Raw genomic sequence first — 57671 nt, 5'->3', positions numbered from 1 at the left:
ATTGCTAGTTACAATGCCGCCCATGGATATTACAGCTACTTCTGTGATTCCGCTGCCAATATCTATAATCATATTTCCAATAGGTTCATGCACCGGAAGACCTGAACCAATAGCGGCTGCCATCGGTTCTTCCACTAGATAAGCTTCTCGAACCCCGGCCTGCAGGACTGCTTGGCGAACTGCCTGTCCTTCTACAGTTGTAACACCCATAGGTACAGAAACTACAACTCTAGGCTTAAACATGGAAAATTTAGGTAATGCTTTTTTAATAAATAGCTTTATCATAGCTTGAGTAGCATTAAAATCATTAATTACTCCACCTTTTAATGGTCGGATTGCTACGATATTTTTCGGAGTTCGCCCAATCATCATTTTTGCATTATATCCTGCAGCCAATATTTTATTTGCATTTTTTTCAATTACAACTACTGACGGTTCGTTTAAAACAATGCCTTCATCCTTCACATATACGAGTAAGTTAGCATTCCCCAAATCTATTCCTATATCTTTTGAAAATATGCCAATTGACATTATATATCCCTCCTTTTTATTCAAAATAAGGTAATGACTTAATATTCCTTCGCTCCACTTGCCATAAATTCGTCATATAATTACACAATCCTTCTCTTTTTGAGAAAATAATAATAAAAAGGAAGGGTTTTTAATCCTTCTTTTTTATAAAAAATATGTAATATATAAATGTTTACTTACCCCCAAGAAGGTATTTATGTATTCATGTTGAAAAGATAATTTGATATCAAGAAGGAATTTGGTTCCATGTTAATTTGTGCTGACTAAAATAAAGAGAGAAATTCAATGATAATACTGAAAAATATCAATAAAACATTTAGGATAGCAAAACGAAAGTCTGGATTTGGACAGGCATTTAAAGCGCTTTTCTCACGCGAATACGAAACTGTTCATGCTCTCAGTGACGTGAGTTTCACAATCAACGACGGCGAAATGATTGGTTACATAGGTCCAAATGGGGCGGGAAAAAGCACCACGCTTAAAATCATGTGCGGCGTCTTGACACCCGATAACGGCTCATGCAAGATTGACGGACGCACACCATGGCAGGATAGAATTGAGCACACCAAAAACATTGGCGTTGTTTTCGGTCAGCGCAGCCAGTTATGGTGGGACGTACCTGTATGTGACAGCTTTGAGCTTATCCGCGATATTTACAAGGTGAATAAAACGGAATACAGACACAATCTTGATGAGCTTGTCGAACTGCTCGATCTGTCGGAGCTTCTGAAAACGCCGACACGCAGTCTCAGTCTTGGGCAGCGTATGCGGTGCGAACTGGCCGCATCATTACTGCACAGTCCCCAAACACTCTTTTTAGATGAGCCGACCATCGGGCTGGACGCTGTCTCTAAAATCGCGGTACGGCAGTTCATAAAAAAACTCAATACTGAGCGCGGCACGACTGTCATACTGACAACTCACGACATGCAGGACATTGAAGCATTGACGGAACGAATTTTACTGATCGGCAAGGGACGTATATTGCTGGACGGAAGCTTGCTGGAGTTAAAAAAGCATTTTTCCACTCGAAAAACGGTTGTTTTTGAATACAATGGCGAAGTTTCAAAGCTTTGTGACGGGATGACCGTGACTGAACAGAAAGAAGGAAGATTGATAATTGAGCTTGACCCGCTCATATGCTCCGTGTCAACCGCGATAGCACATCTATCATCGCAAGTAGAAGTGCTTGACATTTCAGTTTCTGGTATCAGCGCCGAGGAAATGGTAGCGGTCCTGTATAAGGAGTACCGCATATGAAAAAATACATCGCGATTATCCGAATACGCTTTATAAACAGTCTTCAATATCGCGCAGCAGCAATCGCGGGCATGGCAACGCAATTCGCCTGGGGACTTATGGAAATACTCGCATTTTCGGCATTCTATAGAGCTAATCCTGCCGCGTTTCCAATGGAGTTCTCCCAGACGGTTTCCTACATATGGATGCAGCAGGCACTTCTGGCGCTGTTTATGGTTTGGTTTTTTGAAGGAGAGATATTCGCTTCCATTACAAGCGGAGGTATAGCCTATGAGCTTGCGCGGCCGGTGGACTTATACAGCCGCTGGTTCTGCCAGTCAATGGCAAACAGGCTGGCAAAGGCAGTACTTCGATGCTTCCCCATACTCATCGTGGCATTCATCGTACCGGAACCGTTCAGAATGTCCTTGCCCGTAAACGCCGGACAATTTATACTGTTTTTGGTTTCAGCGTCACTCAGCCTGTTTGTTGTGGTATCGTTCAGTATGCTTATCTATATATCAACATTTTACACCTTGTCGCCTATGGGTGTGAGGCTGATCTCGGCTGTGCTGGCCGACTTTATGGCCGGAGCAACAATTCCGCTACCGTTTTTTCCTCCGGCCTTTCTAACCGTGGCCGAGCTTATGCCGTTTGCCGCCATGCAGAACATGCCGCTGCGAATATACAGCGGGAACATTGCGGGTACGGACGCGGCACTGGGTATTGGCTTGCAGCTATTTTGGCTGTTAGTTCTTGTGCTGATCGGCAGGCTGCTGATGAAAAACGCACTCAAAAGAGTCGTTGTACAGGGAGGATGATATGGGACTGTATTTGAAGTTTTTCTCCATGCACCTTAAAAGTCAGATGCAATACAAGGTTTCTTTTTTTCTAACGGCAGCAGGACAATTTTTAGTCTCTTTTACCTCCCTGCTCGGCGTCTATTTCATGTTTACCCGCTTCAATGAGGTTGAGGGATTCATATTTCAGCAGGTGCTTTTATGCTTTGCAACATCTTTGATGGCGTTTTCACTCGCCGAATGCTTCGGTCGCGGCTTTGACGTTTTTCCGCTAATGATTGGCAACGGAGAATTTGACAGGGTGCTTGTACGCCCACGGCAGGAAATATTCCAGGTTTTATCTTCCAAAATAGAGCTTACCCGTATTGGACGGCTTTTACAGTCTATCATCGTTTTTTGCTATGCAATACCTGCAAGCGGCGTAATCTGGACCTGGGATAAGATATTAACGCTTTTTCTCATGATATTCTGTGGGAGTATCATATTTTTCTGCCTGTTTTTGATTTATGCCTCCTTTTCGTTTTTTACAATTGAGGGTTTAGAGTTTATGAATATTTTCACGGACGGCGGCAAAGAATTTGGGCGATATCCCTTTTCTATATATGGCAAGAAGGTCTTGAATTTTTTTACGTTTATCGTACCATTGGCGCTGTTTCAATATTATCCGCTTCTGTATCTGCTTGATATGAAGACAAGTGTATCGTATATGCTGACACCGTTATTAGGACTGTTATTCATAATACCTAGCTATTCTTTCTGGAGATTCGGACTTAGAAGATATAAGTCAACAGGTTCGTGAAAAATAGAGTTAATTTTCCGTCCCAAAATGAAGATGCCGACAGTGTTCGGCTATATGAACGGGTATGCTATGGTTATAAAACTGGGAAATTATATTTCAGTTGTTCCCTATCATCATTCCTACAATATAAATGCCAAGAAGCCGGCTGTAAAATGCAACCGGCTTCTGCCATAAACCATTATTTAATTCTCAGAGTCCAATCACCGTTTACCACAAAGCGCGGCCAGCTCACGTTAAACTCAGCATTTTTTAATTTTTCAGCAAAACTGATACGCATTGTACAAATGTCGCCTTGCCAAACGCTGTCTCCGCTTTGCACATCCTTACTGTAAAGGCTGACCTCTTGAACGGCAACCTTTGCAGTGTCTCCCGTGTTCAACGCAAATTTTAACTCGGCTGTTGTTGCGGAGGTTCTTTTAATACTTTGCAAAATGATTTTTTGCAATTTCAAGTCGATTTCCCGGTCAATTCTTTTTTCTTCGTTCAACCCTGGAATTGCCACATCAAAATTACCGAAATCCTTTTCATAACCAACAAGCAGACCTGGTATTTTCAGTTCAATTTCTTTATCGGCAGGAGCTTGGGATTCAAATTGAATGACGGGCCTGCCGACGGCATTTTTAGCCCGGTTGTAGGTATAAATATTTTTATCTTTATCATAACCAAGGAGGGGCTTGGTCATTGAGGAAGTTCCGCTGGTTATGATACCCTTTTCATTTTTAAACATTCGTGTCACAGTTTTTTGAACCGGTTCACCAATACCTACCAGTTTCAAATCTTTGTCGGTAAAACTAGTTAAAATCTGCACACCCTGATCGATTTTCTTATAACCAACATTTATCCACCCAATATCCGTTTGTTCAGCAGGTTTAATTTCACCGCTGCCAACTACAGGTGCACCTTCCGCTAAATGAATACTATAACTTTTTTCTCCAATATTCAATTTCAATTCTTTCGTTGGCGAGAATACGTAATTATGCCCCGCTTCATTCCAAAAGCTGAGTTGCAGCCGATTATTGTCGTAACCGTAACCACCCGGTTTATAAATTTTGCCGTTTGCTGTAGCAACTGATATTTCAGGAGGTTTATCCTCTGTTAAAGTAAGAGTTAAACTCATCTCCAACTTGTCCTTTGTAAAAATAACATTTTCCAGTTTGCTTTCTTTATCCAATTGCAAGGGGGATTCCAGATAGTAGGCGCTTCCGTCTACAACAGTTGAATAGATTGCTCTTTGATTGAAGAAAGATCCGACAAAATCCGAAATCTCCGCGGCATAGGCGTTGGATATACCGATAACCGCAATTAAAGACGCTGCCACAAGGGGATATATTCTTTTTCTTTTCATTTTTAACCTCCTCTTATTCAGTTTAGTGAATGCTTTTTTGGTAATAGAGTCCAAATCGATTTCCAAGCCGTTCGTTAAATCATCCAGTTCCTTGGCCAGCAAATCATTATCAAGATTTTGCATTAGCGTCTGAATTTGCTTTTCAGTCATAGGATAAAACCTCCTTGATTATTTTTCTGCCTCTTAAGAGCCTGTTGTCCAGCGCCGAACGGCTCAACCCCAAAGATTGCATAATATCGCTAATTTTCTCGTTGTAAAAATACCTGCGGATAAAAAGTTCCTTGTCCGTTTTATTAAAGCTATTGATTATTTCCAGCAGTTTTTTCTGTGTTTCTCTATCGATGATCTGTCTTTCAACGGTATCGGACTCCTCAAGCTGGTAATCATCAATGTTTTCAACATGATTTTTTTTAAGTTTGCGCTTATATGTAAGAGCTTTATATTTTGTGATAATTAAAACCCAGGTTTTGAAATTGCTTCTCTCGCTGTCAAATCCATTGATTTTTAGCCAAACCTCCAAAAAGACGTCGGCTACGCACTCTTCGATGTCCTCTTTACTGTTGCCGATGTTTAAAATGTTATAGGTTAAATAATAAACGGGCTTGGTGTACTCTTTGATTAAGGATTCATAAGCGTTCAAGTTTCGCTTCTTTATTTCAGATATAAGTTCACTCTCTGAAAAGTTCATTTTTTCATCTCCTTTCATAGAATACTACGTTCTCTATCTATAATTTCTCTTAAACTTTTTGATAAAAAGTGGTGCCGCCTTATATCAAGAGGCTCTCCCCCTTATTAAAGATAGCCTGCCACATTGGCAGGCTATCTTTAATAATCATCCTTTGTGCTATCCTATGAATTTTAACGGTGACAAGAATCTAAACCCTTCCAACAATTGAGCAAATAATCATAGGTTGTCTTAGGTACTATTTTCTTCATTTCCTCTAAGTTTCCTTCTTTTAATAGCTTTCTTACTCTCGAAGCACTGATGGGACTATCTAAATATTCCTTGCGTTTTATTTCTACGAATTTAATATCGTATTTCTTTAGTAAATTCTCCATGAAACGGTTGTACTGCTTTGTTATTGGGTCAAATGGTTCTTCACCTGCAAATCGTACTGATATATTGAGTGCTTTTGCAATGCAATTACCGAAAATATCCAAGTCCAATGATGGATCAATGATTACATCCTTATTAGTTTCTTTGGTGAAGTATTCCGGAAAAGTGATACTGGAAATAATGAAATTACCGCTTCTGAGTAGTTTAACATTATCAAATTTGCTTATTCCCGCTTTTACCATATTATATCTATCTTCAAATGAGAACACCGATCTATCTTCCTCTACAAGAAAAATATAAAGATAATCCACCGACTCCGAAGCAAATTGTATCAAGTATTGATGTCCCAAGGTAAAAGGATTGCAGTTCATGACTACTGAGCCAATCTTCTTTTGGTTGAAATCAACAATTTTTTCTTCTGCCAGATAGGATAAATAATTTGCAAACTCAGGATTGCTGGTGATTTGGTTGAGCGGCTCATTCAATTTACTTGTTCTGATTTCACTAAAATCATTTAAAATATCTTTGTATGTGAACATTACCTTAAAAGCTTTTTCTGTCAGTTTTTCAAGGCCATAATGATTGATATGGGTTGTGTCAATAAACACATCACCCATATTATGTGGTCTTTGAAACATAGGCTGAAAATTATAGGTAGTAATATCGGCAGCAACAGCAAAATCAAAAAAATATTCAGAGTCAATAGCCGTATAAAAAATGATTATGTCTCCCTCATTAATCTGAGCATTATCCATGGCTTTGAGCATATGACAGGCAAAATATCCAACAACTCCATAGTTAAGGACCAGATATGTATCCGGATAATTTTTGTTTACCCGCCTTTGCAGGCAGGAAGAAAACGTATACTTATCCTCCACACCGAAACTATAAGTCTGGCTGGAGCCAAAGCAATGAATGATGTTTTTATATTGATCGGGAGCGTCTGTAGTGAACCTTTTTCCGCCTTTAATATTCACATATTGACTTTCATAATCCTCCAAAGACTTTAGTTGATTTATCTGAATCAATCTCGGTATATGCAATATCTCTTTCATGTAATCTTTAGTAAAATATTCTAACTTATGATTAACTAAAGAATCATGAAACTTACCTTCAATTAGCATGCCAATAAACTCATATAAAGTACACTTAGAAAATGCATCCATAATCATCTTCTCATTCTCGGATGGGTGTTTTACCGCAGCAAGAACAGGTGGGTTAAAATAATATACTTTCACGTTTTTATCACGTTTAAGCTTGCCGATCTTATTGATCAGATAAACTGTCGGCAAATGAACTTTTTCATCATTAGCAAAATAAAATGCTTGGTAATATTTTAATTTTTCAAAAAGCTGACCTAGTTCAACTGAGGTATAAATAAGGAAAAATGCATTTCTCGGTACACCGGGTTTTGGGTTTACCCGTTCAGTATTGCTCTCAATAAAACCCGATGTATTTATAAAAAAATCAGGGATAAAATTTAGTTCCTCAAATAAATCACAGGTTTTTTGATCTGATAAAAGGATCAATTTCCCTGTTCTGTTTTGAAAATGACCTTGTAATTTTGCAACTCTTTCTTTTAAAGATTGCATAGGTAATTGACCAGAGTATTCCATGATTGGGAGTATAAACTCACAACCGGAATCAATAATTTTGTTAACCCCATTTTCACTGTATATAGTATATATGAAGAACAAATCTTTTTCCTGAATTTGATTGTTCTCATTGTTGATAACATCAATATGGTTTTTTCGAAAAAATTGAATATAATTTTCTGATTCTTCTTCGATACTGTTAAGAACGGCAAGTTTACCTGCGGCAACAAAACTCAAAATTTCACACAACTCATAATAGTAAAAATGATTCATATCAACCTCTCCTATCTCAATAGTCTTTATAAAGGTTTTAATGCATTTTTGGTGAATTTCTACAAACCCAAAGTAATAAGGTCTCTAACTAAGCTAGTTCCCTACCTAATTCATCTCTGTAATTACTTTATCAATTACCTCCGTATTCTGTGTTATAATATTAAACACAAAATATCTTTTTGGCAACTAGGTACTTTTTTGTATTATAGTAACCCAAAAGATACTTAAAAATATTGGGGTGGAAAAATGATTGACAAAGAGAAAAGGCATGAGGAATGTCACATGAAGGAAAAATGTGTTAAGTATGATAAATGTCCAATGGTTTTGGTGCAAAAAATAGTTTCCGGCAAATGGAAAATATTAATCCTGTGGTATTTAAGCTACAATACACTGAGATTTAATGACATTAAAAAAAGATTGCCTCATGTTACTCAAAAAATGCTCACACAGCAGTTAAGAAGCTTAGAAGAGGATAATCTTATATTTAGGAAGGTTTACGCTGTTGTTCCTCCTAAAGTGGAATACGGATTAACAGAGGTTGGAAAGGAAATAATCCCCATTTTGGAAATGATGCACGGTTTTGGGGCTAAGTATTTAGAACAAGTATACGATAAGGAAAATAATGTGCAGTAATGAATATGGCAAAGTGAACGGTTATTGATAGCCATTTCTATCTTTAGAAAAGGTTAATGTGTTTGTTGTCGAATTGTTGAGTTAGCTATATCTTTTATCCGCTCAACTTCAGATTCAGGCCTTAACGCCATGCGCGACAAGGATCTGTCACAGTAAAACGCTGAAGAACCCACGTTAAGACATTTATAGATTAAAAAAACCGATTTTCCTACGATAAGGATAATCGGTTTTTTAACATAATATTTCTCGAATTATATGGATGCCCATGAAAATTAAAAAATGGCATATAGGCTTTGGGGCATACTATAACAATAGTTTAACTCGCAAAAAAGAAAAAGTCTATTCTTTTTATGGGATTTCCATTATATTTTTAGTACTGGCTTCTAAGCAAAATTAAACTTGGGAGGTTTTAATGTGGAAAAATTAAAAATCAAAAATTATCCTATGGTAAGTCCTGCTCCAACTGTCCTTGTCGGAGCCGATGTAAATGGCAAGCCTAACTATGCCACCGTTGGGGCATTTGGTATGGTGTGTCTGGAACCAGTGTTTTACGTCTCATTAAAAAGCACTCATTATACAACTATTGGGGTTAAGGAAAATGGATATTTTAGTATCAATGTACCCTCGGCAGATATGGTTCAAATAACAGATTATTGCGGTATAGTATCGGGAAAAACAACAGACAAGTCAATTGTGTTTACTTCGTTTTATGATGAACTTAAAAAAGCTCCCATGATTAGCGAATGTCCATTGAATTTTCTCTGCAAGATCATTCAAATAGTTCCTATTTACGGCTTTGAAGTGTTCTTTGGGGAGATAGTTTCTACATACCTAAATAAGCAATGCTTGACGGGCAACAAGCCCGATCCGCTAAAAATCAATCCGATGATTATGATGGGCACCAGTTACTTTGATTTAGGTCAGGCTGTGGGGAATTTGTTCAAAGAAGGTGTGGAATACAAAAAATTGTAAAATACATATCTTATCAGGGATAGACCCGGTAAGAATTTGGAAAGAACATTTTTTCTCTTTCCAAATTCTTACGAGCAGAATTGTAGCTTTGGCCTATCTTTTAAACAGATTGTTTAGGAAAATTGCTATTCCTGCTAACATACCAAGTTTCATTATATTACTTGTTGTTATTACTCAATGGTTAACCCCTCATGCATGTATCCTTGCTCCTTCTCTTCCATAAGCAGCCAGAAATCTGATTTGTTTTCCAAACGGTACGGCCCATTGGTTGCCGGAATATCTGCATTGATGGTGAATTTTGCTTTACTGCTTCCCACCGGCGTTACAGAAATAATGGGAACGAGATCATCATTGGAATTCCGAAGAATTAAAACATCGCTTGTCAGATTGTCCACGCTTTTATAGAGATTGAGCGTAAATCCGCTGTCAGTTACATCTGAGGCAAAGGCTTTGTTGGGCAATACATTTTTAAAACCGGACATTACCTGCTCAAAACCACCTATATTTATCCCATCTCCCGTTGCCTGGATAAGCAATTTATAGCCTGCGTCCGATTCGTTTGTAATATAGGTTAAGCTTGTCGCTCCGTCGATAAGTTCCATTTCGTAAGTAGCCGGATTTACTCTGTACCACTGGCAGCTTAAATATACTTCGTCCACCACTGACTGTTCCTCGAGACTTTTAACAGTAAAAGCTGCCTCCAGGCCCCTGCCGATCCAGGGCGCCATAGTCCCGCTAATATACACGCTTTCATCCAGGGACCACCCGCTGAAATATGTGTTGATATTGGATAACGGTGCAGCTACAGCGTTTGATGTATAGCCATTTTTAGGCCCGCCATTTACCAAAAGACGGTAGTAATAGGACCCGCCGGGATTAGAAAGGCTGAAATTGTCCTGGGTTGCCGAGCTTTTTAAATCCTCAGAATATACTTGATAGTTTTGCCAGTTTGTGCCGTTCGTAGAATACTGCAGAGTATAGCTCTCGGCATCATTCTGAGACGCCGGTGAGAATCTTAGTTCCACTACGGGTTCCGTCCCGCCAAGCCACCTGTTTTCCCGCTGGCTTTTGACTGAATACAAACAGCCAATGGTATTTTGTTGGGGTGTGAAAGGGTCAAAGGCGGGAAGTATTCCTCCTTCACCTGGCGTAAACGGACCTTCATCTCCAGAAACTATAGTGAATAACTTGCTGCCGGACTGATAGCCTGCTTTGGTAAATGTTAATTTATTAGTTCCTGTAAATTCACCTTCAGTAGGGCTTAGCAAGTATTCATGTTCAGGAATATCAGGGTCTCGAACTTCCGGATCGTTAAACTTGAATTCCACTTCATTTCCATTAGCATCAGACAGCAAAAAATTTTCTCTATCCAGTTTAAGTAGCGGCTCATGTTCATTGCCAGATACATTCCAAACCGATACCCATATTTCTCTCTCAGAGGAACAGATGATTTCCAATTCCACAGGAGTTTGGGGAGATGCCGCCGTTACGGTGACCTCGCAGGTTGCCGCAAATCCACCATCTTTCGTAGTTGCTGTGATAGTTGCGACGCCTACACCCACTCCTGTTACTAAACCGCTGCTACTTACAGTTGCTACTTCTTCATTGCTTGAAGTCCAAGCTACATTTTTATTTGTTGCGTTTTCAGGAATCACTGTTGCGTCTATCTCAAGAGTTTTTTCTACTGTTAAGTCCATCTTTACCAAACTGACATCTATACCGGTTACGGGGACTTCAGTAACGGTGTACTCGAATGTCGCCTCATCACTGTTCCTCATATTACTTTTTACAGCAATGGCTTTAATGGTCAGGTTACTGTTTATGCCAATCGGTCCGGTATATTTGCTGCTTCTAATTGTCGGAACAGTCCCATCAGTTGTGTAGTAGATGGTTGCACCTTCTGAAGTTGTTGTTAAACTAACATTTGTGCCCTTTTCTATTTCCCCGGATGCGGTGCTCGCTTCCGGTTTAGCAACCTGCGAAGCTTTAAACGGTGCCCAATTGGAAAAATGATAAACAGTGGTTTGAATAACTTTATTAGATACATCCACAATCGAATCCATATATTTCCATTCGCCGTTGTCAAAGTAGAAAATTGCCAGGTCAGCGCCAGGGTCACCTTCAAATGGCAGTACCAAATTTACACCTTTATTGAGGTCTACATTGCCCTGAAGCTCTATTTTGACAACTTTCCCGGCGGTTTTAAATACCTGACCTTCCTGAACAGAGGGTACCTCATAATCACTGTCGCTTAGTTCTGTAACGGTCAACGTGTTTTCAGCGGGAATGGTAATCACGGAAAAGTCCAATTGAACGCCATTTGTAAATTCCAGTTTCTTTGCATCTTCCGGAATTATTACCGGATTGTCCAGCGGTATTGATTTATCTTTCTCTATTACATTAACCGTGAAAGTTCGGGTTGTACTTTCATAACCGGACTTTTCAGCAGTCACGGTAATTGTTGCATTGCCGGCCTCATTAGCACTAATTGTCATTGTTTTGCTCAAAACGGTTACACCGGCTACTTGTTCGCTGCTGCTGAAAGCCTTAATCGTAACGTCTGTGGGGCTGGTGGTAATAGTTTTTTGGCCGGTTGACCCGTTGATTATAGATAAGTTGTCAATGGTATTTATTGATATAATTTGGGTATTGGAACTACTACCACCACCACTGCTGCCACCGGTGTAGGCCAGGGTGAAGGGAGCCTTAAGAGTACCAATATTCTGGGTACCGGCGGAACCGACATGCTGACTGCTGGTCACAACGCTGGGTTCCTTATCGTTATGGATTTGTTCATAAGCACGGACAGTGTAGGTCCTGTCAGCCATAACCGCTATGGTATATTCACCATTTATGTTGGTGGAGGTAATGAAGGTTGGGTTAGTGGTGAATAAGATAGTGGCATTTTTTACTGCCCGGCCATTGTTGTCTTTCAAGATACCTTTTACGATAGCCGCGTCTTCAAGGTTTAGGTTAATTTCCGCAATCTTGTTTTCAACGATATTAACGTCGGCTTTATAAGCAACCGCACTGTCGGTGGTAGCAGTTATGTCGTAATAACCGGCTTTTAATTCGGCTTTGAAGTAACCCTGATTATCAGTTTGAACTTCTTTTAGTACTTTATGGCTGTCGGCGGCAAAAATCCGCACCACTACTTTATCTAAAGCACTGCCGTCAAGGGTTACTGTACCTTCCAACGTAGTTCCCACTACGGTTTTTGGTTCCTCCACGGTTTTTGGTTCGCCCGATGCGTATGCCAAAGCGTTGTGCAGGGAAACCACGGCTTCGGCCCGGGTGATGCTCCGTATCGGTTTAAAGGTGTTGTCGGGCATGCCCCTCATTAAACCGGCCTTGGCAGCTGCGCCAACGCTGCCCCTGGCCCATTCCTGAATCTGGCCGGCATCGCCGAATTTGGCCAGTCCTTCGATAGACGGGTTAATTTTTAGCAGTCTGACTAATATACTGGCTACCTCTTGACGGGTGATGGTTTGGTCAGGCTTGAATGTGCCGTCGACATAGCCGCCGATATATCCTGCTGTTTTGGCTGAAATCACCTCTTCGTAATACCATTTACCGGGTTTAACATCGGTAAAATCGGCGGTGGTATTGCCCTTGTCAATGGCAAAGGCACGGTTGATCATGGCTACAAATTCAGCTCGGCTGATTTGGTTGTTAGGTTTGAATGTTCCGTCCTGGTAACCACTGACCAAGCCTTTTTCGGCCCATTTATTAATTTGTCCTTGGGCCCAATGGCCGGATATATCGGAAAATTCGGCAGCTACTGCGTAACCCGTAAAGATTAGAAGCATATATATGATTAGTACGACAATAAATAGTCTATTGTTATGCACTATTCCTTTGGCCTCCCTTTTTACAATTTTGCATAACGGTAAATCCTTACTCCGGTGTGTTCTATCCTCCTTTGTTAAATTATTGTTTATTACTAATACAGGACAGACCTGTAAAATCTAATTCATTAATCCCATGGTTAGAAAAATAAGATTGTTTTACTATTCGATGGACCAGAATTGTTACCAGTCCTAATATAGCTCTGTCAGAAGAATAATAAAAATCCCTGTTAATCTACTTATACTAAAACACCTCTTTCAGAAACAGATCTATTAGGCATTAAGGGATATCACTCATTTTATCCTCTCAAAAAGAAACTAACTACTACCCCTTAATGCAGTTTTTAACTGTGCAAAAAAATTATCCATAACTCCCCCTGCAACCTACCCTTTGGGGCAGTGTAAGATAATATTTATTCTTTTAGCAGGAAACTGTCTTTGAATAAAGAAATTATTAATTATGAAAAAGATATCGGAAAGCAGGGCAATGTTAAAACTTGGCGGATGGGCGGGCGATTCCATATCCCTAACCTTGTTGTTTACATGGATACTAAGCTACCCGATGCATGGCTTTTTCCTACAAGGAGTAGCCGGTCCTAATTTTTACGTTTTAGGACACCTTTTTACTGCAAGCCATGGTTTGGGACTTTTTACAATCGGTTCATTATCTATAACCATGCTCCAAAATAAAACTTTTATAAAACTGGCCGGAGTTAGTGTTTTGGTTCTGACGATTGCATATACGATTCTTCCACAAAGCGGTTCTATTAAATATATAATTTGCATTATTTTAGGCTTTAGCTCTGCCTACCTGGTCTTGGCTTGGGCCTGCGTCTTTACCGGCAGCAATATAGCTCCCGAGCTGACTCTCGGTGTGGCTATGGCTCTCACCAATGTTTTGCTCGGTCTGATTGGATTCGCTCATAACATCCCTAAAACAGCATTTATAACTGCTTCAGCACTTTCCGGACTGGCCCCCCTCATAAGTGCTTTTTACATTACCCGGAAACAACCTTCAGTAAAACTTCAAAATGTTCAGAATGAACAAAAAGATATAAAGGCCGGATTAACTACCTTTCTCGGAATAGCGTTCTTGGTAGCCGCAGCTTTTTTTTCCGGAGGCCTCTGGTACAGGGCTGTGCTGCCACTTTTCCACTTGAAATGGCCGGATATAATGGGGATAGGTTCCTTTATATATGCCGCTGCAGTTTTAGGCCTGTCTTTAAACGCCCAAAAGCATTCTTTATACTGGCTGGGGACTATCAGCCTAAGTGCACTTGGGATAGGACTGGCAACATCGTTAATTGGTCTTGACAAATCGGTGGTGCTTGCCTTAACGTTAATCATTCTGGCTGCGGGCCTTGGAGCATTGGACTTATTTTTTTGGCTTACACTGCGAAAATTATCTCTATTTCTCGGCACCCAGAGGTCCTTTGGCTTTGGCCTGGGACTATCCCTTTTTTTTATAACTGCCCCCGGAATAGCCATAGACACAGGCGTTTTGACAAACCCGTTGGAAAGCCCTGTAATGTCTGTGATAGGAGCCTGTCTTTTGTTTTTGATTAACCCTTTGCTAGTACAACTGCTCCAACATCTGTCGGTTTCACTACCCAAGCATGATGGAGTTTATGATTCTTTTCACGAACCAACGGCAACAAACAAAGGGGAAGAAAACCAAACAGTTACCCATTACCCGGAATTTTGGTATAATTTCACAGCCAGTGAGAAAAGAGTGTACGAATTCATCTGTAAGGGCTGGACCGACCCGGAAATCGCAGCTCATTTGAATATCTCTCGCCACACCGTCAAATTTCACGTAAGAAATTTACTCAGAAAAGCCGGGGTTTCCAATCGAAAGGAACTGCTGGCTCAACTTGTCAGTAACCGGGATGAAAAATAATACTACCCTCGTTTTGATAGTTCCGTTTTTGACCGTTCGGACACTGACGATAGTATCACGGTGGGTTCGACTCCCCCCGCCTCCACCATCATGTTAGGTCAAAAAAAATGCCATGCGGTCAAAACCGCATGACATAAGACTCTCTCGGGGTAAATACCCCGTTTTTTAACTTCAAATTTAAGGATGAAATCAGCTCTTTTCGACAATCTGGAGAGATCTGAACACTCGTACAAACAAAACTAATAGAAAATAGCGCCCTATGGTTATAAACAAAAAACCGGAGGGCGTTTTTTTATTTCTTTATATAAATTCATCCCGACGATATATTTTTATCGACAACCTGAGGGCTGTATTTCAAATTTTGAGATACGGCCTATATTTTTTAGTAAAGGAGATTTAAAAATGGACAGCAACAGATTTTTTGACGAGATTGCACGTAGAGTTGCTTCACAAGTAATAACAGCAGGAGAAATAAATGACGAGCATCGATTGTTTAACAAGAGGAACATCTGCTGGATATTTACCGTGCGGCCAGCTACAGCTTGGATGAGAGAACAGACCTTACAATTAAGCAGATAGATGGGCTAAAAAAATTAAGGAACAAATTGAAAAAGCCGAACCCTCTGCCGAAGCAGTATTGAAAGCAGAGCAGCAGGCAGAATTGACGCAGGAATCGGGTATGAAGATGGGAGGTATGTAAGATGAAAACTGTTTATGCTTTTATTCGGCATCAAGGGAACAGCCTGGCAGTGGATTTCCCCCTAAACATTTATGATATGCCTGATCATCTCGGAAGTATTGGAGTCCGGCTGCCTCCGGGCAAAGTAGCTGTTGCGGACACAAAGGATTTGTCTGTCAAACTCACAGGATTAAATGAGGTTGGTGAAGCCATTGTCGAAAAGCTGGCCGGCAGCGATAGCCTCGTTGACATCAATACGCTCTGCCAGGCAATAGAACAAGCCTGCCCATATGGTTATGAAGATATGGCTGACAGACTGGCAGCCAGTGATTCAAAGAGTGCAAAAGAATTAATGCAGGTGGTGGATGAATTCATCCAGACACAACAATCTCAACAAATGGGAGGCATATTGAGGCGCTTTCTTTATATAAGGAGGCGCCTTTTTGTTGCCGGAAAGGAGGCCGCATCGATGGATAAAGGCAAAAAATCACAACAGAAACAAGAAAACGGCGACGCTCACGCACCGCCAGGAAAACGATATACCGTCCCGCCCCCGAAAGACACAACACGCTGCAAAGGCTGTCCGTATCCCCGTGTTGGCTTTATCTGCTGGAAGCTGCCTGCGGACCGATATGGACAGGATCGGCAGGCCGGGGAGGTGAGGACGGATTGAACAGCATTATCAGTTGGGTCGGCGGAAAAAAAGCCTTGCGCCCTCTCATTTATCAGCGGATGCCCAAGGAGTTCGGGCGGTACATCGAGGTATTCGGCGGCGGAGGCTGGGTGCTGTTCGGAAAGCCGCCCGACACGCCCATGGAGGTGTATAACGACTTCAACTCCGACCTCGCCAACCTGTTTCGCTGCGTCAAGGAGCGCCCCATGGCGCTACTGAAGGAACTAAATTTCTTTCCTTTAAACGGCAGGGATGAATTCAGCAACGAATACCTGCGGGAAGAACTGGAGCTGGCGCAGAACAATCTGCTCCCGCCCCAATATGAAGAAATCAAAGCCCTTCTTAACTGAAAACGCCGCCATGAACGATGTCAAACGGGCCGCCGCCTTCTTCAAGATCATCCGCTACAGCTACGGCTGCCAGCCCTTTGACATCCGCAAGACCTTCCACCTGATATGGCAAGGAAGCCGCAGGCTCAAGGATACGGTAATCGAAAACAAGGACTTTAAGGCATTGATCCGGCAGTATGACAGGAGCAATGCCTTTTTTTACTGCGATCCCCCCGTACTTTGAAACGGAAGACCACTACGCGGTGGAGTTCGGCAAGGAGAACCATGTGCGGCTGCCAGGGCAAATGGCTGGTGAGCTACAACGACTGCGGGTACATCCGTGAGCTTTACGCCGGTTACAACATTGAAGCCGTCAGCCGCATCAACAACCTGGCACAGCGGTATGACAACGGCTGTGAATTCCCGAAAGTGTTTATCTCCAACTATGACACCTCGCAACGCATGCGGGATATGCCCATGCAGATGGGCCTTTTTGACCTGGATTATTGCAACCTGGAATAAACGGCTTTATATAGCCGTGCGAAATTAAAACACGCCCCCATCACGGGGCGGCAAGGAGGAAATGTTTTATGAAAATCATTGAATTTCAAAGCACCGTAGACAGAAAGGGACGGCTCATCATCCCCCCACAGCTCCTGCGGGAGATGGAGCTGGCTGCCGGTGATAGGGTAAAACTCACCTGCGCCGTTGGCTGTGCGGGTTCAAAGTGCGGCGCCCTCGACCTGCGGGAGCATGAGCCGGAATACAGCGGGTACAGCTTCCTGCCCGATGGCAAGTATTCTGCCGGCGTAGGATTATGCAGCATGCAGGAAGTCAAAGACTACATCGAAATGCAGAAGGACTACCAGCACAGGGTGATGATCTGCGACAGCGACGATTGCTGCGTGTTCGAAATGAAACGGGGCGTGGTGATCCACCCGTCGCTGGAAACCATTGAGGCCCATCAAAAGGAACAGGAGCAGGGCGGCATGAAAATGGACATGTAAAAAAACAGACCGCTCCGGCTAAACCGGAGAAGAAAGCCCATTGAAAGGAGGCATCTCTATGAGCAGTATCAGTATCAAAAACCAGCGTATCCTCTATTACGGCAACACTGCCGGATACGTGGATAACGGCAGGGCAATCGTTGACCCCTTGTTCCATTGCGGCTCCATCCGAATTGTCAATCCGCAAAACCTGAAAAAAGAGGACTTTATACGGGGCGGCACGGCTACAGCGGGGATGCTGGACTTTCTCGCGGAGTGCCTTCGCTACGGCATTTCCATCTGTGTAGCCGGAGCCACCAGCTCCGGCAAGACCGCCCTGGCAGGCTGGCTTCTGACCACCATCCCGGACAGTAAAAGGATTTTTACCATCGAAAACGGCTCCCGTGAGCTGGCGCTGGTACGGGAGAAGGACGGAAAAATCATCAACAGCGTCATCCATACCCTGACCCGCGACAGTGAAAACGAGCGGCAGCGCATCGACCAGATCGTCCTGCTGGATATGTGCCTCCGGTTCAATCCGGACATTATCGTTGTGGGCGAGATGCGCAGCGCAGGAAGCCGCCCGTACCGGAATCACGGTGCTGACCACTATCCACTCTAACAGTTGCGAAGCCACCTACCGCAGGATGGTATCTCTCTGCAAACGGGCGGTGGACATGTCGGACGAAACCCTTATGGGGTATGTGACCGAAGCCTATCCCATTATCGTGTTCTGCAAGCAGCGGCGCGTGATGGAGATCATGGAATGCGAAATCCTGCCTGACGGCAGCCGGAATTTCCGTCCGCTGTTCCAGTATACCATCATGGAAAACCGCATAGAGGACGCCCGGTTTATCATCGACGGACGGCACGGACTGGTGCAAGGCATCTCGCCGGGCCTGCAGAAACGGTTTCTCGAAAACGAGGTGTTCCGGGAATGGTGCGACGCCATTGCCGCCTGCCGGTATGACCGCAACCTTAAGACCACCCTGACGCCCATCGTTTCAAAGCTCAGTGACATGCGCATTGTGAATGCCGAGCTGGAATACATGGTCTTTGAGCCGCGCAAGGAATTCATCATCATGGTCATTCTTGTGATCGGAAACATTCCCATTATGTATTTCCTCAACAGGAGCTGGTATGAAACCTTGATGCACACCGCAATCGAACAGTTTGTCCTGGCGGTCTGCGCGGCGGCGATCTTCATCAGCACCGCCTTCGTGATCCGGCTGACCAAGCCCATCGAATACAGGAGGTAGCCGATATGACAACACTATTACTCTTTGCGGCCCTGTTTGCCACAGGGCTGTTTTTTATTCTGGCAGATGTGCTGAAGCTGCCCACCATGGGGACGGCCAAGGCTATGCTGAGTTACGCAAAAAGAAATAAAAAGTCCGCCAACACCACCGAGGCATGTCTCATGTCCTTTGCGGTCAGGCTCTCCAGGCACATCCCCATGGATGAGTATAAAAAGAGCCGAATGGAAAATGTCCTCAAGGCCGCGGGCATCAGCATGACCCCGGAGGTCTATGCGGCATACGCCATCGTCAAGGCGGGAGCCATCCTCCTTGGTGTCATTCCCTGCCTGCTCCTGCTCCCTCTGCTGGCTCCGGTGATGTTTACCACGGAGTGCGGGAAGGCTACGCCGCAGGCTACCAACCGGTAGGCGGCTCAGGTGAGCAAAGTGTCAGCTACGTTGACACTTTGCTCACCTGGACAGGGCGCTGGGCCTGCAAAGAAGCGGCGGGTACCATGTGAAATACGCGGGTGAGGCTATGGAATTCAGGCTCTATAGTTTGTCGGTCAATGTCCGGAACGCGCCTCTGGCGCCCTCCGACCCGGCCAATGCCCAAAGGTTTATTGCCGACGCAACCATCCACTTGGAGGTTCCGGTATCCTTTACGGGTAAAATACTGCCGCCGATACGGATAAATCTCAAGGTGAAGGCAAGATATATGTCTGTATTTTAACTTTTTCACAGATTCGGTAGACTTCTGAAAAAACCTGTGGTAGGGTGTGGAACTGTAAAGAGGTAAAAAAACTGAAAAGGAGGCAAATTCTATGATGAATATGAACGATAAAACCAAACGAAATCTTCTTATCGCCGGGCTTTGCGTCATCTGTGTGGGGCTGATTTTTGCGATCTCCTCCCGCTTTCAGACAGAAACGCCAACAGGCGGCGAAAACACTCCGGCAACCTTGGTCAAAGCCGAGGTCACTCCGGATATCAATAATATGGAAGAAACAGCAGAAAAAACAAACGACAAAGAGCTGGTCATCCAGCTTGACGAGCCGATCCCGGCTCCTACGGATAAGCCTGCGGATCAAACTGACCAGCCGGTGCAGAACTTACAGCCGGATGTAACCAAACCACCGGAGCCGTCCGGAAGCCAAAAGACCGACCCGGGCAAGAATCCGGACGGAGAAAAGTTTGACACAGTAAAACCAGTTGAACACGATAAGGTAACGAAGCCAGAGAATAGCTCTTCTCCCTCTACTCCAAAAGCCGGAGATAAGAATGATAAAGGCCAAATGTGGGTACGACAGCCGAGGATATATACGAAAACGGAAATAAGATTGGGAATATGAACTGACAGTCTAAGAAAATAATAAGGTGAAGCACAGCAGAAATGCTGTGCTTTTTTGCGTTGAAGGAGGAATTTTATGAAACGAATACTCAGCATATTGCTAATTACCCTGCTGATAACGATGTTTCTGCCAATGACTGCCTTTGCTATCGGGGATGGGAATGTGGATGGAGGCGGCGGGATGGGTGACGGTACAAGCACAGATTATTGGAACACCGGTGATGAAGGTGTACATCTGGACTATTTTGGGGATGTAGGAGTGGAAACCATTGATACCTGAATATAGGAGGGAGAAAAGTTGACTAATAAAGAAATCCCGTGGTTTTGCGCTTGACCATACAGAATAGGTCGATCAGGGAACTGAACTGCTTGGGAGAGCTGATACAGCGTATGTCGACACAAACGCGCTCCTGCTTGGAGCAGGAAATTGCAGAGAAACCTAATGCCGCCATTGCCGATGCCATCAACGCCGCATACCGACTGCTGTCGGAAAGCGTGGTATATGACGGGATATCCATGTCGGACCGGGCTGTGCTTTTGGGTGATGATGAGCCATACATTCAGGTTAAGCTCATTGCGAACAGCGATGAGCTGGATCTGGACGAAGAAGATGGAATATGGGTAAACTGCCCTGTCCATGAGGACGAGCTGAAAGCTGTAGCCGAACAACTGGGTGTCGGCTCATACCGTGATCTTGAAATGGGCGACGTTTGTGCCATCGTTGAGAAAACTACGATAGATATGCTCTGCGATGCAATCTCTTCCTTCGACGAGATTAACGAGCTGGCACGCGCTATGAAAGAGCATGGTGTAATCCGGGAGCTGGGCAAGTATAAAGCCATTCTGGAATTCGAAAACTGTTTTGACGTAGAAGAAGCCGCCGAGTTAGCAGGAAAGCTGGATGACTATGATTTTTTCTAATTAACCAAGAATAATCAGCACCTTTGAGGACTACTTCCATTGAGAGTTCACATCAGCGATTGCTCTTGCACTTTTCCACGCTTGGAAGTATAATTAACCTGTAAAATTCTAAGAAGCAGGTGGAAGTATGAAATATATCACAGTCAATGAAGCGGCAGAAAAATGGGGTCTTTCTAGGCGGTCAATCAGCCACCATTTGACAGCCGGCCGCATTCCGGGTGCAGTAAAAAAGGGCGGCTTCTGGCTAATCCCCAAAGATGTCGCAAAACCCAAAGATAAAAGATATAAAAAATCCACAGGAAAAACAGAAGAGTCCTTCGGGTCGCCACCATCACTGACTGAAAACAAGGATTTGTTTGTGGAAATGTTCAAGCATTTTCCTTATCCGGTACAAATATGCGATCCGGAGGGTGCAATGTTATTTGCAAACGCTGCCTTTTTTAGGCATATAAAATTGTCCGATCCGCCGGAGGATTTAAGAATATTTAATACGCGCTATGAGCCGAACCTTGAAAAATGGGGCATCAAGGATTTTGTCGAGCGAGCCTATCGGGGAGAGGTCGCTCATATCTACGATGTCAAAATGCCGATTCGAGAGGCCGTCTCAAAGTATGGCGGCAATGCAGAATTGCCCTCAGAAAGCATATTTGTCAATATGACCTCTTTTCCCATCTATGATGAAAATCATCAAATCGCATATGTTGTGGGCATTTTTATCCCTTCTCGATACTATCAGGGCCGGGAAGAAGTGATACAGGGCAAGGAATACATGGATGATCACTGGAAAGAGGACTTTGATGCGGATGCGCTTTCAAGTATCGTCCACATTAGCAAGCCACATTATACCCGCCTGTTCAAGCAGCACACCGGCACGACGCCCCACCAGTATTATCAGGGTGTTAAGCTTCAAAAGCTCAAGGAAATGCTGTGCGACAACAACCTGTCCATTGCTCAGGTTTTCGATGAATGCGGTGTGAATTACAATGGGAATCTAGCGAAAAAACTAAAACAGGAATTGGGCATGACACCGTCCGAGTATCGGGCAAGGATGATGCAAAAATAGTAAGTCCATGAGATAGACCTCCCACCAAACGGTTTCGGAGGCCTTTTTTTTGCTTGGGAAATGATTCAAAACGCAGGAAATACGATCACGAACGCATTAACCCCTTTCCCTCAAAAATAGTAAAATTGTATCGACCGATTTGTAGGCTCATTAGAATACTTATCCCAAATTGAGAAGGAAGAATTATGAGGAGGAAGAATTATGAAGCGAAATATTTTAAGAAAGGCACTCTCGCTGCTGTTGGCACTAGTGTTGCTGGTACCTTTGGCATCCCCGGCATTTGCCGCCGAGGATATAGAGGAAAGCACCTTGCAGTCGGATGCCCCCATGATCCTGGGCGCAGGGAATGGACTTGCCGTGTGGGCAGGCGAGAAGCTGGCTGGCGGCGTGGTAAGCAGTATCGCCGGCTACCCCATGAACCAGGCTATGGGCAAGATTTTCGGGACACAAACGGATCAGGTCTTGCAAGCCCTTGAGGCAATCAAGGTTCAAATTCAGGGTCTTAAAAATGATATCGCAGAGATGTCCAAAAAGCTTGACAGACAGGAGCTTCGAAATTTCTTGAACGGCTACGGGGATTCCATCAACAACTACATCAGCGTTTACAATGAGCTTAGCAGTGCGCAAAAAATAACCGATCCCGCCATGTTAAAAATCCTTTTTGAAAAAATATTTAAAGGGGAGGATCCGAACTACATGGTCGGCGGCAATTCGCTGAAAAACGCTACCATAAACCTCGGAAATCAGCTAAGGATCGTAAAAGCAGTGGAGGGCGGTTCTTGCAATATCTTCGGTGCCATTGACCTCTATGACCGATACGTGAATATCTGGGAGCATCAAGGTTATGTAATGCGGGAGGACTTCCGCAACAAGCAGCTGTCGATATACACATTGTTCTCAGCCATGAGCCAGCTTGCCTGTCAGTCGATTATCGATAACAATCAAGGAGACACTCCGTCGGCCAGGCTCGCAAAGTACCAAGCTGAGAGTCGAATGAAGGACTTGAAGGACGATGCCGAGCTGATGGATAAGATGGTCAAACGCACCTCCGTCGTCAATCCTGACAATACCATCAGCGTTTACCGGCACCCCAACCTGCGCATCGCCCGTGACATCAAGCAGGGGATTGACCTGTGTGCGTTCTCCCCCGACATCAAAGTCGCATATGTGACCAAGAATGCCTGGGGGGATGAAGCCGCTTGGGCGGACTTTTCGCAAAGTGCAGAGCGGTATACCTCCGTGGATTACCTCATGAGCTTGACGAATGACAAAACTGCCCGGCGCACTGCATGGAGCGGGGGCTGGGAGGTGTACACCAACCAGCCGACCCCTGCCGAGTATCAAATACTTCGGGAAAATTACGGCGGGCAGCAATCTTTGTATAATATCTTTTTTGACGCGGACAAAGGCAACTTTAATAATGTTGGGAATAGACCTGCGGAATTAGCCTTTTTGTGCAACCACTATGTCTCTCGGAATTGCCGCGACGGCTGGATCAACTGGGAATCCAACAACCATGTAGGGAACAATGGAGAGGTTTATGGATGGTGGAAGTTTTCTGCGGCCCGGTTCATTTCCGACACGTATGCCGGTAGCGCCCGCGATAACTGGTTCGATCCCTCAAACGCCTTCATCGTCAATAAATACTTGGGTGAGGTGAAGCAGGGCTCGCTTCAGGGGCCTAATTCCCCGCCGGACATCGAATACAAGGCGACAATTTCGGGCATGGATACGGAATATGAGGTAGGATATGACAGCGGCATCACTCTCGAAATTGACAAAACCGGTGACGCGTATCAGTGGGTTGTCAACAAGAACGATGACAAGGGCTTTGTGGAGCTTGAGGGAGAGACGGGCAAAACCTACTCCATTAGCGACGGACTTACCTCCGACATGAACGGCTGGCAGTACAGTTGCACAGTTATAGATAACCCGGCGGAGCCTGATGGAGAGCCAACCTACACCCACGCGCTCCCCGTGACGCTCAACCTCACAGGCGATGGCATATCCGACCCGGTGACCGAGCATGAGGTGGGTGATGCAGATGCGCTCAAGACCGCGCTGGACAAGGTGGATTCCGGTGAATGGAATCAGCACACCTTGAAGCTGGCGGATGACATTACCTATCCAAATCCCATTGCACCGGATGGTATGTGCAGCGTGACGCTCGACTTAAACGGGTACACGCTGACAGTGCAGCCCGGAGCGAATGCCGAATCGAATGTGAATGCCATGTCCAACAATCCGCAGATCGCCGCGATTTGCTTAAATCAAGACCAACTGACAATTGAGGATAGCTCAATTGACGGTTTGGGCTTACTGAACATTGTCGCCGGGCCGGGAATTGAATACGGCATCTACGCGGCAAATGACAGCGGATTCGATGGTTATGACGCAGTGACAGAAGAAGCTGTCACTGTGACCTCCACGGTTGGCGGCACCGCGATCTACGCTGCCGATGACAGCTTTGTCGGCGTAAAAGGCAGCGTCCGGGCGGAGGGCGAGGATGCCTATGGCATAGAGTGCTTAAACAGCGGCAGCGCTGTCATCGTGGACAAAGACGTGACGGTTTCGGGCAAATCCGCCTGCGGCGCATATGTGGCGTCCTTCGACGGCGGTACCTCAACCCAAGTCGTACGTATATTTGGCGACCTCACAATATCCGGCGAAAATAGCCGCGCTGCGCTTTTGGACGCGGAGGCTGAACTTACCGTAAGAGGCAGCGTAACGGTGACGGGCGGCAGAGAAGGCATCAGCGTAAGCAATGGTTATGTTGAGACTTGGGGCAACGTCACAGCGCCGGATTATGCTATCAACGCCCGGAGTAATAAAGCTAGCGTGGTGGTGCTCGGCAATATCTCTGTGACGAGGGAGAATGCCGTGGCGGTGTCCTTTGTTGGCGCCGAAATCCGTGTGGGCGGGAATGTCAGCTCGTCAAATAGCGGCGGAGTCGGCATACTGGCGGCAACTTGGATGGATCCCGACGACGGCGACGTCAAGTGTGGCGCATCGGTTACGGCAGAAGGCAAAATTGTTGCCGTCACGCCCCTGCTGATTGAGAGCACGCCCGTGACCGACGAGAGTGAAAAAGCCAGCACGGACCTTGATTATAATGTATTTACCATACCGGGAAAAGGCACAAGTGCTGTCAAGGCAATGCCCGGCGCATTTGAGGTAAAGGCCACCTCTCTTGTCACCTTTGACAAAAACGGCGGCGACACCGAGGCAAGCCCCAATACAAAAGCAGTCATCACAGGCGGCAAGGCGGGTATCCTGCCAACCGCACCTGGGAGGAGCGGATATACCTTCAACGGCTGGAACACGCAGGTCAACGGAAGCGGAACTGCATTTACGGCGAATACCGATGTCACCGGGCCGATTACTGTGTATGCACAATGGGAGTACAGCGTAGTAAATGCAGCCATCAGCCCGGCAAGTGCGAGTTATGACCTGAACAGCCCCGGCGATGTAAGTACCGCCATCATATGGAACAGCGCTTCTACGATTACGGATGTGGTATATGGGACAACGTCTTTGACAACACCTGCTGCATATATCGTTACCGAAAGTGCGCTAACCATCAAGAGCAGCTATCTTGAGGAACAGGGTTTTTCCGAAGGAAATACGGCAGAATTTATGATAGACTTTGACAAAGGCGATTCTGCCAAGCTTACTGTTAACATCGTAAACAATTATATACTTTCCGATGATGCCGGTTTGAGCGATTTGAAAGTAGGAGGTAGCACAGTAAGCGGTTTTGATCCGAATGTTTTCGCATATAGTGTGGAACTGCCATATGACACCCTGCCCGGCAGCCAAGCTGCGACAGTAAGCGCAGACGTTTATAATACAAAGGCTGTCGCAAGTATAACACAAGCGATATCCCTGCCCGGCAGTGCAGCCGTGAAGGTAACCGCTGAGGATAAAACAACTACTAAGACTTATACCGTCAACTTCACGCTGGAACAAGCACCTACTACCTATACCATCACCGTCCAGACTGACGGCAACGGTACGGCAAACGCTAATATTAGCTCTGCATCACAGGGAACACAAATTACTCTGACTGCCAATGCGAATAACGGCTATCGGTTCAAGGAATGGCAGGTCATCGACGGCGGTGTTACAATTACCGGCAACAAATTCAATATGCCCGCCTCAAATGTGACGGTAAAGGTGATTTTTGAATATAAATCAGGCGGTGGCTCCGGCGGTGGCGGCAGCAGTATTCCGACCACACCGACCATCCCTGCGGCAGGTGGCACGGTTTCTGTGAACTACACCGCCTCAAATGGCACGGCCTCCCTCTCGCTGCCCATGGTCAAGGTCAACGAAATCATCGAAAAGAGCAAGAGCAACGAAGCGGTACTCGACCTCTCCAAGGTAAGCGGCATCACGGCGGCGTCCATTCCCAAGGATGTGCTGGCAACCTTTGCAAAAGCGGGTCTTGACACGACTGTCAAGCTGCCTGTCGGCACCATCACCCTTGACGAGGATGCAACAGTCTCGGTTGCGCAGCAGGCTTCCGGCAGCAATCTGGCCATTGAATTGAAACAGGCGGCAACCAGCTCTCTCACCGACGAACAAAAGAAATCGGTCAAGAGCGGCGATATTGTGCTGGACATCAACATCACCTCCGGCACGAAGAAGATTAGTACCTTTGATGGGACGCTCGCCGTTTCTATGCCCTATACCGGCCCGCAGCCTGTAGCCGTATGGTATTTGAACGACGGGGGCGAGTTGGAGAAACTTGACTGCACTTTCAAAAACGGCGTGGTCAGCTTTAACCTTGACCATCTCTCTCTCTATGTGGTGGGGCAAGACACAGCGAAGCCTACGTGGGTCAATCCCTTTACCGATGCGAAGGAAGCCGATTGGTTCTATGCGGCGGTCAGCTTCTGTGCAGAGAAAGGTATCACCAACGGCACATCGGCAACGACATTCAGCCCCAACGCAACACTGACACGCGAACAGTTTATCACTATGCTGCTGAGAGCCTACGGCATCGAGCCAATTGTAAACCCCTCCGACAACTTTAGCGATGCTGGCAGCACCTACTACACCGGCTATCTCGCAGCGGCCAAGGATAGGGGTATTTCCAATGGCGTAGGCGATAACAAATTCGCTCCGGGAAAAGCAATTACCCGGCAGGAGATGTTTACGCTATTGTACAACGTCATCAAGTTTCTGAACAAGCTGCCCACCACAGATAATGGCAAGACCCTTGCCGACTTCACCGATAGCGGCGATGTGGCAACTTGGGCGCGTGATGCCATGATTATGTTAATTAAATCTGGCACAGTTTCCGGCAGCGGCGGTAAGCTCGATCCGATAGGCGGTTCGACCCGCGCGCAGATGGCGCAGGTGCTGTATAACCTGTTGGGGAAGTAACCTGAACAATAAATAGCAAATTATCTTAAAGATTTACGCCACCTGCCATATCTTTGGTCGGTGGCGTAAATCTTTTTTTGGTTTTCTTCTTTTGCTACCTTGACAAAATGAGTCTTTAGAAGAATATCTGGATAAATTCGACCCTTTAAGTGATGAGGACATCGGGCGGTATGTCCCCGCAGACGGAACTGTCCTTCGCTATTCAGTTTGCAGGATTTATAGAGATGGCGAACCTGTGGGCGGAGGCTTTCGGGCGGGCCACTTCACGCTGGAGGACATAAAGGCGGATCACTTTTTTACAAGCGATCAGTTTTCGCGGAAGTTCTCCCTGGCTGAAGTAGATATCGGCGTCACATGGTATTCCTACGGCGAAGGGAAAAACATGCGGGATACCTCGGAGGACGAGATGACACTGGCATGTATGGGAGCGCTTGATGCTCCACCCGGTGAAGAACTCCGGTACACGATTAAGCGGAACGAGGTGGAGCTTCCCCCGGTTTCCCCATTGACAAATACTTTGAAGAACATCAATCCAATCCGAATCCAGATGCCGGCGATGGCATCCGCACAGGCTGTGCATATGACATCCAAAACGCAAAACATGTACGGGAATTAGGTTGTAGTGACCAGATAAAAATAAGATATCAGGAGAATCAAGGGCTAAACCTTGGTTTAGCCGAAACTTGGGTTAATACTCAGTCTGGAACATCTTGGTCCGGCATTATCTACATGTTGTATACGTATCTCGGTTAAATTGATGTGATATAACACAAGAAGCGGCCTGCTCACCTACAGTGGACGGGCCGTTTCCGTCACTCAAAAAACATTCAAGAGCATTGATCACATACATTAAACATACATTATATCGAGACAGTCCTTGTGGGCACCAATTAATCTAAATATTGTTGGACGCGTTATTTTAGGGATATTCAATTAAGTGGAACAATAACGTCAAGTTGTGGTATATTTTGAGATTTTTCTAAGCCAAGCAAAACAGGTTCAACAATAATGGACTTTACATCATCTGACGGGGTAATACATTGCATTGTTACGTCGTCCCAAACTTCTTCATTTCCAACTTTTTTGGAAGGTTGTAGCGCGCCAATGTACTCTCCGGCAAGATCCTGGCGGCTTGGTGTTAAAACGATCAGAACCATGCCGTTTAAAGGCATATAAAACGGAAGTCTGCTATTCATCCGTAGTGGCTGGCGTACTTGCATTGAGATAGTTGTGTATACCGGTCCTTTAGATACCTTGTTGACAGTGATTGTGATATAAAGGTGAATTTCGTCAATGTTTATAACAGTCTTCCGCTTGCGCACTTTATCCAATGCTGTGTTTACTAAAATTCGGTAGAACCAACTACGGAATGTACGCACATCTTGTAGGTGTTGTCGGTGTATATAGAGTTTAAGAAACGCATCTTGAGCAACCTCCTCAGCATCGTGTTGGTGCCTTAGAATCAGCCAGCAGATTCGAACAGCTTGATCCCAGCTAAGCCGGAATAATTCCTCGTACGCTCGCTCATCTTTAAGACACGTTCAATAATTTCCTCCGGTATATCCACCTGATTCACTCCTTTCTATAAGTATAGACGTTAGAAATGAAGAAATCGTAGAATTGAATTTATTTTTTTTCAGAGAAAAGCATTAGAATCGGTTTATACGGAATTTCTAACTCAGGATGTGCCGGTCTGGAATGAGAATTGATCTAATGAGCTGGCTGCAAGCCTTCTGCCGATGATGATATGGAAAGACTTTTGAATATCTAATAAGCAGCAGCGTTGTTTCCTTGGAAAGCCGGGTACGGTGCCAAGACGGATTATTTTCATTTAATCCTTAGTTTGGCGCAAGAATTTTCCAAACGCAGGCGTAGCAAGGGCTGAGGTACTCTTAAGAAAATGCGTTCGCTACTACAACAAATTCTCGGCCTTTTGTAAAATGTTTTTAACATACTTTACGTCTACAATAAATTCACATCCAAGCGCTTTCAATATTTGTTCTTACTGATCGGAGCAACGCGTTGTCAAAAGGGTATTTGTAAAACCGCGACGCAAAGCGCAGGTATTCCGCCCATGCCTCCGGCGTCCTTGTTACCATGGACACGGCGGTTTCGTAGATAATCTGCAATCTTACCGATTCTTCCAAATCAGGACGCCTCCTAGTCGGGAATTTAAGACTGTGGAATGTTACATCAAATGCGAGTAGCTTTGTGGCAAAAGCAGACATTATTAAGCAGTAAAACTCTCTTGATATAGATTTTTGTCTATATTTAAAGTAGCAGTGATCATTGTCTCATACGCGTCAAATCCAAATTTATCAATAAGATTTTGTACAGTTTGGTCGGCATCTTTTATTACCTAACTTTTCATAATTTTATCGAAAGAAGTCGATTGTTGTTGCAGTTGTCTTTTTAACTATTAAAAAGAAGATTAGAATTTATGAAGGCGCTCCTTCAGACCATTATCTGAATATCATTATGGAAGGTCACAGCAGAGCAGGCTTTGACACCGATAAGTATAAAAAAAATAACCTTTGCAAAAGCAAAGACTATTATCCGAACAAATCGCTATGAGTTCCTGTCCTTGACAATGTTAGTATGAGAATGTCTTCTTCCATGCGGTAAACCAACAACCAATCGGGCTGAATACGACATTCACGATATCCTTTCCAGTTACCTGACAGTTGATGGTCTTTATATTCAACAGGAAGCGGATTTCCATCTGCAAGTGTACGGATTGCATTATCAAGAAGCTCAATATCTAAACCGCGTTTGATTGACAGCTTATAATCTTTCGTGAACTACCCCCGCTTACGTTCCACTAAGAAGCGGGGGCTTCCAAAGGAACATCAACGAGCGTTTCCTGATTCATCAGCCACGGCCTACCGTTACAAAGAGCAATAGGTCTTACACGGCCTCCAGCAGGCATGACTTCGGGCGGTCCCCGCCCTACAACTATATATCTAAGCCGCTAGCATTTCTAAGCCACGACGTTCTATCAATATGGCTGACACCAAATCCCTGGGCATAACCATTCCACAAGCAGGACACCGGTGCACTCTGACACTCAAATCCTTTGGCACATTGGCACCACAAAGACATGTCTGGGAAGTGCCATGAGGAGGGACAGGAAGAAATATTTTACCATATCTGTGACATTTATACTCAACAAAGTTTCTGAATGTACCCCATGAAGCATCATGTATGCTTTTAGCTAGGTAGTGGTTTTTGACCATGTTCTTGATCTTTAGATCTTCCATGAAGACAATATCATGGCTCTGAACCACGTCTAGACTGGCCTTGTGTAGAAAGTCTTTCCGTTGATTAGTTATCTTAGCATGAAGTCTAGCCACTTTAGTTTTAGCTTTCCCTCGGTTGTTAGAACCTTTCTTTTTGCGAGAAAGTCTTCGCTGTTGTTTGGCTAACTTCCTTTCTGATTTACGATAGTATTTTGGGGTTCCTATTTCTGTACTATCAGACAATACAGCAAAATGTTCAAGGCCCACGTCTATTCCAATGGATTTGGTACTGTCGATAAGATTTTCGAGTACTTCCACTTCGGCAGTCAAATTAGCGTACCACTTACCACCGTGATACTTTATGTTAACCCTGGATATTTGACTGGCATCAAATTCCCGGTGAGTTGTCATTTTTACGAAACCTATTTTAGAAAGATAGATTTTACCCGGCTTAGAGAAAGTTTTCTTTACAGCATCCATCTGGGGATAGGTAAATGATGTGTAATGGTCACGGTTTTTGAACCGGGGGTATCCGGCTTCTTTGGCAAAAAACCGCTGATAGGCAAAGTCTACCCGGCGCAAAGTATCCTGCATTACCTGACTGTGAACTTGCTTGTATTCCAGATGTTCTTTTGTATAGCCCGGCAGCATATTCTGCTGTTTATTATATGTCAACCCTTGGCCGGTTTCTTTATACACACGCTGACGCTCAGATAAAGACCAGTTATAGAGTTTCCGGCAAAGTTTTAGTGTGTGAAACATTTTTTTCTGTTGCTCTTTGGTCGGACGCATTTCAAACCGGTAGACAATTTGCAAATGATTCACCTCTTTTCACCCTGGGTTTCAATGTACTTCTTAATTACTTCAATGGGTGCACCACCTGTAGTTAGAAGACAAAAACTTTGCGACCAAAAATATTCTTTCCACAGCTGCTTTCTAACTTCCGGAAACTCCTTTTTGATAAGTCTGGATGATGCACTTTTGAATGCATTGATGTACTTAGAAATTTCCGTATTAGGGTGAGCCTTGAACAATATGCGTGTGTGATCTTTGTCATGGTTGTATTCAAGAAAACTAATATTATATTTTGGTGCAATATACTCACCAATTTCTTTGATACGGTTTGCTATTGTGTCGTTTATAACTTTTCTGCGATATTTTACTACCAAAATCAGATGATATGTGAGTAAGAAGACCGAGTGGCTATTTGTATCAAGTTTGCTCAATAATAATCAGCCTTTCGTTATTGCGTCTGATTATATTTTGCCACATCATAGAGGCTTTGGCAAACATTTTATTAGTACACAAAACAAGGCCGCCATTCATCCCACCACCTTAGAGGTGGGGGAATTCTGGCGGGGTTTGGTTAAATTGGTTTGTCTAAACAATACTGCGTCTCATGACTTAAGCTCCTTAAGAGCTTCTTCAACATCATCATAACGTTTAACAGAAGGGTCGCGGGCAATACGTTCTGCTTCCAACAAAGCCGTAATTGTTTCTGCGTTGGGTGTGTTAATTGTAATGTCAAAAGGAATACAACCTTCACGAACAGCTTGACGAAGAAATATATTAAACGCTGTCGTCATATTAAGACCAAGCTGAGAAAACAAGATATCGGCTTGTGCTTTCAAATCGCTGTCAATACGAAAGCTTACATTGGATGTTGTGTTTGCCATATAGAATCACTCCTTCCTTGTGCTTATTATACTACAATTAAATAGTCGCGTTAAGCAAATAAAACGCTTTTGCAATGCAATTGACATTGAATTTGCATTTAATATATAATATGCTTCATATTTCAATTTAATTACACCAAAGAAGGGCAAAATCTCTTCACTTTGCTTTGCCGATTACAATTCAGGAAAGATGTTGTTAAAAGTATCATAAAGGTGAATTTCTTAAGTCAGCTGCTGTTTATAAAAGATAAGCCGGTAATGACTTATAGTGAAACATTTCGGTTCAGCATCGACCTAACATTACAATTTTTTGTCGAATACTGTCATAAGATCTCATGTTGATTTTATCATGTGGTTTATATTTTTAACAGTGCAGAGGTTGTCAGCAATATTCCTCTCCAGGGAATCCCGGTGTTGGAAATAGTTTCATCAAAGTGCTAAATAAAAGGCATGGCACTGAATTTACAGAAGTGGATAAGTTGTTCTTTGATTTCATTGAAAAGGAAGTAATATTATGATAAAGTGTAGCAGTTGCTTGGTTAGTTACTGGTGTATTGTTATACTGAGTTGTTTATTATAGGTAATGACAGGGGGATAATATGAGTAACTTTTCCATTAAAGGACAGTTAGAAAGTTTGAATTCAGATGAATTAATAAAATTAGTCATATACCTTATACAAAGAGAACAGCAATCGCGTTTACATGTGCTGGAATGGCTTGAGCAAAATAGTAATATACCTCAGAAACCCGTAAGCTCGGGGAAAAACATTAAATCTCAAAGTATTCATGATGAATTGTTATTTGAATATTGGAACAATGCACAATGTATTATTTCAGATTTTAACAGTTACGGTGGGGGGCCTGAAGAAGAGGAGGAAGAGGCCTATGAGTGGCTTGAAAAGATATCGAATTTGATAAGTGAAGATAAAATTACTTCTGGAGCAAAACAAAAATTTATAGATGAAGCGTTTGTTGAATATGATGCTGGGAATTCCGGTTTTGACGATGGTCTGATGGACTTGTTTTTCGAGATATGCAAAGAAAAAGAGGAATGGGAGTATCTTGTAAAAAAACTTAATCACAAGTCGTCTGACTGGAGAAAAAAGCTTGTTATGAGTATTTACAGGAACCATCTTAACGATGATTCCAAATATCTAGATGAGAGACTTAAAAATCTTCACTTTGGAATGGATTATTGGGACTTGGCTCAATATTATATCGGCAAACAAAAAAAGGATCTGGCCCTTGAAACGGCTCAAAATGGTATTGAAAAAGGAGAAGGAAGGCTTACTGAGCTTTATGATTATCTTATTGAATATTATTCGAATATACAGGATGACAGTGCTCTTGAAATGATTGCCAAAACGTCAATGCAAAGAAAGAATGAAGCTAAATACGTTTTGGACAAGTTATTCGCGTATTATAAGAATCGCGACTATGAAAAGGCTAAAGAAAAGCTGCTCCTATCTTATGAGGATACCGGATACAAAAAATATTTTGAAGAATACAAAAGAATGAAAAGTTTTTTAACTGAGTCAGATTGGGAAAAGATTGAACCTATGATTATAAAGGAGTCCAAAAATAAGAATATTTACGACTATATGAATATTTGTCTTGATAAGGGAATGAAGGAAACTGTTATAAATATTTTAATTTCTCCACCAAAGAATCAATGGGGATATCTTGTTTCTTCCGATTTTGATTCATTTGCAGAAAGATTGGAAAAGGATTATCCGAAAGAAATTCTTGATTATTTCAATAAAAGAGCATACAGTAGAATTCTAAATGGTAATAGAAAAACTTATAAAGAAGCTGTAAGGTACCTTGGAAAAGTTAAAGAGATATGTTTAAAACAATTGAAAGATGCTGATAAATGGACACAAACGTTTAATAATTTAAAATTAGAGTTTAAAAATAGACCGGCATTTATTGATGAACTTAAAAAGAGTAAAATATAAAAAACAATGATATAAACTAATTATAATTAAAACACACTCCTAGTGACTGTTCTAGAGATTGGCCAGTCAAAAACTCACCTGCTGCTGCACCCAGGAAAGGTCTCATGATAATTCCCAATGGGCCGAGCAGCAGTAGCCCCAGGATAGAACCTACAATACTCGGGGGAGGGGTAAGGTCATTTAACTCGTCTTTTTACAGATTCCCCAACAAGAATCAGTGTCATGCCGAATAGATGGGTACAACATCATTAAACGTAGAAGAGGATAGCAAGGAATTTCCGGAAAATATGAAGCTGCAAATTTTACAGCTTCCTCCGCTTCAATGTGTAATATCCTCTGTTAATAGCAAAAAAATTAATACAGGCATTCTTTTATGTATTGTTTAATCACTTAAAAATCTTACGTAATCCTTATCCCTCACAGAGTTTACCAGCCTCTCGTCTGCCGTCCAGAACTCGCATGTTTTGTTATACTGTCTTGATACTATCTCCGCAACTGCAAGATAAGCCGCATCATACAGGGTAGGCAGTTCCTCTTCTTCGGCAATTCGCCAAGCAGACCGCATAATAGCCATATCGCTGATAAAAGATAGAACCCCAAGGTTAGTAAAAGCCTCCCAAGCATTTTCAGCCTGTTCTGAACTTATTAGTTTCCTGAAAACCTTTTTCCTTAATACCGTTCCGACTTCAGTCCAAGCGAAGTCAGGTAAAACCACTGTCAGCCTCTCATTAATCACCCTATCCATTAGAACTACCGCCTTGTTACTGTCTTCTTCGTTCACAAGAAGCTTTATGAGAACGCTGCTGTCAAGGCATATAAAGCTACTCATTCCGTCCCTCTCCTTCCCGCAATTGCCTGATTAAAGGAGTTGAATCAGGTTGAGGCTTCATTTCTCCCCTTAATTTGGCCAAGCGTTTGAGAGTATCTTTTGCCATTTCTATCTTTTCGTATTGCTCAACCTTTTTAGCCTTTTTCTGAATTTCCTCGAAGGCCTTTGCCTCAATTATGTAGGCTACAGGTTTTGATCTTTGCAGCAATACTATAGGTTCCTTAGTTTCAAGCGCATGGCTGATTATTTTGCTTGCGTTTTGCCTTACTTCTGTTATATTGAACATCACCATTATTCACACCACCGTTATCTATATTATTGTTAATCGTACCACCGCTAACTAGGCATGTCAATTATTTACCAAATTTTTAATGGTGTTTCTTATTTGGTTAGTGGCCTTTCAAATCCCCCTTACAAAAATGCCCTGGTAAATCAGGGTATTTTTTACTTTTTCTCATCTTGTAAAGAATAAGAGGCTGCCCGGATTTTAAAGATATCTTCTCTCACTGAACGACCTGACAAAAATTTTGAAGCCGTAGGCTTTAGTATTGGCCCAATGCATACAACAGTTCTGGAGAAGCATCCAATATTCTGCAACTGTCTTAATTGAATTTCGAGAGCTGCATCAAATTTTTTGTAAATAAATACTTACCGGCGAAAAAGCCGTCCCCTGTCGTAAAGAAGCGCCGCAAGCCCCATAGGAGGTTGCGGCGCTTCTTTACTTTTCATTTACCACATGCCACTTTTGTTTCTCATTTTGGGTGCCGAGTTTATTGCCACTGCCGCCAGTTCCTCCCAGGTGACGCTGTCCGAGGGCTTAAAGAGCCCTGTTTCATCACCCCGCATAATGCCCAGTCCCTGGGCCAGACCTATATAGTTCCGGTCGGTTGCGGAAAGTGAAGCGATGTCCTTGTATGAAGAAGCGATGTTGTTGTTTATTTTCGCAATTTCGGCGTAGCCCATGGCGTTCACCATCCAGCGGGCCAGTGTCAGCCTGGTGAACGGCTGCTCAGGATTGAAATTCCCGCCCTCGTCATATACACCCAGTATAGCTCCGGCCTGGATCGCTTTAAAATCGGGATCTTCCGGGTTTATGTCCAGGAATTGTTGCTCTCTTTTTTCGTCATAGTCGTAATAATTGCCCATTGCGGCTATTATCAGCCTGGCCGCATCCCTCTTTTTAACGGCGCCTGTGGGACTGAATTGCTCCGGAGACGGCAGAATGCCGCTGCCCGCCAGTATTTCAAGATACTGGGCAGCCCAACTTTGTTTATAGTCATAACCGCTTCCGGAGGTTTTGTTGACCGGCTGGCCGTCGTAGGCAACAGGTTTTCCGGTCAGCGCGTCAATAGCGCTGAATCCGTCGTTATCAGGGCGGTAGACCAGTATGGCCTGTCTACCCGGTTTTTCTCCCTCCCTGGGGATGAAATAGGTCAGTTGCAGGGGTGAAAGTTCCAGCCATTTGCCGGCCGCCTCCCCCGGGGCGAGTGTATTCTGAACTGCCGGGAAGGAAACCTTATGCCATTCACAGTGATAGTCTCTGATTTTGCCGTCACTGCTTATCCCTATATGTATACCATCCAGGGGAAAGGGAATGCCGTTAACGACTCTGTAGAAATGAAAACCATAACCCTGCTCGTTACCTATTCCGTACATGTCCACCTGATTTTTCTCCGGAGCCAGGTATGGGCTGTATTCCGGGGCTACATTTTTAATAAATGAGTCAGCCTTGGCCAGCGCTTCTTCCTGGGAGATTTTTGGAGAGCCTGTCTCAGCTTGCGTTTCCGGACCGCGTTCGTAATAATTCACCACCCGGCCGGTGGCTCGGTCAATACCTACTTGCGAACCGGGATAGTATCTGCTGCTGTCTTTTTGAACAATCTCGAAACTCCAAAACTCCTGATTCCCAAAAGGACCGCCCATACTGGAGCCGCCTCCCCCCATCTCCACTTCTCCTTCGATGCCCAGAGAACGGAAAAATCTTTCTGCGGTACTCCTGGCTTTTTCCACCGTGATCCTTTGCCCGGGGGAATCCGGGGGGTTGTTAACGCCGCTAATCTTCGGAATGTCTTCAAACATCCCGATATCTTTTATGTCCTTTTCCCTGCCTTGATTATCCACGGCCTTACCGTTAGCGGCATTAAACATCAGTTCCCGGGTATTGAGCTGATATATAAGATTGGCTTCCGGAGGCTTACCGGTGTAATTGCGGTAGGGCACCTGATATATCAATGCCATGCCCAGTTCGTTAGTGGCCTTTTCAATAAGCGCCTTAGCCGGAACCGGTGTTCCTGCAGCGGGCAGCTTAACCTCGGGCCGCCAGTTCATATCGAAGCTGGCAACCTCGCCGGAAAGGGCGTCCACGGAAACATTTATGCCATCGTAGTCGATTTTAAGTCCGTTTTCCACCCGTGCCCAATGGAAGCGGTATACCATATTCAAGCTGGGGAGGGGGTAATAGTTTTCGGTGGGGCTTTTCTGCAGTTGCAGGTTTTTAAAACGTTCGGGCTGCAGCTTTTGAATAAATTGTTCAGCAATTTTTTGGGCCTCCTGCTTTTGGATGATCCCCCTTGTTTCCGTGGGCGTGTTGTTGCGCCGGTTCATACTCAATATTTCGCCGGTATCGGCATCCAGAGAGGCATCATATCCCGCCGGCATGCCCGGCCCGTGGTACATTCTTTCATAATTATTTATCCGCCATACATTTCTGCCATGATAGTCTTCGAAATCCAGCTGCATATCGGGCTTGCTTTCCCCGATTATTTCCGGGAAGGCGCTTTTGATAATCTTTAATGCTTCGTCTTCAGAAATTCTTGGTGAATCCTTTTTTTCCTCTGAAGCGGGCGGCAGTTTTTTCGCTTCTGTAACAGTTACCTGTTTGATTACAATTTGTGAAGCTGTCTGTTCCGCCGATGCTGCGGTGGACATTAATAAAGAACCGAATAATAAGACCGCTGAGAAACAGAATGCTTTTCTCCTCATCATCTTCCTCTGCTACTTTAAATATAGACAAAAATCTATATCAAGAGAGTTTTACTGCTTCATAATGTCTGCTTTTGCCACAAAGCTACTCGCATTTGATGTAACACTCCACAGTCTTAAATTCCCGACTAGCCATCGGTACATATACAAGAACTTTGTTAATTAAGAAATCTTGTATTGTTTAGCATTTCTTAAATTTATTGAAGCATTAACATCTCTATCTTCAACAAATCCACAATTGTCACAAATATAAATTCTATCACTAAGTTTTAAGTCCCACTTAATATGGCCACAACAAGAACATATTTTAGAAGAAGGATAAAATCTATCCACAACTCTAAGTTCAATATTATGCCATTGTGTTTTTGACTTTAACTTAATATTAAATTCATAAAACTTTTGCTGTGCAATCGCTTTGGATAAATGCCTATTCTTCATCATTCCACTAACATTCAAGTTTTCAACAGTGATATATTCCGGCTTGGTTTTCACCAGTTCATTCACTGTTTTATTAACATAGTCAGTCTGAATATTGGTTAGTCGCTGATGAAGCTTTTGTACTTTTAACCGTTGTTTGTCTATATTCGCACATCTCAGCGCTGTAGCAGTACCTCCTCTCTGCTTTCGCATGTGATATTTTCTACTTAATTTCCTTTGCTCCCTTTTTAATCGTCTTTCCAACTTTTTAACCTTTGAAGTCTTATTTATATTTTTAAATTTTATTCCGCTGCTAACTGTTGCAAGAACCTTAACTCCAAGGTCTACCCCAATACCTTCAGAACATTTCTTTTCTACACCAACTAACTGAATATCAACTATAACACTAACATAATATCTGCCGGCTTTATAAGATACTGTACCACTCTTTACGGTCACTCCGTATGGTATATAGCCAAATTCTTTTAATCGCATCCAACCAATTGTAGGTATCGAATTTACCCAGTTTTTTAAAGAATCTTTTAAAAGCCCTCTCCGCATTGACAATAGACTTCTTACGTGCTTTAGATGATACACTCTTAATCCACTCAAATCCTTGCTGTTTAGAATGGACATTGTTAATCCATTTGTCAAAATCATTTGCAGACATAAAAGGTAAGCCTTGCTTATACCTTTCTTGATTAATTTGAATATAGAGGTTACACAAGTACCTGCATACACCCACCGTTTGATTAATTTTGTTCGCTTGTTCCGGTGTTGGTTTTATTTCAGTCTTGAAAGCTTTAATCATTGTTTCAATTCATCCCTTATCTTAGACTTGTACTTCCTAAGTCCATAGATACGACAAGAGAACACATTTATGATAGAGATTAGATCTTGTATCATTTCTTCTTGTGGAGATAATGACTCATTGTTTACAACAATCATTATTACCTTACCTCTATTTCCTTCCTTTGAAGATTCACCAATATAAGAAAGATATTGCTCATGTGTATAATATCTCCTATCTGTCGGTGTTCGGTAGGCTTTTAATATCCCTTCGTAATCCCATCTTTGAAGTGTCTTTACGGACATGTTGATAAGTTCAGCAAATTCGTTAGGTTTATATTTTTTATCCATAAATATATTTTAGTACATTTAAATATATTTATCTATATTATAAATTACAGTTTATTTCCTCCTTTTTAAGATATTAGGACACACCTTCTTAGCATGGATAGATACCCTGCTTCAATACAAATTCACAAAGCAATTTCCTAATTGAGTCTTAATTGGTTCAACCATGGCTATTGTTTCCTGTTTAATCATACACCTCCGTTCCGTGTGTGGGCATAAATACTCATATAATATAGACGTAGAAGATATGATTTTTGTTGCACGTTCATAACAAAAACTTTATATTTTACCACTATGGTTTTGCCTGGGCATAATAGGAAAATTCACCGTCTTTTAATATACAACTCAGTTACCATTATCCATGCTATGACGAATTCGTCATAGTGCGGACTATACCGAAAAACTTATTAGAAAGGGTTTATTTAGTCACTGCTAGCAATGTCGTTCGGCATAGTATTTTTTTCGGCATAGTCATCATAGGTAAAAACCACTGTCTGGTTGGCCGTGTCACTAATTTCTTGCAAATTTACCGGGGACAGACTGGTAAGAATTTAAAGCAAAGCATCACAACCTATCAGGCCCTTTCCCCGCCCCAAATTTCTGCTATGGTATCATACATCAAAAGGTCAGTGAGTATGAAGTCACGACGAACGGCACAAATAGGCCCAGATTGAAACTACTTTTGTAGCAGTAATAATTAATACGCTTAAAACCAAGTAGAATTTATTCTCTCTTTCTTTCAAACTACATCGAAGTTCCTTTTTCCTCAAATATTATATATAGTTATTTCTACCCAAATAAAAATTCCCCTTCAAAAAATAAGAATAAAGCTAAAACTGATGTTTGTATAAGGTACTTAGCGTGATAATACGTATAACATCACCATAATTCCCTCTCCTCAACCTCAATAACATTCTCAATTGCAATTTTCGAATATATCTCCACATCTTGATTAATCGCTTCAAATGTTACAGCCATAGCATATGGCACACTTGCCTCGGGATTAACATCCCATTCGGTATGACCGATAACGGCTATACAAAAGCCTTCCATAAATTCATGGGATTTTACAATAGCCCAATCCTTTTGTACGGTACCGCTGTTCCTGTGAACATCCCGAATCTCACCCCAATCAGACCTTTCACGTATAGCCCACTTAATAACTCCCGGTTCCACCTCTGAGCCTGCTTCATCAAGAATATCCGCACCCACCAGCTCAATTATTCTTTGCATAAAAGAATCTGTCGCTTCATTTAACTTACTTGTCTGCCATTCCAGCCATGTTGACAAATACCGCCGCCTGGTCCTTCGTGTTCGCCGAGGCTGTGCTTTGTAAGATAAAGTAATATCAATCCTTATATCATACGAATCACCTGGCCACCGTAATTCCTCCGGTATTTTCACCTCGTAAATATGGACCTGCTTGCCCCGTATGTAAACGTCGCCATTAGTGATTAAGGTAATATAATACTCGGTATTTTGAATGGCCCTGTTGACATCGGGTATCCCGTAACCCAAATGCTTAATTAATTTTGATTTATTCATTTCGTAGCTTGTCCAACTTGGCCATCTTGCTGACTGTATGATTAGCGCCCGGTACAACAAAGTCGATGCATCAGGGAAAGCGGCTTGAATTTGTGCTGCTATATGGGCCACCTTTGGTGCTGCAAAGGAAGTCCCCACATCATCTCGCCCAACTGAAGGGCCCCCATGCATTGTTGAGCTAACCAGTTGGGGGGATATTTCCGGCTTTATAGTTAAATCCGGGGGATTCCCTGTATCATAAGCAAAATCACCACCATATTCCACAACCTCCGGTTTTACTACTCCCCATAGCCCCGGACCTGTGCGAGAAAAGGCAGACGGTTCATCTTTTTGAGCAAATGAAGTCCATAAACCTACCAAAGCATCCAACCCAATTGACCCTACAGTTATAGCCTGTAGACTCTGGGCAGGATTAGCTATGCGACAAGAAGGTTCCCGCAAATAACCCGGGTAACCACGTCCAATGGATATATATAATCTCTTATTCCAGGCATGGTTGACAAGCCACGCCTTTTAACATTTCCAGCTGATAATATAAAAAGCAAATCATTATCCCATACCAGATTATCAAGGGCGGCAGCCCAAATACTCATATGCCTTGTCCTAGACGGGGCACTGGCATTTATGGAGTGATTAAAAATTCTGGTCCGTCCTGGTTCACCATGAAAGTGCTTTACTATTTCCTGCAAGAATTTCGGGGGAAACAAATTTACCGGCATAATGTTGTTTTGATCCAAAACCCGCGCGTTCTGTATCCAGCAAATGGAGAACACTGCACCAGTCGAGGGAATATCACGGGGATACAATACTGCACCGGCAACCTTAGTTCCGTGACCTCCTCTTCTTACGTAATCGGAAACATCAGTAGGAGAGTTTATCCAACTCTTAGATATGGATTGCTCCAAGGCAGGTCTTAACAACGGGTGCCTCTCTTGTATTCCGCTATCAATAACACACACCCTGGGAGCATTTTCAGCAGGCTCATTTATTAATAATCCGCTTCTCTCTTCTGCACCGGTCAATTCATCATCAGGTACACCGGATTCAATTGTTTCAACCTCCGACACATCAAAAAGAAACTGAAAATTTAATACCAAGTCACGCAAGCCCTTACCTGAAATGCAAATTCTACAGCTAAAACTATCAGGCAAGCGGGTGGATGTGTCAGATGCACCTTCAATCATACCGGATATAATTTCACCATTGTAACTTCTGACAAATTGATCTAACTTTGCATACCTCTCAGATTGCTATAAAATATAAAAAAATTTTAGAGCTATTGGCTAATTATGATTCAGATAAAGTTAAAAACAAAGAAGGATTAGCAAATTGGGTTGGTAATAGCTTTTTTCTCTTTCCAAATTCTTACGAGCAGCGCGTTTTCAAAAGGGTATTTGTAAAGCCGCAACGTAAAGCGCAGGTATTCCGCCCATGCCTCCGGCGTCCTTGTCACCCTGGACACGGCGGTTTCGTAGATAATCTGCAATCTTGCCGATTCTTCCAAATCAGGACGCCTCATTTCCCATCATTGTTCTGCTGCACCTGTTAAGGATCTAAATCATAACTTCCCCGTCCTCATCCGCCGAAAAATCCGTCGCCGGCGCTTCCGCTTGTTTTTCCTGGCTTTGCAGGTGGGAGAAATAGTAGCCGGGTGCTTCCTCCACCACATCCTGCACCCTTTAGCCGATTGCTCCGGCATCGGCCATGCTCTTTGATAAAGCGCATTGTTAACGGGCGCGTGCCGTGATATGATGGTGGCATGGAGGTGACCTAGATGGAGGAATGGATACAAAAACATGATTCCGGGCTGGACCTGACAACAAGCATGGAACGCCTGCGGGACAATCCAAGCGTGGAGGGAAAGCTGCGCTTTTTCGCGGAGCTGAAGGCCGCGCGTCTTTTGGTGCCCTGCCACGGAGAAAACGGCAGCATCGCAGCACTGAACACACCGGAAAAGGAAGTGTTCCTGCCCGCGTTCTGCTCGGCGGACGAGCTGCAAAAATGGACTTTCCCGTTGGAAAAGGTGTCCGTCCTGCCGCTGGACGCACTGAAACATATAGTCATTGATAATCCGGCTCAGCTTGCCGGTGTCGTTATAAATCCTTTCGGTAAGGCCCTGTTACTGCGGCACCCCCAGCTGGCTGAAATTGATTCCGGCACCGAGGGGATGACACTGGCCCGAACCGACCACCAGGGTAAGCTGGATATCCGCGCAACAACGGATTTCCCGGTCGGCCTGCCAAAGGCCCTGGCGCAGCTGCTTGCAACCCGGCCCGAGGTTTACCGCGCATGGATATTACTGGCCCGTGAGGAAAAAGAGACAAGGTACCATAAGCTGTTTCTCATTGACTTCGACGGCGACCGGCGGCTGCTTTTTCCCCTTGTGGCAAAAGCCGTACAGCCCTATATGAAGCCGGGTGAATCCTTTGAGCTGATGAAGGCGGACTTTGGCCTTCTGCAAAGGGCTCTAGCCGTATCGGAACCGGTTTATCAAAAAAAGAAGGCTTGACGGCTGTATGCTTAAAACAGCGGGGCAACGGTGCTTTGATATGCCACAGCCCCATTTTAATGCGCATACATATTATTGTGTCGGAAAACGAAATTGTCTCCGCACAAAAGCGCATCCGGCAGCGCAGAAAGGCAGGAATCGCATTTATGAAACGAATCGCTGTTTACGGCAAGGGCGGTATCGGGAAATCGACCATCAGTGCAAACCTCTCGGCGGCGTTTGCGCTTGCGGGGCATCGGGTACTTCAGATTGGATGTGACCCGAAACACGATTCCACGCGGCTTCTTCTGCAGGGGAAGCGGCTGACGACCGTGCTGGATTATTTGCGCATCACTAACCCACTGGAATACCGGCTGGAGGACATTCTGGAGGAAGGCTTTGCGGGCATCGGCTGCGTGGAAGCCGGTGGGCCGAAGCCCGGTGTGGGATGCGCCGGGCGCGGCATTATCAGTACGTTTGAGTTACTAGAGAAGTTTAAGCTGCATGACCGCTATGGTGTGACGGTGTATGATGTCCTGGGCGACGTGGTCTGCGGCGGCTTTGCCGTCCCGATCCGTCGCGAATATGCCGATACTATCCTGATTGTCACCTCAGGGGAGTTCATGGCTCTGTACGCGGCCAACAATATTCTGCGGGGCATCCGCAATTATGATGGGACGGAACGGCGCGTCGCCGGGCTTGTCTACAACCGCCGCAATGTGGAGGGCGAGGACGAACACGTCGCGCGATTTGCCGCCGCCGTCGGTTTACCTATCTGTGCCACGGTTCCGCGCAGCGATGCGTTTTCCCACGCCGAACGTGCCAACCGGACGGTTATAGAGATGGAAGCCGATGCGGAGGTCTGCGCCATCTTTCACAGGCTTGCCGCAGCGCTTGACGGGTGTACATTGTATGAGGCCAAGCCGCTTACAGATGAGGCGCTTGAGGAAACCGTACTCGGCATTTCGCTTGAACAAACGCCCACCGAAGCGGCCAATTCCGGCGCAGAGCCCGTAGAGAAACTGCCGCCGCCTGCTGAAATTGGTCTGACAGACCAAAACCGGTATCTGTCAAAAAATCTGATTCGCGGTGAGCCCCTGCATGGCTGTGCCTTCAACGGCGCGGTTTCCACGGCGGTGCATCTGCGCGATGCCTTGGTACTGGCCCACGCGCCGAAAAGCTGTGCCCACATCTCCTACCAAACCATCATCTCCAGCGGACGGCGCAAGCTGTTTGAGCGCGGCGCGCTTTTGCCCGCCTCCCTGATGCCAAATTTGGAATGCACCGAAATGGGTGAACCGGAAATCGTATTCGGCGGGACAGAAAAGCTGGAGGAAAGGCTTTTGGCACTTAAAAAGCAAAAGCCCCGCGCCATTGTCGTAGTCAGCTCATGCCCTGCCGGTATTATCGGGGATGATATCGACCGCGTAAAGAATTTATCCGAGCCGGGACTGCCCGTCATCCCCGTGCGTGCCGACGGCAATATGGCGGGTGACTATCTTCAAGGTATGTTCATGAGCTATATCGCGCTGGCGCGCAGCATAATTAAGCGGAATGTTCCTCCTGTGCCGGATACGGTCAATATTGTGGCGGAGAAAATCGTTGTGACGAATACGGAGGATAATTTCAGTGTGATCAACGGCTATTTAAGCCAAATGGGCGTGCGTGTAAACTGCCGCTTTCTCTATAACACAACGGCGAACGCGCTGGAGAACTTCTGCGCCGCGCCACTGAACCTTCCGGCATACGGCGACTATACGGCAAATACGCTGCGGGGCTTTTTTGAAAAGGAATATGGGGCCCGATTTTTCCCTCTGGCCTTTCCCGTGGGCCTGGAAGAAACAGCCGACTGGCTGCGCGGCGTAGCTGCCTTCTTTGGACGCCCGGATGCCGCGGCAAAAATTATTGCGGAGCATACAGAGCGGTATATGCGGGAAATTGCGGCGCTGCGCCCACAGCTGTCGGGGAAAAAGCTGATGATCATTACATACAACCATGAACTGGACTGGATTCTGAAAACGGCGCTGGACGCGGGCATGGAAATTGCCAAAATCGGCGTTCTCAACTATTCACAGGACGAGGGCTTCCGCACCCGGCTTTCCGTCAGCCTCCCTGTGGAGGAAAACTATGACCGCGAAAGGCGGGCGGACGACATCGCCGCGTACCGCCCCGATGTGCTGCTGACCAACTATGCCTCCTCCGTGGCGGAGGATGTGCCGGTGGCGGACACTATTCCCATGTGCCCGAATGTAGGCTTTGAATCGGGACTTACGCTGGCGCGGCGCTGGGCGCGGCTCTTACAGCTCAATGTGAAAGGAGCGTGGCGGCAGGATGAGCAATTATTTAAACAATATTACGCCTGATAGCTTTTCAGGCGCACTGTTTGCGCTGGAGGGTGTTGCACGATCGGTCGTACTGCTTAACGGCCCCACCGGCTGCAAATTCTACCACTCGGCGACATCGGACAACCAATTAATCCGGCAATTTGAGTTTGATCCGCTTAACTACCCGGAAAAGTGGTATTTCGGCCAGCCGCGCGTACCCTGTACCTATCTTGACAACGGCGATTACATCTACGGCGGTGCGGACAAGCTGATTGAGGCGCTTACATTTTTACGGGACAATGTCACCTTTGAACTGCTGTGCATCGTGAACTCCCCTGGTGCCGCGCTGATCGGGGACGACCTCTGCGGAATTGCGAAAACCGTCATACCGTACAGGCCCGTGGTTGTACTGGAAACGCCCGGCTTTTCGAGCGACGTGTGCGCGGGGCACGAGGCGGCGGCTCTGGCGCTTTTAAAGCAGCTGCCGCCGCCAAAAGCGGACAGGACAGTCAGCCGGCGTGTCAATCTCCTGGGACTTTCCCTCTTTCACAGAAACCACACCGGGGACGTGGCGGAGCTGCGGCGTATCTTTTCCCTCTGTGGCCTGCATCTCGGCTGTGTTCTTTGCGGCGGCGGAAGCCTTGCGGACATGGCAGTAATGCCGGAAGCGGCGCTCAATATTGTCATTCACCCGGAATATGGGCTGAAAACAGCGGAATACCTTAAGACGCATTACGGCACACCTTTTTATGTATGCGACGGGCCGCCAATCGGCTTTGCGGCGACAGAAAAGCTGCTGCGTGAGGTTTGCGACCTGACAGGTGCGGACGCATCGGATGCCATTCGGGAGAGTGAACAGGCCCGCGCACGCGCCTACGCCTTTATCTCCCGGGTCAATTCACTGACCGGCTTGCCGAAGGGGGTTTCCTTTGCGGTGGAAGGAAACTGCTCGGAGCTGTATGTGTATGTTGATTTTCTGGTGCGTTACTTTGGCATGATCCCCGAGTGTGTCTCAATTCTGAATCCGCAAAGCAGCGTATTCAAAGAACGCCTGACAGAACTTCTATCGGACTTCGGACTGACCAACGCTATGGAACGTGACATTCTGAACACAAACGCAGAGCTTGTTTTCGCAAGCGGCAACACAATTTCTAAGCTCAGGCTGAAAAAGCACGTCTTCACCGGCATTGAAACGGCTCTGCCCACCCTTGGTTATCTCGACGTGGTACCCAAAACCCAGCTAGGCACCGGCGGTGCATTGCACGTGACAGAGCTGATATTGAACGGATTAATGTATTAGGATGAAAGCTGATGTACAAAATTCACACCCTGTTCTGGCCAACCGCCATTTTTTCAAAGTGCTGAGCGGCTGGTTTTGTTATGCCTTTTTATGCTGATCAGTTTTTTTGAAACTCCTATTTGACTTTTGTTAGCAGGTCTTCCCCATCATTATTCTACTGCACCTGTTAATGTTCTAAATCATAACCTTCCTCGTCCTCATCCGGTATGTGACAGTCCTCATCCGCCGAAAAATCAGTCGCCGGCGCTTCCGCTTGTTTTTCCTGGCTTTGCTCGAAAAAATTTGTAAAGAGAAAAAACGTTCCTTCCAAATTTTTACCAGGGTCTGCTCCGGTAAAATAATTCCAATTAATCGCTCTCATTCATGAGGGTCAGATACTTATTAAATACTGACAGCTGATTAGGCAAAGAGGTAGAACCAGCATGATACAAAATGTTGTGGCTAGGTTTCTTTCTTAGATCTTTTGCTGGGATCTGTTCCGAAAGTGCCGGGATAAGCCGGTATAGAGTGGGGGATGAAAAGCCCCACGTGAAAAAAATGACTGCGCCATCACGACCTCAAAGCATGGGTATGATGCGGTTCACCGATTGAATCAGTGGGTAAAGGCAAGAAGAAGACTGGCTGCTTCCCTGGCCGCAGTGACGGTCAGTGGTAGAATCCTCTGGGCAGGGAATTGGTATTCTCATCTTGTAGTGGGACTTCGGTCACCATCTGAGAAGCATAGGGAGAGGTTTGGCAAACTCGTAACTCCCTATGCTGCTAATGATGAAAGAAGCCATCTCCTTGTTTTTATTCCAAGGGATGGCTTTTCTGCTTTTACCGCCAAGATTCCCGTCCTGTTGGCAAAAAATCGCTGCCTTTGGTGTCGAATTATTGTCCGCCATTTATCATGCATCACTACATTCTTTTCTTAAATTACTTACATAATTTCTTAATGTTCGCTCCTTACTGTTTAATAGTTGTAGTGTTTCTTCAGCCCATCATTCTTTAGTTTATGAATTTCGGAATACATTTTCCACCTCAGCATTTTATCCACTCCCCCCTTCTAATAACCACACTATTATATAGGTTCTTAGTAGGTTATTTTTCTGGAAGGTTGTGGGGAATAAGGTCCCTTTTTATTTGCCGAAATTCATCCTTTTTAGTTTACCACTCACAGTGTTCCGGGGGGCTGTTTTGTTGCTGATTTCCATGTCCAGATGTCTAGTCATTTATTGTACAACTTATACAATTTCGTGACCATTTACCATATCTTGCAGGTAATTATTATATACATAGCGAAAATAAAGAGCTATATGTTAAACTACTACCTTACGGGTAGCACTTTTACAATTTACGGGTTAATCAACAAAAAAACAGCAAAGTTTAAATTATAATGATACTGAAAACATCAGGAAAGTAGTTATTGTCTAATAATTTAGACTGCGGAAAACAGTAGAATAAAAGTGCAGTTATCAGTGCAGGATATCGTACCTATTCAACTACCTATCCTTTTAGGGTTCAAAATTATCCTTTTGGGAAATTATGCAGGAATGGAGGAGGCGAACCAGTATTTTATGTCAATAAATGAATTAATCATAACATTGATACTCATTTCTATTCCTCAAAGCCTTGTTGTTAACATTTTGGCAGCTCAACTCTTAGGTATATATAAAAAGGAGATCATTAAACAACTCATTCTAGTTGGGTTGATCGACGGTTTAATCTCATTTACGGTTTACATGCTCAGACTTCCCTATGGCCTACACATGGTAGTTAATTTATTCCTATTTATTTTTGTTGCTCAATTGTTGCTTGGAATTCATATGAATCAAGCTGTTTATTTAACGATTACAGCTTATGCGGCTGCTCTAATCTTTGAAAGTGGTGTCGTAGCTGTGATGCTTTTCATTACGGGTCTATCACTGGATGAATTGATAGATAATTTTAATTTGCGGCTGACATTTACCTGTACAGGAATTATGTTGGCAGGAGGGGCTGTCTACTGGCTGATTAGTAGAAATATACGCATAGCTGGTATTGAAAAAGTAGCTGATTTTACTAAAAGCTATGGTCATAGCATATTTATAGCTTTTATTCAAATTGCTTTATTAGGAGTTGTGTTTATATATTCTCGCCTTCAATCTCCATCTTATTTTAATTTAATTAAAGCAGAGGTGTTTTGGGGAATCGCAGGAGGGTTATTTTTAATTCTTAATATTTGGTTAATTCTTTCACTTACGGCTGCTGTTCAAAGAGAAACAATTCTTTTAGCCAATGAGGCTTATATGAAGAATATTGAAGAGCTTTTTTTGAATTATCGATCTCAACGTCATGACCTTTCCAATCATTTTCAAACTCTGAATTCCTTACTGAAAGCAAACAAAATTGAAAAGGCTTTAGATTATCTAAAGGACTTAAATAAAGAAACCGTAGCCACCAATATGGTGTTAAAATTTGGCAATCCGGTTCTGGTCGCGCTGCTTCAGGTAAAAATTGCTAAAGCAGAACAAAAGAGTATTCTCTTAGACCTATTCATTGGAGATGAACTTACGCATATTGCCCTTCAATCATTTGAACTAGTTAAATTAGTAGGTAACTTGCTGGACAATGCCTTGGAAGCAGCCGAAAATTCAACAATTAAACAAAAAAAGGTAAGTTTTGAGACCAAGAACTACAATAGACTAAAAGTTATTTGCATTCGTAATTATGGAATTTATATAGACCCAGACATAATGGAAAAAATATTTGAACCCGGTTTTTCGACAAAAGATGGACATTCGGGAATTGGGCTATCCATTTGTCGATCACTTGTTGAAAAGTATAGGGGAAATATAGAAGTTTACAATGTGGAGGAGGGTACAATGGTTGAAGTAACAGTAGCGAGTACAGTGAAGAAGTCATGATCAAAAAAGCAGCTTCTGCATTAGGCATATGGTTGGCCCAAGAAAGCGGGGAAATAGAGAAGAAAAATGTTTTAGTTTATGGACTGGAGTATATTATAGGTTCATTAGTTAAAATTCTTAGCCTGCTTCTTGGCTCTTGGATATTAGGCATCTTTCCCGAAGCGATAGCTTTCCTGCTAACAGCAATACCACTTCGTCTGCTTTCGGGAGGAGCTCATAGCAAGACGTATTGGCGATGCTATTCCGTTAGTATGATATCAACATTTGTATTTAGTTTCATGGCTAAATATTTTTCATTATGGTAGAGCTATATCTACCCCCTATTGTATATAATGTGATATTTTAGAAGGTGACGATGTTGGAAGCAAGAGTACTAATTGTTGAAGACAATGAAGATGTTCGTGAGCATATTAAAACCATTATCAATACACAAGCAGATTTTACCGTGGTTGGAGAGTGTGGTAATGGCAATGAAGTTTTAGACTTGGTAGAAAAATATCACCCTAATATCGTTCTTTTAGATATAGAAATACCGAGCAGGACTGGAATAGATGTAGCGAAAGATCTAGCCGAATTAAAACCCGGTATATTCTTAATTTTTATTACGGGGCATTCTGAATTTTGTCTGACAGCATTCGAAATAAAATCACTTGATTATATACTAAAACCATTTACAGAGGAGCGGGTTATTTCTTCTCTACTGAGGGCTAAATCATTCTTAAATTGTTTGAATCCGGCTTTCGTTAATATGTCTCGTATTTCTATAAAGACAAGAGGGGGAACTATCATTTTTATTGAAGCCAAATCTATTTCTTACATAGAAAAAGTTAAAGGTATAAAGTATATTAGCATTTATACTGACCATGGTTACTACAACATCACTGAGACTTTGAATGATATAGAGGCCAAGCTTCCTGAACAATTTTACCGGTGTCATAAATCATTTATTATTAACCTGGAACGGGTGAAAGCTTTGGTACGGGATGGGCTGAACACCTTTCATGTTTTATTGAATAATAGTAAACAAAAAGTTTCTGTTAGCAAATATCATTACGATGAATTGATAAAAAAGTTGAATAGCTAATAGTCCAATTGACTGCCAAGAATGCAACATATTGTATTTGTATCCTAAAAGGATGATTTTTGATACTGGGAGAATGATTCAATGACAGTATTTTATGGTAGGATATAAGCAGAGTAAAGCTAAGTAGAAAAGGTTATGTAAAATGAAATTTGTGTTCTGGAGGTGATATATAACCTAAAATCCCGCCCAAATTATACCTGCACGGGCTCCTTGACGGCAAAAGCTTTATAAATCGCTTTTTGTTTGGTTAGAAGGAATAAGATGCACTGGCCGTTGATGTGTTGAACCCGAAGTTTAGACAAGATGAGCAGTAGCTTTTTCATCGTCATATTCTTATATAAATCCTTGTTTAACATCACTTTGTGCAAATGACACATGAGGATGAGTGCAATAAAACCGATGAACACTTTATTTTGCATACTGTCATCCCGATGTACGCGGGGGCGTCCCAAATCCAGTTGGGTTTTCAAACGGAGAAATCCTTTCTCCACCACATCTTTCCGGCGATAAATGGAGAGGGCTTCCTTCGCATCGGAAACGTCATTGCTAAGAACAACAAGCCACACCCTACTGTTTCCAGTTCTTTCGCCACGGCCTCTTCGCGAATGTTCACCGTATAGCCGGAAGACAACCAGGAACAAGAGCCGCAATCGATAGTGAACAATATAATAGTCTAAAATATATAAGGAAGGTGAATATATTGATAAAAAAAGTTGTATTTTTAATTTTTGGGTTAATGATACTGTTTTTAGGATTCACTAAAATTAGTTTTGGAGGAGACAAGTATTCGGAAAGAGAATACAAAGTTCAAAAGCAAGTTATTGATACATTTGTTTTAGACGTTAATGATTCAAGAGATAATGAATCAAAAGACAGTAAATTAAAACCTCTTTTTATGAGGGATATTTATGATGATGAGATAGCGCAAGAAAGTCATGAGACAAGAGTAAAAATAGCCAAAGCTATTAATATTTTATATAAAGAAAAAGAAATAAGAGAAGGAGATTTTAAACCAATGATATTCCTTAAAGGTAACACTAATGTTCTAATTGCAGTTAAACATCCTAATAACACTATCAGTCTTACTGACTTCGACATTTCTAACAAAGAGCCGGTTGAAGTTGATAAGCAAGTTAAAGAAATGAAAGACAATAAACAACAACTAGACTAAGAGGTGAGTATATTCCATATAAAGGGGATTAATGAACTCAAGTTATCTTGCACACCAATTTGATGATTTTGGGTATAATTGTCATGTAAGTGGTATTTTAAAAAATGAAGGGAGAGTAGAGTACTATGAAATTTAAAAAAGTGGGAATTTTACTTATCTTAAGTCTGGTTTTTTTACTATCAACCAACGCAGCTTATGCAACAACTTATTACTACCTTAGCAGTCCCCAAGAACTTGAGGCTTATGGATATGGTGCTGATTGGTCGTCTAAATTAACTGCGGTAGTAGCATCTTCGGGAATTGCCAATGTCACTGGAGTAAAATCAAGAGCTCAGGTATATAAAAATGGGATAAAAGTAGTGGATACTTCGAAATCTGATGATACGAGTCCATATTCAGTTTCCTTAAGTGGTTCTGAATCAAGTAGCTCTTACTCAAATAGTTGGAGTTATAAAGATTCTTCTTAAAATACAAAATACATTATAATAGGTATTAATATCATTGCAATGTTGATCAAAGACGGCTAGGAGTACTTTTGTTTCAAGGTATCATGCTAGTGGTGGCAAATAATGAAATTTAGGGAGTCATATTAAGATAATTAAAAATTATAGCTGGAGGTTGAAATTATGTTAAAAAGACTTAAATTGCGTTTTACGTTCGTATTAGTTCTAGCTTTAGTACTAGGAATTGTATCTAGTGCTACTGTTTATGCATCCAATAATGACAGTAAGAATAGTATTGTCAAAAAAACAGAAAAAAGACTAGAAGCTGCTAATAACGATATTAAAAGCACTTTAAAACTGGATAATATTTTAAATGACTATAAACAGATCGATTTCCCTAATGGAATTGACTTCAATAAAGACTTAGATATTGCACAAGAATTTGATGCTTTAGATCAGTCTCCAATTGGTTCTACTATGCCAATATTTTTATTAAAAAATGATTTATCAGAGATTATGGTTTTATATAAAGAAGGAGATGGAACAAATGTTATGAAGTATGCAAAAAGAGTGAATGGTAATAAATGGGCGGAGGGAGAAAAAAGAATAAAAGGTGCTCCGATTTTAGACATTAATACAATAAAAGATGAATAATGAAACAAAGACATTATTGTAATATTTAATCACCAGTTGTCCAAATGGTGTAAGGTTTCAGCTGGAAAGGTATTTATATTAAACCTGGTTTCGCAGAACCAGGTTTAATATTTTTTGCCCAAAAAATTATAAAATTTAGAACATATGACTCATATTCCGCACCCTGAATACGCCGAGCCAGATTGTGCATTTTGACCGCTGAGATTGTGCACGCAGACCGTTGGAATTGGGCATAGTTTCCGCACCGATTGTGCACTCATGATCCGCAAGTAAAAAACGCTCTGTATAATGGATTTATGTGCTGAGAATCTAGCGCAAATAATCCATAGGAGGTCATATGAATGACCAATTACAGAGAAATCTTGAGGTTATTTAGCCTTGGGATAACAAAAAAGGACATAGCGGCCAGCTGTGGGTGTTCAAGAAACACCGTCACAAACGTCTTGCAGCGGGCTACAGCGTGTCGGCTAAGTTGGCCGTTGCCTGACGAAATGACCAACAAAGAGCTTGCCATGAAGCTGTTTCCATCTGGGGAAGCAAAGCCAACGTACAAAATGCCGGATTACGAGTATATCCATCGTGAGATGGCCAAGAACAGTGTTACGCTTAGTCTACTGTGGGTTGAATATTGTGACCAATGCCGCGAAGCGGGTGAAATCCCGTACAAATCTACTCAGTTTAACAAATACTACAGCGATTTCGTCAGAAGTACAAAAGCAACCATGCATATTAACCGCAAGCCTGGAGAAATCATGGAGGTAGATTGGGCCGGTCAATATGCGCACATTGTAAATACTGATACAAGTGAGTTAATAGATGTTTCTGTCTTTGTTGCTGCCCTTTCATACAGCGGCTACGCCTACGTGGAGGGGTTTCTGTCACAGAACCAAGAGTGCTGGATTACCGCCCATGTTAATGCCTACAACTACTTCGGTGGTGTTACACGCATTCTCACCCCGGACAATTTAAAGACCGGCATTACAAAGCACTCACGAAGCGAGATTACGATCAACAAGACCTATCAGGAATTAGCGGAACACTACGGAACAGCTGTTATCCCTGCCCGGGTAAAAGCCCCTCAGGATTATCTTGAATTCAAGATAATCAGGATAAAGCTGCTGTAGAAGGGACAGCGGGGCAGGTAACATCCCACATCATCGCCAAACTGCGCAACCGTCAGTTCTTTGATCTCAATGAGATGAATGCGGTCATCAGGAAGGAACTGGATCGTTTTAACCACAATAAATTTCAGAAGAGAGACGGAAGCCGTTATTCTATATTTATGGAAGAAGAGTTCCCAGTCATGTAGCCTTTACCCCAATATCCTTATGAATTCGCGCAATGGAAAACTGCTACCGTGCAACTAAACTACCATATAGCGATAGATTACCAGAATTATTCCATCCCCTATGAGTACATTAAGAAAAAAGTAGATGTAAGATACACCAAAAACATGATTGAAGTCTTCTACAAAGAGGTTCCCGTATTTGCAGCCATAAGCACCTTTACGGGAGACGTGGGCAGTATTCCACGGTAATTGACCATATGCCGGCAAACCACCAGCGTTACAGTGAGTGGGATTCTGCACGTTTCCTGAAATGGGCTGCAGGTATTGGGGATTCCACAAAAGAAGTTGTGCAAAAACTGTTTGATTCATACCGGGTAGAGGAACAGGCTTACAAGGGTTGCCTGTCCCTGTTAAAACTGGCAGACAAATACTCGCCTGAACGCCTGGAAAACGCATGCAGAATAGCACTTATCCGAATTCCCAACCCCCGGTATAAAAATATTAGACTGATACTCGAATCCGGTCAAGATAAAAAGGGGGATGGAACTCTCCAATCTTATTCCTCATCATCCAATAAGTATGCCTGCGTAAGAGGTGCATCTTATTATGGAGGTGGAAGCCATGAAGAATGAGACAACAAGGAAGCTGAAAAACATGCGTCTTCCGGCATTTGCGGAAGCTTATCAAAAGCAGGTTGAGAACGAGACGGAATATCAGTCATTATCTTTCCATGAAAGGCTGGCGCTTTTAGCAGATGCAGAATTCGATTCCAGACATAACAATAATATCAGGTGTCTGATTAAGAATGCTAAATTCACAAATTCATCCGCTTTTCTTGGAAATATTGAGTATCTCCCAGACAGGCATCTGAACCGTGATCTTTTGGAAAGCCTGGCCGATAATGAATATATCCGTCAGCGCCTGAATGTCATCCTTATAGGAGCCACTGGATGTGGCAAAACATATATTTCTAATACACTTGGTGTCAATGCCTGCCACGCAGGTTATAAAACGAGATACATCCGCCTCCCCGAACTGTTCAGCGAATTTGAAGCTGCACGGGTTCAGGGGAAATATCAGCAGCTCATGAAGCAGTATCAGAAATATTCCCTGATGATTTTGGATGAATTTCTCCTGATTCCTGCATCTGATACAGAACAGAGGGACTTGCTTGAACTGATGGAGTCCCGATGCGGACAATCGTTTACTATCATCTGTTATCAGTTTATTCCTGAAGGTTGGCACGAAAGACTGGGAGATAGCGCCCTGGCCGACTCCATTCTGGATCGGATTATACCATCAGCGTATACCATGATAATTGATGGGGATGTTTCCATGCGTCAGAGAAAGCGACGGATACCCGAATAATATGACCCAATTAAGGAGCCATCCAAAGGGTGGCTCCCACCATCAACTCAATGGCTCTATGTTACGGATTAGGTGGCTCTAATTCTGAAGATTTGGTGGCTCCGCCACCACGTAATATTCAAACAGTTCCTGCTTTTGCTTCACAGGATCATAACTTTCATCCAGGAGGATATGTCTGCAACTGTTATAGCGATCATGATGTTTTAAGCGTAGAGACTATTCTTAATCTACTTGGGATAGATTTGTAGCTATATACATATTCTTTCAATTTATATAGTCTAAAAGTTAATTTAGGTATCGATATTGATGTAAATATATTGATAATTTGTATTGATATTTATTATTGTCCATAATTATTGAATTATAGATTTCATTATTAAACTCAGTAAGTCAAGGGGTCGGAATGTGAGTTTCAGAAAGAAAGGAGTCATATTTGTGACTCCTTTCTTTTCACCGCTTGACCGTCGTCAATTGCTGTTGCATATAAATGTACCCCGGAGTGTTTTGTCCGGGGTACATTTATTATAGTTTTAATTATGATGTAGATTATTTAAATTTAATAAAAAAGTTTTCTTAATAATTCGTAGATGCGTAGGAACCATCCGTGTCTGTCTCCCCGTTATGTTTAACTTCATGAAGTCCCGATATTTCCCAAAGTTGGCTCCCAGCTTTATTTGAAGCTCCACACGATGATGTTATTTGCCTTCCACTTCCTTCACTTACTGCATCATTCACCCATTCTCCATCTCGCCAAAGGATAGTAGCCGCACCAATGTAATCGGCGGATACATCGCAAGTAGTTTTTGAAGACACTGTTACCGTAAGAACACCTGTACTAAACCAACTAGTGCCCCCACATGTCAGAGCATATGCAACACTGGTTATACTTAAAAGCATAACTAAGGTTATATTTAAAATTATAAATTTCTTTCTATTCATCCCTATTTATCCCCCCTATCAACTTTTACATCTTTAACTTGTTCATCAAGTTTTAATGGTTTATCTCCCTTTGATATATCAAACTTGTAAAGAATAATGGTGTTATCAGAATGTTTAACCGCAATTAATGCTTTGTCATTTCCCTTGTTAAGGAAAATCATTGGTTTAAAATCTCCTTCTGAAAACTCCTTTTCTTTCTGCAAACTTAAAATAGCCAAAGCTACTTTACTTCGTATTTCCTTACTTTCTGTTGCTATCTCATCATCGTAAATATCCCTCATAAATTGAGGTCTTAAAGCATTAGATTTTAAATCATTAGCCA

At 43.4% G+C, this 57671-nt stretch carries 52 protein-coding genes and 8 pseudogenes (2 of these 60 cut by a window edge); 35 read left to right on the top strand and 25 right to left on the bottom strand.

Annotated features, from left to right (window positions below; translation table 11 throughout):
- Positions 1 to 531, bottom strand: partial view of a rod shape-determining protein gene (mreB, locus tag DTOX_RS02220; RefSeq protein WP_015756097.1) — the 5' portion only. It extends 483 nt beyond the left edge of the window; 531 of the gene's 1014 nt are visible here — the first part of the coding sequence; the start codon lies at positions 529 to 531; the stop codon falls past the left edge of the window.
- Between the two features lie 285 nt (positions 532 to 816).
- Between mreB and DTOX_RS02215 the strand changes: the two genes are divergently transcribed.
- Genes DTOX_RS02215 through DTOX_RS02205 form a run of 3 tightly spaced genes read left to right on the top strand, consistent with a single transcriptional unit; the run spans position 817 to position 3369 of the window.
- A complete protein-coding gene (locus DTOX_RS02215; RefSeq protein ID WP_015756096.1) occupies positions 817 to 1791 on the top strand; it encodes an ABC transporter ATP-binding protein in 975 nt (324 codons plus the stop codon).
- A complete protein-coding gene (locus DTOX_RS02210) occupies positions 1788 to 2591 on the top strand; it encodes an ABC transporter permease (RefSeq protein WP_015756095.1) in 804 nt (267 codons plus the stop codon). The genes DTOX_RS02215 and DTOX_RS02210 overlap by 4 nt, the downstream gene beginning before the upstream one ends.
- 13 nt (positions 2592 to 2604) lie before the next feature.
- Positions 2605 to 3369 carry an ABC transporter permease gene (locus DTOX_RS02205; RefSeq protein ID WP_340140006.1) on the top strand — a complete coding sequence of 255 codons (765 nt, stop codon included), beginning with the start codon at positions 2605 to 2607 and terminating at the stop codon, positions 3367 to 3369.
- A 178-nt stretch (positions 3370 to 3547) separates the two neighbouring features.
- On the opposite strand, the gene DTOX_RS02200 is transcribed toward DTOX_RS02205, so the two are convergent.
- The 3 genes from DTOX_RS02200 to DTOX_RS21215 form a co-directional block, all read right to left on the bottom strand.
- A complete protein-coding gene (locus DTOX_RS02200; RefSeq protein WP_015756093.1) occupies positions 3548 to 4864 on the bottom strand; it encodes a hypothetical protein in 1317 nt (438 codons plus the stop codon).
- Positions 4857 to 5402: a sigma-70 family RNA polymerase sigma factor gene (locus DTOX_RS02195; protein WP_015756092.1), complete on the bottom strand. Its 546-nt coding sequence runs from the start codon at positions 5400 to 5402 to the stop codon at positions 4857 to 4859. Before DTOX_RS02195 ends, DTOX_RS02200 begins: the two co-directional genes overlap by 8 nt.
- A 170-nt stretch (positions 5403 to 5572) precedes the next feature.
- Positions 5573 to 7639 carry an adenylyltransferase/cytidyltransferase family protein gene (locus DTOX_RS21215; protein WP_015756091.1) on the bottom strand — a complete coding sequence of 689 codons (2067 nt, stop codon included), beginning with the start codon at positions 7637 to 7639 and terminating at the stop codon, positions 5573 to 5575.
- Positions 7640 to 7885: 246 nt separating this feature from the next.
- Here DTOX_RS21215 and DTOX_RS02185 point away from each other — a divergent pair, with 246 nt between their 5' ends.
- Both DTOX_RS02185 and DTOX_RS02180 read left to right on the top strand, forming a co-directional pair.
- Positions 7886 to 8272 (top strand): winged helix-turn-helix transcriptional regulator, encoded by a 387-nt coding sequence (locus DTOX_RS02185; RefSeq protein ID WP_015756090.1) that lies wholly within the window; start codon positions 7886 to 7888, stop codon positions 8270 to 8272.
- A 414-nt stretch (positions 8273 to 8686) separates the two neighbouring features.
- Entirely contained in the window at positions 8687 to 9244 is a 558-nt protein-coding gene (locus tag DTOX_RS02180) for a flavin reductase family protein (protein ID WP_015756089.1), read from the top strand.
- A gap of 170 nt (positions 9245 to 9414) precedes the next feature.
- Here DTOX_RS02180 and DTOX_RS21210 read toward each other — a convergent pair whose 3' ends face one another.
- A complete protein-coding gene (locus DTOX_RS21210; protein WP_015756088.1) occupies positions 9415 to 13095 on the bottom strand; it encodes an S-layer homology domain-containing protein in 3681 nt (1226 codons plus the stop codon).
- Positions 13096 to 13552: 457 nt separating this feature from the next.
- Here DTOX_RS21210 and DTOX_RS02170 point away from each other — a divergent pair, with 457 nt between their 5' ends.
- The 15 genes and pseudogenes from DTOX_RS02170 (at position 13553) to DTOX_RS22770 (ending at position 28238) form a co-directional block, all read left to right on the top strand.
- A complete protein-coding gene (locus tag DTOX_RS02170; RefSeq protein ID WP_174260358.1) occupies positions 13553 to 14992 on the top strand; it encodes a helix-turn-helix transcriptional regulator in 1440 nt (479 codons plus the stop codon).
- A gap of 402 nt (positions 14993 to 15394) precedes the next feature.
- Entirely contained in the window at positions 15395 to 15571 is a 177-nt protein-coding gene (locus DTOX_RS22775; protein ID WP_015756086.1) for a hypothetical protein, read from the top strand.
- A gap of 122 nt (positions 15572 to 15693) precedes the next feature.
- The gene (locus DTOX_RS25060; RefSeq protein ID WP_015756085.1) at positions 15694 to 16344 is read left to right on the top strand and encodes a hypothetical protein; all 651 of its coding nucleotides are present in this window, start codon (positions 15694 to 15696) and stop codon (positions 16342 to 16344) included.
- Positions 16341 to 17195, top strand: a pseudogene (locus DTOX_RS02155) (DNA adenine methylase). The gene DTOX_RS25060 and the pseudogene DTOX_RS02155 overlap by 4 nt, the downstream one beginning before the upstream one ends.
- A 209-nt stretch (positions 17196 to 17404) precedes the next feature.
- Positions 17405 to 17680, top strand: a pseudogene (locus DTOX_RS02150) (hypothetical protein); the annotation flags it as partial.
- A 163-nt stretch (positions 17681 to 17843) separates the two neighbouring features.
- Positions 17844 to 18582: pseudogene (locus DTOX_RS23580) on the top strand (ATPase, T2SS/T4P/T4SS family); the annotation flags it as partial.
- Positions 18574 to 18918: pseudogene (locus tag DTOX_RS23720) on the top strand (type II secretion system F family protein); the annotation flags it as partial. The pseudogenes DTOX_RS23580 and DTOX_RS23720, both read left to right, overlap by 9 nt.
- A 5-nt stretch (positions 18919 to 18923) precedes the next feature.
- A pseudogene (locus tag DTOX_RS02135) lies at positions 18924 to 19277 on the top strand (secretion protein F); the annotation flags it as partial.
- Between the two features lie 136 nt (positions 19278 to 19413).
- The gene (locus DTOX_RS24010; protein ID WP_242652518.1) at positions 19414 to 19629 is read left to right on the top strand and encodes a hypothetical protein; all 216 of its coding nucleotides are present in this window, start codon (positions 19414 to 19416) and stop codon (positions 19627 to 19629) included.
- Between the two features lie 91 nt (positions 19630 to 19720).
- A complete protein-coding gene (locus DTOX_RS02125) occupies positions 19721 to 20248 on the top strand; it encodes a DUF6550 family protein (protein ID WP_015756084.1) in 528 nt (175 codons plus the stop codon).
- 75 nt (positions 20249 to 20323) lie between these two features.
- Positions 20324 to 20527, top strand: a complete 204-nt coding sequence (locus tag DTOX_RS02120) for a DUF8193 domain-containing protein (RefSeq protein ID WP_015756083.1) — start codon at positions 20324 to 20326, stop codon at positions 20525 to 20527.
- A gap of 110 nt (positions 20528 to 20637) precedes the next feature.
- Positions 20638 to 21168: a hypothetical protein gene (locus DTOX_RS02115; RefSeq protein WP_157862825.1), complete on the top strand. Its 531-nt coding sequence runs from the start codon at positions 20638 to 20640 to the stop codon at positions 21166 to 21168.
- A gap of 127 nt (positions 21169 to 21295) precedes the next feature.
- The gene (locus DTOX_RS02110; RefSeq protein ID WP_015756081.1) at positions 21296 to 22231 is read left to right on the top strand and encodes a helix-turn-helix domain-containing protein; all 936 of its coding nucleotides are present in this window, start codon (positions 21296 to 21298) and stop codon (positions 22229 to 22231) included.
- 201 nt (positions 22232 to 22432) lie between these two features.
- The gene (locus DTOX_RS02105; protein ID WP_015756080.1) at positions 22433 to 27622 is read left to right on the top strand and encodes an S-layer homology domain-containing protein; all 5190 of its coding nucleotides are present in this window, start codon (positions 22433 to 22435) and stop codon (positions 27620 to 27622) included.
- Positions 27623 to 28028: 406 nt separating this feature from the next.
- Positions 28029 to 28238: a hypothetical protein gene (locus tag DTOX_RS22770; protein ID WP_157862824.1), complete on the top strand. Its 210-nt coding sequence runs from the start codon at positions 28029 to 28031 to the stop codon at positions 28236 to 28238.
- A 313-nt stretch (positions 28239 to 28551) separates the two neighbouring features.
- On the opposite strand, the gene DTOX_RS22765 is transcribed toward DTOX_RS22770, so the two are convergent.
- The 7 genes and pseudogenes from DTOX_RS22765 to DTOX_RS02080 form a co-directional block, all read right to left on the bottom strand.
- On the bottom strand, positions 28552 to 28794 hold the full coding sequence (locus tag DTOX_RS22765) for a hypothetical protein (RefSeq protein WP_052292898.1): 243 nt from the start codon (positions 28792 to 28794) through the stop codon (positions 28552 to 28554).
- Between the two features lie 195 nt (positions 28795 to 28989).
- Positions 28990 to 29085: pseudogene (locus DTOX_RS24005) on the bottom strand (RNA polymerase sigma factor); the annotation flags it as partial.
- A 510-nt stretch (positions 29086 to 29595) separates the two neighbouring features.
- Entirely contained in the window at positions 29596 to 29769 is a 174-nt protein-coding gene (locus DTOX_RS22760) for a hypothetical protein (protein ID WP_015756078.1), read from the bottom strand.
- Positions 29770 to 30174: 405 nt separating this feature from the next.
- Positions 30175 to 30423: pseudogene (locus DTOX_RS21915) on the bottom strand (type II toxin-antitoxin system YafQ family toxin); the annotation flags it as partial.
- A gap of 162 nt (positions 30424 to 30585) precedes the next feature.
- Positions 30586 to 31677, bottom strand: a complete 1092-nt coding sequence (locus tag DTOX_RS02090) for an RNA-guided endonuclease InsQ/TnpB family protein (protein ID WP_015756077.1) — start codon at positions 31675 to 31677, stop codon at positions 30586 to 30588.
- A 5-nt stretch (positions 31678 to 31682) separates the two neighbouring features.
- Complete coding sequence (gene tnpA / locus DTOX_RS02085; protein ID WP_015756076.1) at positions 31683 to 32087, bottom strand: IS200/IS605 family transposase; 405 nt, start codon at positions 32085 to 32087, stop codon at positions 31683 to 31685.
- Between the two features lie 171 nt (positions 32088 to 32258).
- Positions 32259 to 32537 carry a type II toxin-antitoxin system RelB/DinJ family antitoxin gene (locus DTOX_RS02080; protein WP_015756074.1) on the bottom strand — a complete coding sequence of 93 codons (279 nt, stop codon included), beginning with the start codon at positions 32535 to 32537 and terminating at the stop codon, positions 32259 to 32261.
- Positions 32538 to 33136: 599 nt separating this feature from the next.
- Here DTOX_RS02080 and DTOX_RS02075 point away from each other — a divergent pair.
- Positions 33137 to 34495 carry a hypothetical protein gene (locus DTOX_RS02075; protein WP_015756073.1) on the top strand — a complete coding sequence of 453 codons (1359 nt, stop codon included), beginning with the start codon at positions 33137 to 33139 and terminating at the stop codon, positions 34493 to 34495.
- A 16-nt stretch (positions 34496 to 34511) separates the two neighbouring features.
- Here the strand turns inward: DTOX_RS02075 and DTOX_RS24670 are convergent, their stop codons facing one another.
- The 9 genes and pseudogenes from DTOX_RS24670 to DTOX_RS02040 form a co-directional block, all read right to left on the bottom strand.
- Positions 34512 to 34652 (bottom strand): DUF456 family protein, encoded by a 141-nt coding sequence (locus tag DTOX_RS24670; RefSeq protein WP_157863048.1) that lies wholly within the window; start codon positions 34650 to 34652, stop codon positions 34512 to 34514.
- A 225-nt stretch (positions 34653 to 34877) separates the two neighbouring features.
- Positions 34878 to 35324 carry a type II toxin-antitoxin system VapC family toxin gene (locus tag DTOX_RS02070; protein WP_015756072.1) on the bottom strand — a complete coding sequence of 149 codons (447 nt, stop codon included), beginning with the start codon at positions 35322 to 35324 and terminating at the stop codon, positions 34878 to 34880.
- Positions 35317 to 35616, bottom strand: a complete 300-nt coding sequence (locus DTOX_RS02065; protein ID WP_015756071.1) for a type II toxin-antitoxin system Phd/YefM family antitoxin — start codon at positions 35614 to 35616, stop codon at positions 35317 to 35319. Before DTOX_RS02065 ends, DTOX_RS02070 begins: the two co-directional genes overlap by 8 nt.
- Positions 35617 to 36053: 437 nt before the next feature.
- Positions 36054 to 38306 (bottom strand): YcdB/YcdC domain-containing protein, encoded by a 2253-nt coding sequence (locus DTOX_RS02060; protein ID WP_015756070.1) that lies wholly within the window; start codon positions 38304 to 38306, stop codon positions 36054 to 36056.
- 162 nt (positions 38307 to 38468) lie between these two features.
- A pseudogene (locus DTOX_RS02055) lies at positions 38469 to 39534 on the bottom strand (RNA-guided endonuclease InsQ/TnpB family protein).
- Entirely contained in the window at positions 39531 to 39863 is a 333-nt protein-coding gene (locus tag DTOX_RS02050) for a MerR family transcriptional regulator (RefSeq protein WP_042315279.1), read from the bottom strand. Before DTOX_RS02050 ends, DTOX_RS02055 begins: the two are co-directional and overlap by 4 nt.
- Before the next feature lie 876 nt (positions 39864 to 40739).
- Positions 40740 to 41846, bottom strand: coding sequence for a S8 family serine peptidase (locus DTOX_RS24665; RefSeq protein WP_157862823.1), 1107 nt, complete (start codon positions 41844 to 41846; stop codon positions 40740 to 40742).
- A complete protein-coding gene (locus DTOX_RS24660) occupies positions 41822 to 42589 on the bottom strand; it encodes a S8 family serine peptidase (protein WP_052292896.1) in 768 nt (255 codons plus the stop codon). The genes DTOX_RS24665 and DTOX_RS24660 overlap by 25 nt, the downstream gene beginning before the upstream one ends.
- A gap of 137 nt (positions 42590 to 42726) precedes the next feature.
- Positions 42727 to 42909, bottom strand: a complete 183-nt coding sequence (locus DTOX_RS02040; RefSeq protein WP_042315277.1) for a hypothetical protein — start codon at positions 42907 to 42909, stop codon at positions 42727 to 42729.
- A gap of 270 nt (positions 42910 to 43179) precedes the next feature.
- Here DTOX_RS02040 and DTOX_RS02035 point away from each other — a divergent pair, with 270 nt between their 5' ends.
- The 3 genes from DTOX_RS02035 (at position 43180) to DTOX_RS02025 (ending at position 47517) form a co-directional block, all read left to right on the top strand.
- Positions 43180 to 43914 carry an enhanced serine sensitivity protein SseB gene (locus tag DTOX_RS02035; protein ID WP_015756069.1) on the top strand — a complete coding sequence of 245 codons (735 nt, stop codon included), beginning with the start codon at positions 43180 to 43182 and terminating at the stop codon, positions 43912 to 43914.
- A gap of 146 nt (positions 43915 to 44060) precedes the next feature.
- The gene (locus DTOX_RS02030) at positions 44061 to 46256 is read left to right on the top strand and encodes a nitrogenase component 1 (RefSeq protein ID WP_015756068.1); all 2196 of its coding nucleotides are present in this window, start codon (positions 44061 to 44063) and stop codon (positions 46254 to 46256) included.
- Positions 46225 to 47517 carry a nitrogenase component 1 gene (locus tag DTOX_RS02025; protein ID WP_015756067.1) on the top strand — a complete coding sequence of 431 codons (1293 nt, stop codon included), beginning with the start codon at positions 46225 to 46227 and terminating at the stop codon, positions 47515 to 47517. Before DTOX_RS02030 ends, DTOX_RS02025 begins: the two co-directional genes overlap by 32 nt.
- Before the next feature lie 166 nt (positions 47518 to 47683).
- On the opposite strand, the gene DTOX_RS02020 is transcribed toward DTOX_RS02025, so the two are convergent.
- The gene (locus DTOX_RS02020) at positions 47684 to 47878 is read right to left on the bottom strand and encodes a hypothetical protein (RefSeq protein WP_015756066.1); all 195 of its coding nucleotides are present in this window, start codon (positions 47876 to 47878) and stop codon (positions 47684 to 47686) included.
- 226 nt (positions 47879 to 48104) lie between these two features.
- Between DTOX_RS02020 and DTOX_RS22750 the strand changes: the two genes are divergently transcribed.
- The 4 genes from DTOX_RS22750 to DTOX_RS02000 all read left to right on the top strand — a co-directional run bounded on the left by DTOX_RS22750 (position 48105) and on the right by DTOX_RS02000 (position 51486).
- Positions 48105 to 48431, top strand: coding sequence for a hypothetical protein (locus DTOX_RS22750; RefSeq protein WP_157862822.1), 327 nt, complete (start codon positions 48105 to 48107; stop codon positions 48429 to 48431).
- Positions 48432 to 49073: 642 nt separating this feature from the next.
- Positions 49074 to 50402, top strand: coding sequence for a sensor histidine kinase (locus DTOX_RS21190; protein WP_052292895.1), 1329 nt, complete (start codon positions 49074 to 49076; stop codon positions 50400 to 50402).
- A complete protein-coding gene (locus DTOX_RS02005; protein WP_015756064.1) occupies positions 50399 to 50707 on the top strand; it encodes an accessory gene regulator B family protein in 309 nt (102 codons plus the stop codon). Before DTOX_RS21190 ends, DTOX_RS02005 begins: the two co-directional genes overlap by 4 nt.
- A gap of 50 nt (positions 50708 to 50757) precedes the next feature.
- A complete protein-coding gene (locus tag DTOX_RS02000) occupies positions 50758 to 51486 on the top strand; it encodes a LytR/AlgR family response regulator transcription factor (RefSeq protein ID WP_015756063.1) in 729 nt (242 codons plus the stop codon).
- Positions 51487 to 51677: 191 nt separating this feature from the next.
- Here the strand turns inward: DTOX_RS02000 and DTOX_RS01995 are convergent, their stop codons facing one another.
- A complete protein-coding gene (locus DTOX_RS01995; protein ID WP_042315273.1) occupies positions 51678 to 52052 on the bottom strand; it encodes a hypothetical protein in 375 nt (124 codons plus the stop codon).
- A 134-nt stretch (positions 52053 to 52186) separates the two neighbouring features.
- On the opposite strand from DTOX_RS01995, the gene DTOX_RS21185 reads away from it, so the two are divergent.
- The 7 genes from DTOX_RS21185 (at position 52187) to DTOX_RS01970 (ending at position 56410) form a co-directional block, all read left to right on the top strand.
- Positions 52187 to 52657, top strand: coding sequence for a hypothetical protein (locus tag DTOX_RS21185; protein WP_015756062.1), 471 nt, complete (start codon positions 52187 to 52189; stop codon positions 52655 to 52657).
- A 125-nt stretch (positions 52658 to 52782) separates the two neighbouring features.
- Positions 52783 to 53124, top strand: a complete 342-nt coding sequence (locus tag DTOX_RS01985) for a hypothetical protein (RefSeq protein WP_015756060.1) — start codon at positions 52783 to 52785, stop codon at positions 53122 to 53124.
- A 159-nt stretch (positions 53125 to 53283) separates the two neighbouring features.
- Complete coding sequence (locus DTOX_RS01980) at positions 53284 to 53754, top strand: hypothetical protein (RefSeq protein ID WP_015756059.1); 471 nt, start codon at positions 53284 to 53286, stop codon at positions 53752 to 53754.
- A 341-nt stretch (positions 53755 to 54095) separates the two neighbouring features.
- Positions 54096 to 54878, top strand: coding sequence for an IS21 family transposase (istA, locus tag DTOX_RS23990; protein WP_242652513.1), 783 nt, complete (start codon positions 54096 to 54098; stop codon positions 54876 to 54878).
- A gap of 233 nt (positions 54879 to 55111) precedes the next feature.
- On the top strand, positions 55112 to 55291 hold the full coding sequence (locus DTOX_RS23985; protein WP_242652511.1) for a Mu transposase domain-containing protein: 180 nt from the start codon (positions 55112 to 55114) through the stop codon (positions 55289 to 55291).
- 8 nt (positions 55292 to 55299) lie between these two features.
- Complete coding sequence (locus tag DTOX_RS23980) at positions 55300 to 55674, top strand: hypothetical protein (protein WP_242652509.1); 375 nt, start codon at positions 55300 to 55302, stop codon at positions 55672 to 55674.
- Positions 55664 to 56410, top strand: a complete 747-nt coding sequence (locus DTOX_RS01970; protein ID WP_015756058.1) for an ATP-binding protein — start codon at positions 55664 to 55666, stop codon at positions 56408 to 56410. The genes DTOX_RS23980 and DTOX_RS01970 overlap by 11 nt, the downstream gene beginning before the upstream one ends.
- Positions 56411 to 56983: 573 nt before the next feature.
- Here DTOX_RS01970 and DTOX_RS01965 read toward each other — a convergent pair.
- Together DTOX_RS01965 and DTOX_RS01960 are read right to left on the bottom strand one after the other, a co-directional pair.
- Complete coding sequence (locus DTOX_RS01965; protein WP_015756056.1) at positions 56984 to 57349, bottom strand: hypothetical protein; 366 nt, start codon at positions 57347 to 57349, stop codon at positions 56984 to 56986.
- A gap of 2 nt (positions 57350 to 57351) precedes the next feature.
- Positions 57352 to 57671, bottom strand: the 3' portion of a protein-coding gene (locus DTOX_RS01960) for a hypothetical protein (protein ID WP_015756055.1). The gene runs 139 nt beyond the window's last position; only the last 320 of its 459 coding nucleotides appear in the window; the start codon falls outside the window, past its right edge; its stop codon occupies positions 57352 to 57354.

This window comes from Desulfofarcimen acetoxidans DSM 771, from assembly GCF_000024205.1.
Taxonomy (GTDB): domain Bacteria; phylum Bacillota; class Desulfotomaculia; order Desulfotomaculales; family Desulfofarciminaceae; genus Desulfofarcimen; species Desulfofarcimen acetoxidans.
This window is presented reverse-complemented; position numbering and strand designations above follow the sequence as displayed.

Excerpts from the sequence above, each read along its gene's own strand:
- DTOX_RS02080 (WP_015756074.1), bottom strand. The coding sequence starts at position 32,537 with ATGGCAAACACAACATCCAATGTAAGCTTTCGTATTGACAGCGATTTG.
- DTOX_RS02120 (WP_015756083.1), top strand. The coding sequence starts at position 20,324 with ATGAAACGAATACTCAGCATATTGCTAATTACCCTGCTGATAACGATG.
- istA (WP_242652513.1), top strand. The coding sequence starts at position 54,096 with ATGACCAATTACAGAGAAATCTTGAGGTTATTTAGCCTTGGGATAACA.
- DTOX_RS02210 (WP_015756095.1), top strand. The coding sequence starts at position 1,788 with ATGAAAAAATACATCGCGATTATCCGAATACGCTTTATAAACAGTCTT.
- DTOX_RS02000 (WP_015756063.1), top strand. The coding sequence starts at position 50,758 with ATGTTGGAAGCAAGAGTACTAATTGTTGAAGACAATGAAGATGTTCGT.
- DTOX_RS01965 (WP_015756056.1), bottom strand. The coding sequence starts at position 57,349 with ATGAATAGAAAGAAATTTATAATTTTAAATATAACCTTAGTTATGCTT.
- DTOX_RS02125 (WP_015756084.1), top strand. The coding sequence starts at position 19,721 with ATGATGAATATGAACGATAAAACCAAACGAAATCTTCTTATCGCCGGG.
- DTOX_RS24660 (WP_052292896.1), bottom strand. The coding sequence starts at position 42,589 with ATGATTGAAGGTGCATCTGACACATCCACCCGCTTGCCTGATAGTTTT.
- DTOX_RS02105 (WP_015756080.1), top strand. The coding sequence starts at position 22,433 with ATGAAGCGAAATATTTTAAGAAAGGCACTCTCGCTGCTGTTGGCACTA.
- DTOX_RS22775 (WP_015756086.1), top strand. The coding sequence starts at position 15,395 with ATGGACAGCAACAGATTTTTTGACGAGATTGCACGTAGAGTTGCTTCA.
- DTOX_RS02075 (WP_015756073.1), top strand. The coding sequence starts at position 33,137 with ATGAGTAACTTTTCCATTAAAGGACAGTTAGAAAGTTTGAATTCAGAT.
- DTOX_RS02170 (WP_174260358.1), top strand. The coding sequence starts at position 13,553 with ATGAAAAAGATATCGGAAAGCAGGGCAATGTTAAAACTTGGCGGATGG.
- DTOX_RS01970 (WP_015756058.1), top strand. The coding sequence starts at position 55,664 with ATGAAGAATGAGACAACAAGGAAGCTGAAAAACATGCGTCTTCCGGCA.
- DTOX_RS02025 (WP_015756067.1), top strand. The coding sequence starts at position 46,225 with ATGAGCAATTATTTAAACAATATTACGCCTGATAGCTTTTCAGGCGCA.
- DTOX_RS02195 (WP_015756092.1), bottom strand. The coding sequence starts at position 5,402 with ATGAACTTTTCAGAGAGTGAACTTATATCTGAAATAAAGAAGCGAAAC.
- DTOX_RS02215 (WP_015756096.1), top strand. The coding sequence starts at position 817 with ATGATAATACTGAAAAATATCAATAAAACATTTAGGATAGCAAAACGA.
- DTOX_RS01985 (WP_015756060.1), top strand. The coding sequence starts at position 52,783 with ATGAAATTTAAAAAAGTGGGAATTTTACTTATCTTAAGTCTGGTTTTT.
- DTOX_RS25060 (WP_015756085.1), top strand. The coding sequence starts at position 15,694 with ATGAAAACTGTTTATGCTTTTATTCGGCATCAAGGGAACAGCCTGGCA.
- DTOX_RS02050 (WP_042315279.1), bottom strand. The coding sequence starts at position 39,863 with ATGGATAAAAAATATAAACCTAACGAATTTGCTGAACTTATCAACATG.
- DTOX_RS02185 (WP_015756090.1), top strand. The coding sequence starts at position 7,886 with ATGATTGACAAAGAGAAAAGGCATGAGGAATGTCACATGAAGGAAAAA.
- DTOX_RS02070 (WP_015756072.1), bottom strand. The coding sequence starts at position 35,324 with ATGAGTAGCTTTATATGCCTTGACAGCAGCGTTCTCATAAAGCTTCTT.
- DTOX_RS02060 (WP_015756070.1), bottom strand. The coding sequence starts at position 38,306 with ATGAGGAGAAAAGCATTCTGTTTCTCAGCGGTCTTATTATTCGGTTCT.
- DTOX_RS02115 (WP_157862825.1), top strand. The coding sequence starts at position 20,638 with ATGTCGACACAAACGCGCTCCTGCTTGGAGCAGGAAATTGCAGAGAAA.
- DTOX_RS02200 (WP_015756093.1), bottom strand. The coding sequence starts at position 4,864 with ATGACTGAAAAGCAAATTCAGACGCTAATGCAAAATCTTGATAATGAT.
- DTOX_RS22765 (WP_052292898.1), bottom strand. The coding sequence starts at position 28,794 with ATGCCTTTAAACGGCATGGTTCTGATCGTTTTAACACCAAGCCGCCAG.
- DTOX_RS02005 (WP_015756064.1), top strand. The coding sequence starts at position 50,399 with ATGATCAAAAAAGCAGCTTCTGCATTAGGCATATGGTTGGCCCAAGAA.
- DTOX_RS02110 (WP_015756081.1), top strand. The coding sequence starts at position 21,296 with ATGAAATATATCACAGTCAATGAAGCGGCAGAAAAATGGGGTCTTTCT.
- DTOX_RS02035 (WP_015756069.1), top strand. The coding sequence starts at position 43,180 with ATGGAGGAATGGATACAAAAACATGATTCCGGGCTGGACCTGACAACA.
- DTOX_RS21190 (WP_052292895.1), top strand. The coding sequence starts at position 49,074 with ATGTCAATAAATGAATTAATCATAACATTGATACTCATTTCTATTCCT.
- DTOX_RS02065 (WP_015756071.1), bottom strand. The coding sequence starts at position 35,616 with ATGGTGATGTTCAATATAACAGAAGTAAGGCAAAACGCAAGCAAAATA.
- DTOX_RS02030 (WP_015756068.1), top strand. The coding sequence starts at position 44,061 with ATGAAACGAATCGCTGTTTACGGCAAGGGCGGTATCGGGAAATCGACC.
- DTOX_RS02020 (WP_015756066.1), bottom strand. The coding sequence starts at position 47,878 with ATGAGAGCGATTAATTGGAATTATTTTACCGGAGCAGACCCTGGTAAA.
- DTOX_RS21215 (WP_015756091.1), bottom strand. The coding sequence starts at position 7,639 with ATGAATCATTTTTACTATTATGAGTTGTGTGAAATTTTGAGTTTTGTT.
- DTOX_RS22770 (WP_157862824.1), top strand. The coding sequence starts at position 28,029 with ATGACACTGGCATGTATGGGAGCGCTTGATGCTCCACCCGGTGAAGAA.
- DTOX_RS23980 (WP_242652509.1), top strand. The coding sequence starts at position 55,300 with ATGCCGGCAAACCACCAGCGTTACAGTGAGTGGGATTCTGCACGTTTC.
- DTOX_RS01980 (WP_015756059.1), top strand. The coding sequence starts at position 53,284 with ATGTTAAAAAGACTTAAATTGCGTTTTACGTTCGTATTAGTTCTAGCT.